Source organism: Bradyrhizobium sp. Ken51, from assembly GCF_055807435.1.
On record NZ_JBVVPB010000017.1, the window covers coordinates 115,344 to 172,431 of the forward strand.

Genomic DNA, 57,088 nt, shown 5'->3' on the forward strand with positions numbered 1-57,088 from the left:
GTCGAATTCCTGGGTGGGGGACTTCAGCACCAGCCCGCGGCCGCCGACCACCATTTGCAAACGGTCGATGCCGGGCATATGGGAGAACGGCCCGGGTGCCACGATCGGGGTCGCCGCGAAGCGCCACAGCAGGCTGTCCCAATCCTTCACGCTGGAATCAGCGCGATGGGCATCCGCGATATCGGTGAAGATGCCGCCGCCGTTCTTCCAGGGCGAGCGAGCGTAGTCTTCGGATTTCAGCAGTGTGGTTTTCATGTCTTGAGGTGGTCCGGGAGCGCAAGAGGACGGGTGGTGTTAGTTGCGTATCACGCAGACAGGATCGTCGCCAGCTCGCTTCCCGTCAGCGCGCCAATCTTTCGCGACTACTTCGTCGTCAGTGCCGCGACCGGGCGCCACGCAACATCAGGCGCGCTCTCAACCAACTGCCGGCAGCGGTCGCGCATCAGTTCGGCCGGGCGATCCGGGCCACGCATGTTCAGCACGCCTTCGAAATCGGCGAGTGCAGCCGCAAACCGGCGAGCGCGATAGCTGGCGAGCCCCTGCTCGTAGCGCCCGATCCAGCAGGCTGTCTGGTCGCCGCCGCCCTCCCCGGCAAGTCCGATCAATTCATAGACCGCAAAACCCTCCTCGCGTCCATACACGGCGATGCTGTCGATCTCGCGCGTGATGATGGCGCCGCGTGCGAGACGTTCGGTCGCTTCGCCAATGAGGATCTGCGTGCCGTAGGATTTGTTGGCGCCCTCGAGGCGGCTCGCGACGTTCACGGCATCGCCGATCACGGTATAATTCAGGCGCAGCTCGGAGCCGATATTGCCGACCAGCATGCGGCCAGAGTTGATCCCGATCCGGATCTGGAGCGGCTGGCCGAGATCGTCGGCAAGGCCCGACGCCGCGATGGCTCTGCAACAGCCGAGCGCCGCACGGCAGCAGCGCAGCGCGTGGTCGGCCTGCGGCTGCGGCGCGCCCCAGAATGCCATGACGGCGTCGCCGATGAATTTGTCGATGGTCCCGCCATTGGCGACGACGGCCTCTGAGGCGAGGTCGAGGTAGCGCGACAGCAACGGCACCACGCGATCGCCGAGCCGCTCGGACAGCCCGGTGAAGCCGGCGATGTCGACGAACATCACGCTGAGCTCCTGCATGCTGCCACCGGGCCTGGCCTCGACGCCCTGCCGCAACAGCGAGCGGACCAGATCGGCCGGGATGAATTTGCGAAACGCTGAAAGACCGGCCGCCATCTCGGCGATCGCGCCGGACAGGCTCGCGATCTCCTTCAGCCGCGACGGATGGCGGCGGACCTGCTCCAGCGCAAAAGCTTCGACATGACGCAGCTCGCCGACGACGCGCGACAGCGGCGCGGCGATGACGGAACGCGCCAGCATCGCCGAGGCCAATGCTGCGAGCACGGCGCCGATGGCAAGGCCGAGGATCAGGCGGCGCAATGTCGTCTCGACCGGACCGAGGAACTCGGCCTCGGGGATCACGGTCGCCAGCGACCAGCCGGGAAACGGCAGCGGCGTGAGCGCCACTTCGTAAGCCGCGCCAGCCGATGTCAGCCGGCTTCGCCAGGCTTCCTTGCGGCCATCTTCGCCCGCCTTCACGAGTGCCATCCACGCCAGCGGTAGCAGCGTCGTATCGCCCTTCGCGGCGTGCAGCTCGTCGGCGTCCTTGTCGGGCGCCGCGATCAGCTCACCACTGCCGTCGATGATGAAAGCCGTTCCGGTGCGCCCGACCTCGAGCTGCGACAGGAAGCGCGCGAGCCTGGTGTACTCGATGACGATGGCCAGGACGCCCTGCCGCTCCTGGTAGACGTCGATCGGACCGGCAAAGGCGATCGAAGGCCGCTCTCCGGTCGGATGGTCCATGACCTTGAACCACTCCGGGTCCGCGGCCGCCAGCCCGGTCTTGAACCAAGCGCGATCGGCGACACGAAAATCGGTCGGTTCGAAACGGCGATTGGCGAATTCGATGTCGCCGGGCACCACCTCGTATTCGTCGATGCGGCGCTGGCCAGCATGATCGGTCAGCGAGATCTCCATCATCTCCAGCCGGCGGTCGCCGAGCTTGTGCGCGGCGAAGAAGGAGCCGTCGGGCCAGCCAAAGGCGACCCAGGAGATCGTCGCCTGCGACTGCAATTGCGACAGGAAGACGAATTCGCGCTTGTCGGCCTCGCGGGTGTCGAGCACGTTCTGCAGGAACAGGGTTCGGATCGCGGTATGGGCGGCACGCGCCTCGTCCACGATCGCGGCGACCTCCTTGCGGACAGCGGCCACGATCTGCTCGTTGATGGTCGATGCGAGCTGCCGGCTCGCCGCTTCCGCCGTGCGCCACCACAGCAGGCTGGAGAGGGCCGCGGTCAAAAGAATCGCGGTCAGGACCAGCGCCGAGACGGCGAGGCGGATGCTGACCGTCAGCTTCGCGATCGCGCGCAGGTGCCGTCCGGGATCAACATTCATCGCTGTTTCCGTTCTCCGGCAAAGCGGCGACTGGCCACCTCCTGTTACCGTTCTACGTGGCACGCGTGCATTCGTTACCTGTGACAGGCACCGCGTGCCGCCGCCAATGCTCTCCGGCTAAGGTCTCGATAGAGACTAGGCATTGGATTGACCCGCCCGTCACCCGCTAATTCGGTCCAAGCGCACAGCCCGTGCGCCCATCCAACGGCCTCACAAACTCGTGACCTGCTCGATCGGTAACACGAGCTGGGTGCGAGGCGAACCGAACAAGGCGCTCTTCGCCTGCCAGGCGATGCCATCTCGAACAGGAGAATCTTCAATGTCTGCCAAACTTGCCGTGACCACGCTCATTCTCGCCGGCGCCATGTCGACCGCACTTGCGACCCTGGCCGCTGCTGCTCCGCTGACCAAGGCCGAGGGCGACGCGGCCGTCGCGGCCAAAAAGGAAAAATGCTTCGGCGTCGCGCTGAAGGGCCAGAACGATTGCGCCGCCGGGCCGGGCACGACTTGCCAGGGCACCTCGACCACCGACTTCCAAGGCAATGCATGGAAATTCGTCCAGGGCGGCACCTGCACCAGCATCGAGCTGCCGGGCGGCAAGAAGGGCTCGCTCAAGCCGGTCTGACGCGCTGCGACACGACCACGACAACAGGGAAGAGCGGAGAGAAACCATGACGACGGCAATCGCGCCTGACATGTCTGCGGTGCCCCTCCGCTATTCCGCGCCCATCGGCGGCGTCGCCGGGACCAGCTTCAAGCTCGAACATCTTCAGGCGATCCTGAGCGCAAAACCGCAGCGCGGCTTCTTCGAGGTCCACGCCGAGAACTATATGGGTGCAGGCGGACCGCCGCATCGCGCGCTGGAAGCGATCCGCCGCGACCATCCACTGTCGCTGCATGGCGTGTGCATGTCGATCGGCGGACCACAGCCGCTCGACAAGGCGCATCTGGCCCGCTTTCGCGGGCTGGTGGCGCGCTACCAGCCTGCGCTGGTATCCGAGCATCTCGCCTGGTCGACGCATGAGACCAGCTTCTTCAACGACCTGTTGCCGCTGCCCTACACCGCGGCAACGCTCCGAAACGTCTGCGATCACATCGATCAGGTGCAGGACGCGATCCGCCGCCCGCTGATGCTGGAAAACCCATCGACCTATATCGCTTTTCGCGAATCGTCGATGAGCGAGACCGATTTCATCCATACTGTCGCCGAGCGGACCGGCTGCGGGCTGCTGCTCGATATCAACAATGTATTCGTATCAGCGACCAATCACGGATTCTCAGCGCTCGACTACCTCGCGGACTTTCCGCTGGCCCGCGTCGGGGAGATCCATCTCGCCGGACATGCCGAGCAGGCCGACGACGAAGGCGATCTGCTGCTGATCGACAGCCATGACGGCCCCGTCGCGGACGCCGTGTGGAAGCTGTACGAGATCGTCGTCCGGCGCCGCGACGGCGTGCCGACGCTGATCGAGTGGGACAGCAAGATTCCGGACTGGCCGGTCCTGCAGGCGGAAGCCGCCGCCGCGCAGGCGATCCTCGATCGTTGCCGCCCGGTCGCGTTGACGGGAGATCGTCATGCCGCCTGAGCCTGACGTTTGCTTTGCCGCAGCCTTTGCACCGGCGCTGCTGGACCCGGTGCGCCCTGCGCCTGAGATCGTGACCGGTCCGAACGGCAAGGCACCCGGCAAGCGCTACGATGTCTACCGCAATAACGTCACGGTCAGCCTGATCGACGCGCTCGCCGCGATCTATCCGGCGGTGCAGCGCATCACCGGGATCGACTTCTTCCGCGCCATGGCGCGCTTCCATGTTCGCCAGACGCCGCCGATCTCACCGCTGCTGTTCGAGTACGGCCGCGACTTCCCGGCCTTCGTCGCGCAATATGAACATGCGCAGATGATGCCATGGCTCGCAGATGTCGCCCGCATCGAGCGGGCCTGGCTCGATACCTATCACGCAGCCGACGCCGCACCGCTGTCGCCGGCGCAGCTTGCAGGGGTTGCGCCGGCGCGGCTGGGCGATCTCGTTCTCATACCGCACCCGGCGGCGGGGATCGTGCGGTCGCAATTCGCGGCGGTGACGATATTCGCGGCCAACCGCGATACGTCGCCGGTCGGGCGCATCGACGCTGCGTCGCCGGAAGACGCGTTGGTCACGCGCGCCGAATTCGATGTCGTGGTCCGGCACCTGCCGCCCGGCGGAGCGGCATTCGCGAGCAGCCTGATGTCGGGTCGGCCGCTCGGCGAGGCTGCTGCACGCGCGCTCGACGCGGCGGCCGACTTCGACATCGCTTCGAACATCACCGGCCTGATCGAGGCGGGCGCCTTCACCTCAATCGCTTTCGGAGACGTCTGATGATCACGGACCAACGCATGCAAGCGGGTGGCGGCCTCCCCTCGCTCGGGCTCCTCGTCGACAAGGCCAATCATCTGGTGCAGACCATCGCCTCGCCATCGGTCGTTCAGCTCGTGCTCCGCGTCGCGCTAGCGGTGCCGTTCTGGCGTTCCGGCATGCTCAAATGGGCAGGCTTCCTCAGGCTCAACGACACCGCGGTGACGTTGTTCAGCGACGAATTCATGCTGCATCTGCCGGGCGGGCCCTATCATTATCCGGCGCCGACCGTGATGGCCTTCCTCTCGGGATGCGGAGAAATCATGTTCCCGATCCTCCTTCTGCTCGGCTTCGGCACGCGGTTTGCGGCGCTCGGACTGCTGTTCATGACCGTCATCGTCGAGCTGACCGTGCCTGACGGCTGGCCGATCCACATCACTTGGGCGGCGATGGCGCTCGGCATCATGGCCTATGGGCCGGGCTGGGTCTCGCTGGACCATTTGATCTGCCGAGCGCGCGGCCCCCGGCCATAGGCGCTAGGCGTCCTGTCACATCCCGCTCAGGCCGCTATCGACCGCGAGCGTCTGCGCAGTGACGTAGACGCTCTCGTCCGAGAGGAAGAACAGCACGGCATAGGCGATTTCCCAGGCGGTGGCCTGGCGGCCGAATGGAACGTGGCCCTTGCCGCGGTTGGGTCGGCCGGCGCCGGCCTCGCGGCCGTTCGGGGTGTCGACGAGGCCGGGATAGACCAGGTTGGTGCGGATGCCGCGGCGCGATCCGAGATGGGCGATGTTGCGCATGAGGCCGCCGAGCGCGGCTTTCGATGAATCATACACCGCCATCTGCGAGCCGGCTTTCAGCGCGGCGATGGAGGAGATGAAGACGATCGATCCGCCGTTGTCGAACTTCGGCAGGCCCGCGCGGCAACACAGCATCGGACCGCGAACGTTGACGTCGTAGATCCCATTCCACTCCTCGGGGCTGACGGCATCGAGCCCGACCTTGCCGAAGGTGCCGATGTTGAGCACCATGCCGTCGAGACCGCCCATGGCGCGATGCGCCTCGTCGATCATGCGCTGGACGTCGGATTCAGAGGTGACATCGGCCGCGATGGCAAAGCCCTCGCCGCCTTCGTCGGTGATGTACTTTACCGTATGCTCGGCCGAGGTGCGGTTGCGATCGGCGACCGCGACCTTCGCGCCCTCGCGCGCGCAAAGAATGCTCATGGCGCGGCCGTTGCCGATCGGATCGGTGGCGGCGTCGAACACACGCTGGCCACCGCCGACGATCAGGATGCGGCGGCCTTCGAGACGTCCCCTGCCCGGCGCTTCGCCCAGCGATTCCGCGCTCGGCGGGCGGACATAGCGGTCTGGCCTGGTCTCGGAATTCTCGGACATGCGCGCCGCCTTATTTCTTGCCGCCGTCATAGACCTTCATGCCAGCTGCCGGATCGAGATCGGTCTCGGTCGCCTCGGTGAGACGCGCCATCATCATGTAGAAGCCGAGCGCGACAATGGATTCGACGATCTCCTGGTCGCTGAAATACTCGCGCATGGCGGCGAAGATCGCCTCGGGAACGCGGACGTTCTCGACCACTTCGCGGCCGAATTTCAGCAGGGCGCGCTCGGCATCGCCTAGGCCGGCGGCATCGTAGTCGGCGCGCTCGACCGCATCGATCTGTGCTTGCGTGCAGCCGATTCCGAGCGCGATCGGCACGTGCTGGCGCCATTCATAGGCGCCGCCTTCGAGCTGGGCTGCCTGCAGGATCAGGAGCTCGCGATTGACCGCACTGAGCTTCTGCTTGTGCAGGATCGAATTGCCGAGCCGCATCGCCGGGATCATGTTGGCCTCGGCATGAGCCATCATGCGGAAAATATTCAGCTTGACCGGCATGCGGTCGAACGACGCGCGGATATCGCCGCTGGTCGTCTCCGGATCAACCAGGGGCAGCCTTGCCACGATTCTCTCCCTTGGCTTTTCGTTTCTTGTTGTCGTTTGTCCCGCCATCCGCCGCGATCAGCGACAGGAAGAACGCGAGGTAGCGGTCGATCGCCTCGATCACCTTCGGCCGCGGCGACGGTGCCGCGCCCATCACGTAATGCTCGAGACGGATGTAGATCAGCCCGGCCGCGAACAGCCGCGCGGTCTCGCGCGGATCCGGCGTCGAGACCAGACCGGCGAGCGCAAAGCCGCGGAAATAATCCGTCATCATGCTCTGCTCGCGCGCGTAGAAATGATCGGCGAATTTGGCGCGGATGCCGGGCACGCGGTTGCGCTCGGCGGTGATGACTTTCTGGAACTGGTGCTCGCGCGGATCGGACCATTGCTCGACCAAATCCAATGCAAACTGCCGGCAGAACGCGGCAGGCTGGCGCGCAAGCTGCTTGTAGCGCGGCTCTTCCAGCCGGCTCGCCGAGCTGGCCGGACCGTGCTCGGCAACGATCGCATCGAGGATCGCGGCCTTGCCGGCGAAGTGATTGTAGAGGCTGCTCTCGCGAATGCCGACGCGACGCGCGAGCTCGCGCATCGAGGCGCCGCCGTAGCCGCTCTGCGCGAACAGATCGAGCGCCTCGGTGAGGATGCGCTCGCGGGTCGTGGGCGCAGCCGCTTCCGCCGCGCTGGTGGTGTGGACAGCCATGCGGCTTGACTAACGAACGATCGTTCGCTAGTCAACCGTACGAACGATCGTTCGTTTCTACTCCGCGCCTCAGAGAAGCGGAGAGCAAACCTTGGGGAGACGACGTCATGGCGCGCTTCGCCCGCCTTCGCGCGGCCTGCATCCTGTTGCCGGTGCTCGCAGCCAGCACCGTTCACGCCCAAAACAAATACGACCCCGGCGCCGACGACAAGACCATCAAGATCGGCACCACCGCGCCGCTGAGCGGCCCGGTGTCGGCCTTCGCGCAGATCGCGAAATCCGCCGAGGCCTATTTCCGCAAGGTGAACGACGACGGCGGCATCAACGGGCGTCGGATCCAGATGATTATCGCGGATGACGCCTACAGCCCGCCGAAGACGGTGGAGCAGACGCGCCGGCTGGTCGAGAGCGAGGACGTGTTGCTGATCTTCGGCGGTGTCGGCACGCCGACCAACAGCGCCGTGCACAAATACCTCAACGACCGCAAGGTGCCGCAGCTCTTCCTGGGATCCGGTGCGGCGAAGTGGGACGATCCGAAGAACTTCCCCTGGACCGTCGGCTGGCAGCCGACCTATCGCGACGAGGCGATCGCCTATGCCAGATACATCAAGGCGAGCCATTCCAATGCGAAAATCGGCGTGCTCTACCAGAACGACGACCTCGGCAGGGACTATCTGAAGGCGCTGGAGGAAGGTCTCGGCAACGGCGAGGCGATCGTCGCGCGCGCGGCTTATGAAACCTCGGCGCCGACCGTGGACACCCAGATCCTCCAGTTGAAGACCGCAGGCGCTGACGTAGTGCTGGTGGCGGCAACGCCGAAGTTTGCGGCGCAGGCGATCCGCAAGATCGGCGAGATCGGCTGGAAGCCCGTCACCATCATCTCCAACGTCTCGGCCTCGATCAGCGGCGTGCTCGAGCCGGCCGGCAAGGACAATTCCACCGGCGTCATCTCCAGCCAGTATCTGAAGGACGCGACCGATCCGGCACTGAAGGACGATGCCGGCCTCAAGGAGTGGGTCGCCTTCATGGACAAGTACCTGCCCGAGGCCAACAAGAGCGACTGGCTCAACGTCTATGGCTACACCATCGCGCAGACGCTGGTGACCGTGCTCAAGGCCGCCGGCAACGACCTCACCCGCGCCAACGTGATGAAGCAGGCAACGACCATGAAGGACGTGCGCCTGCCGATGCTGATCAACGGCACCGCGGTCAGCAATTCGCCCGAACGCTTCACGCCCATGACCAGCCTCCAGCTGATCCGCTTCGACGGCACGCGTTGGATGCCGTTCGGCGATCTTCTGAAGAACTGAGCGATGCGGCAGGTGCGCATCGGCAGCATGCGGATCGATCTCGTCAGCGAGATCGCAGCGCTCGCGTTCGACAAGGCCTGGCTGTTCGCCAACGTCACCGACGAGGTGATCGAGGCGAACCGAAGCTGGCTCGATCACCGCTATATCGAGCCGGAGACCGGCCGCTTCATCCTCAGCCACCATTCATATTTGGTTCGCACGCCGCGCTGGACCGCCATCGTCGACACCTGCTGCGGAAATCACAAGCAGCGGCCGCGCGTCCCGGCGTGGAACAACCTCGACCAGCCTTATCTCGAGAACATGCAGGCGCTCGGCGTCAGGCCCGAACAGGTCGACTTCGTAATGTGCACGCATCTGCATGTCGATCACGTCGGCTGGAACACACGCCTCCTCGACGGCCGCTGGGTACCGACTTTCCCCCAGGCGCGCTATCTGATGGGGCGCGCCGAATATCGCCACTTCGAGGCCGCGCACAATGCCGCGCCAAACAGCCCGGTGAACCACGGCTCGTTCGAGGATTCGGTGCTGCCGGTGGTCGCCGCGGGCCTTGCCGAATTCGTCGAGACCGATCATCGCCTGTTTGACGATCGCGATGCCGCCTTGCGCTTCGCGCCGGCGCCGGGCCACACCGCCGGCAACATGCAGATCCATCTCAATGGCGGCCGCGATCACGCGGTGATGTCGGGCGATGTCATCCATCATCCGATCCAGTGCGCCGCGCCCTGGCTGTCGAATGCGGCCGACGTCGATCCGGCTGCTGCGATCGCGACACGGATGGCGCTGCTCGAAGAGCTCGCGGACACGCCGAGCTATCTGCTCACCGGCCATTTTCCGGCGCCGACCGCGGGGCGCGTGATCCGGCACGGCGAGGCATTCCGGTTTCGGTTCGAGGATTGAGGGGGAAAGACACCATGAAGCTGCGCATTATCACACTGTCGTTGCTCGCATTGCTCTCGGCAGCGCTGCCTGCGCGGGCCGAGGATCCGGCCGCCTATCCCACGCACAAGATCAGGATGCTGCTGCCCTATGCGGCCGGTGGCGGCGGCGACGTGATCGGGCGGCTGCTCGGCGACAAAATGGGCAAGACGCTCGGACAGAGCATCTATATCGAGAACCACACCGGCGCCGCCGGCACGCTCGGCACGCAGATGGTCGCGGCGTCGGCGAATGACGGCTACACCATCACAGTCGGCGGCATGACCACACATGTGCTGGCGCCGGCGATCTATCCGAAACTGCCCTACGATTCGATCAAGGATTTCACCACGATCGGACGCATCGGCACGTCCTCGATCATGCTGGTCGCGACCAAGGATTTTGCCGCCAACGACATCAAGGGCCTGATTGCGCTGGCCAAGAAGGGCGAACCGATCCAGTACGGAAGCTGGGGCGTGGGCTCGACCGGACAATTCTGCGCGGAAATCCTGATGCAGCAGACCGGAATCAAGATGGACCACGTGCCGTTCAACGGCATCGCCAAACTGGCCGGCGATTTGCTGGGCGGCCACATCTCGCTGGCGACACTGGACATGGCGACCGCGACGCCGCTGGTGAAGGACGGCTCGATCAAGGCGCTGGCCGCCTGCGGCGAGCGTTCGCCGAGCCTGCCGGATGTCGCAAGCTACAAGGAACAGGGCGTGCCGTTCGACCGCAGCCTGTCCTGGGCGATGTATGCGCCTGCGGGCCTTGCCGAACCGATTGCGAAAAAGCTGTCGGCAGCATTGAAGGACGCGCTCGCCGATGCCGAAGTGAAGCAGAAGCTGCTGGGGCTCGGCATCACGCCGCAATTCGTGCCGGGCGACGAGCAGCGCGACATCAACGCCCGCGACATCGCGGCCTGGAAGCAGGTTGCCAAGGAGGCGGGCATTGAAGTGAAGTGAACGGAGGTCAAGTGAGCCAAGTGACAAGGGGAGCGCCGGCATGAGCCGCATCTTCGGCGCGGTGCGCCAGAACGGATATGTGGTGCGGGACATCCACGCCGCGATGAAGCACTGGATCGAGGTGATGGGCGTCGGCCCCTGGTACTACATGGACCGCGTCAAGACCGACTGGTTTCGCCATCGCGGAGAAAACTCAGCCGTCGAGATGAGCATCGCGCTGGCGAATTCCGGCGATCTCCAGATCGAGCTGATCCAGCAGCGCAACGACGCGCCCTCGCTGTACCGGGAATTCCTCGAGTCCGGCCACGAAGGCCTCCAGCACATGTCCTACTGGAGCCACGACTACCAGGCGCTCTACGACCGGGCGCTCGGGCTCGGCTACAGGATCGGCCATGAGGGCCAGATCGGCGGCGACAAGGGGCGCTTTGCCTATTTCGACACGCAGGCCCATCCAGGCACCGTGATCGAGATCTCCGACATCAGCGGCACCAAGGGGCCGTTCTTCGAGAAGGTCCGACAGGCCGCGGCCAACTGGGACGGCACGCGGCCGATCCGTGAGGTCGGTGCGAGCCGATGACGCCGGAGGCCCGCAAGGCGATGCAGGAACCGGCCGGGTTCACCGCGCTGCTGGCGCGGTAGACCGCAATCCATGGTAATATGAGCCTCGTGTCCGAACCTTCAGCGAGGCAAGCATGTCCAACACTGACAAGGTTTTCGCCGGCTCGATCCCAAAGCTCTACGACCAATATCTGGTACCGATGATCTTCGCCGTCTACGCCGACGACATCGCAAGGCGTGTCGCGGCCCGCTCTCCCTCCGTGCTGCTCGAGATCGCGGCAGGCACCGGCGCAGTGACGCGCGCGGTGGCGGCGGCACTGCCGCGCGGCGTCCGTTATGTCGCGACCGACCTCAACGAGCCGATGCTCGCCGTCGCGGCGCAGCGTCAGTCAGATGACGATCGCATCTCGTGGCGCCAGGCCGACGCAGCGGCCCTGCCCTTCGAGGATGCCGCCTTCGACGTGGTCTGCTGCCAGTTCGGCGCCATGTTCTTTCCGGACCGCGTCAAGGCTTACGGAGAGGTGAAGCGCGTCCTGAAGGACGACGGCACGTTCGTGTTCAACGTCTGGGATCGCATCGAGGACAATGTGCTGACGCATGAAGCAACGGTCGCGCTCGAAAAATTGTTCCCCGACGACCCGCCCCGTTTCATGGCCCGGACGCCGCACGGCTATCACGACAAGGCCGTCATCAGAACCGACCTCGAACACGCAGGTTTTCGTGACATATCGATCGAAACGCGAACTGAAATAAGCCGGGCGCCGTCGCCGGAGCACGTCGCGATCGCGCTCTGCCAGGGCACGCCGCTGCGCAGCGAGATCGAGGCACGCGATGCCAGCAAGCTTCAGGCTGCGACCGACATCGTTGCCGAGGCGATCCGAACGCGCCATGGGTCCGGACCGATCGAAGGCAAGATCCAGGCTATCGTGATCGAAGCGCGGCGGTCGTGACGGGCTTCGATCTGCCCGCCTCCTACCAGAAGCCCCGCTGCATCGGCTGTGCCGGCTGATAATATTGATACTGGCCGCGCCGGCGCGGATTGACGGGCTGCGGGTTCGGATCGCGTTGGAAGAAGAAGCCGAAACCATTGCCGCCATTGTCCCAGCCGTCGTCGCTCGCCATGGCCATCGGAGGCGCGGTTGGCTTGCGCGTGATGAAACCACCCTGGGGTTGGTTGCTCAGCACCGCGACGAACTCGGTGCGGTAGTTGGTTTCAGCACTCAGCGGCTCGTCCGAGATGATGATCGAGGACCGCGGCAACGCGGTCGGCGCGATGCGATCGAGCACCTCCTGCGGGATGGTAATGCGGTCGAGCGCGTTCCTGGCGGTGTCGCCGTCTTCGATCGTGACCACGCTCCAGCGCAGGCCCGTATCGTTCTTCGCCATCGCCGTGAAGATGTGCGTGCCGAGCGGCTGATCCGGATTGCGGATCGTGACGGGAACCTCGATGCTGGTGTCGAATACCTCGCCGCCGCCGTCCGGTGCCGGCTTGTGCGTGTTCCGCCGCACGTAGAGCCTCTGCGTCGCGCGGCTGATGTAGACCGAGACCGGTTCGAGCGCGAGCTTTGCGTCGGTCGCAGCCTTCACGGCATCGGCCTTCCTGGCCGCTGCCGCCTTGGCCGCCTCCTTCGTGGCCGCGACCGCATCGCGCTTCGGCTGTGCGGCGGCCTTGGCGGCATCGAGCTGCGTCGCCGCGTCGGCGGCCCTGGTGGCGGCCTTCTGCTTCAGCTCCTCGGCCTTGGCGCGGGCCTGATCGGTCTTGGCGGCCGCGAGCTGCTTGTCGGCGAAGGCGAACTCGGCGTCAGCGCGGGTCTTCTGCTGTTCCAGTTTGCGCAGCGACGCCGGCAGCGCTGCCGCCTCCTTCGCGGCCAAAGTCGCGGCCTTCTTGGCCTCGTCGGCCGCCCTTGTGGCCTCCTCGGCCTCGCCGGAGAGCTTGCCGATCTGGCCCGGCGCCGCCGCAATGGCGTCCCGCTTCGGCATGAACAATGCGGGATGAACGATGTCGATCGGAGCCGCGTCGTTCGGCGAGATGATCACCCGCATGCCGATGTTGGTCTTGTCGAACAGGCCTTCCGCGAAGCCGAACGGCATCCGCACGCAGCCATGCGAAGCGGCATAGCCGGGCAGCGGCCCGCCATGCAGCGCGATGCCGTTCCAGGTGATGCGCTGCATGTTCGGCATCCAGGCGTCGTCATACATGGTCGAGCGGTGGTCCTTGTCCTTCTCGACGATGGCGAAGACGCCGGCCGGCGTCTCGCGTCCCGTCGTGCCGGTGGACACCGGCGCGCGAAAAATCCAGCCCTCGGCGTCGTAGAAGGTGACCTGCTGGCTCTTGATCGACACGATCGCCATGATCGGCTCGCCGGCCTCGCGCGGCGCCACCGCCTCGGCCGGCTGGCGCGCCTGCTTGGCCGCATTGGCCGGGCCCACAGCCGCAAAGGCGAGCATTGCCGCCAAGATCACAATCCCTGGAGGCCCCCAACGCCGCATCGCCACGGTGGATTGCGCCGTCGTCATCAGGTTTCTCATGCCATCCTCGGTCGAAATGCCAGTCCGCCGGTCATTGATCAGATTGCGATCTTTGAATTAAGAAATCGCAGCCGCCTTACGTTCCGTCTGTGGCGAGATTCGGCACGTTTGGGCGATAAATCTCATATACGACGGTTGGCGCAGGCGGAAGGGCGGCGTGCGGCCGAAGCTGGCGGTCTATCGCTGCGGCAGAATGACCGGGGGGCGGACGCTCACGACATTCGTCAGCCGCGCGGGGGCTGCGTGAGCGAAGCCGCTGGGGCCAAGGCGGCCCCTCCAAACACGGCTGTCTTGCCAAACAAGGCCGCCTCTCCGAAGGAGACGAGCCGCTGCCGCTCCTCGTCCCACAAGGTCAGCCGCACGGTCCGCAAACTCTGGAGCAGCGTAATCCGCCCGACACCAGCGAACTGCGGATGGTCGCGCAACACGTCGTGCAAGCGATAGGAGGGAATTCGACTGGACAAATGATGGATGTGGTGGACGCCGATATTTGCCGTGAACCATCGCAAGACACCCGGCAATTGGTAGTGAGAGCTGCCGTGCAGCGCGGCGTCGTGAAAATTCCAGGTTTCGTCGTGGGCCCAGTGCGTGTGCTCGAACTGGTGCTGGACGTAGAACAGCCAGACACCGATCGATGCCGCCAGAACAACGATCGGCAGATGCACGAGCAGGAACGGCCCATAGCCGACCAGCTGGATCATCGTTACGACGAGAACCGCGAGGGCGATGTTCGTGCCCATCGTGCTCAGCCAGGGTTTCCAGCCGCGACGCATCATCCCCACCGGCAATCGGTGCTTCAAGATGAACAAATACGAGGGACCGACGCCAAACATCACCAGGGGATGTCGATACAAGCGATACAGCGTCCGACGCCATCGCGACCGCCCGAGAAATTCACGCGTGGTCAGCGTATCGATGTCGCCCAACCCTCTTTGATCGAGATTGCCGGAGTTCGCATGGTGGCCCGCATGGTTACGCCGCCAGTAGCCGTATGGCGTCAGTGTCATCACGCCGATGGCACGGCCGACCCAATCGTTGGCAACGCGGCCGCGGAAGAACGAGCCGTGTCCGCAATCGTGTTGGATCATGAAGAGGCGGACCAGCAAACCCGCCGCGGGCACCTCCAGCAGGAGGGCAAACCAATAGCCCTGGTCAAGAGCGGCCCAGATCAGAGCCCAGATGACGACGAACGGTATCGCCGTAATCGCCAGTTCGAGGACACCCCGCGCATTGTCGGGCTCGCGATAGGGGGCAAGCAACTGCGCCGATGCGCGGATTTCCGGCGTTTCTTGGGTCATACCTGCTCTGCTCCCGACATGGCGCCCAAGAAGCACGGTTATGGCCATCGACGCAACAGAATCGCCCTGCCCTGGAGCCGGCGGCTGTACGCTTCCGGTCGGAACAGGGCCCTTGCCAAGCCAGGCGGCGCTTTCAGAGCTTCAGACAGCGAGGCCGAGTCTCGTCAGAGACCGCGGCTAAACGCCCAGCGCCTTGCGGTTGAAGGTTCGCAGGAAACGCAGCGACAGTGTCCGGACATTGGCGACGTTCAGCAACCACGCGGCGGCGGCATAAGCGAGCCCGCCGGCAAGGCTCACGACAATGAGCGGGACGAGGCCGGAGCCATTGACCTGAGATCGTGCCACGAGAATCGCAGCCGCCATCGCCGCGGCGGACACGGCAACGCCGGCGAGGCGGTGGATGTCGAACGGGACCGGGTAGGCGCGATGCATCAGGACGACGGCAACGAGGAAGCCGATTGCTTCGGTCGCAAGCGTCGCCAGCGCCGCGCCGTAGAGGCCATGGCCGGCCACCAGCACGAACATCAACGCCACGCTGACGACCAGCGTCAGGAACGACTGCGCCGCCAGCATGAACGGCCGCTCGGCAAGCTGGAAGCTGATCTGCACGTAGAATTGATTGGCGATGCCGAACAAGCGGGCGAGCACCAGGGTCGGCAGCAGCGCCGATACGCCGGCGCGGAAGTCGACGCCGACGAGCGTGCCGGCGACCTGGTCGGCTGCGAGCGCGAGCCAGACGGCGACGGGCGCGACCACGACGAGGAGAAGTTCGAGGCTCTCGGTCAGCCGCTCCCGCGTCGTCTCGGTATTTTTGTCCGACAATGACCGGAATACCAGCGGGACTGTCGCCGCAGCAACGCTGGAGGCGATCATGACCATGAACTGTCGCGGCAGATCGGCGGCGACGCCAAAGATGCCCGCGGCGTCCTTGCCGAGCAAATAAGCCACGATGAGGCGGTCGCAGGCCGAGTAGACCGCAACGGACAATCCGGCCAGCGTCAGCGGCAGGCCGTAGCGCGCCAGCTGCACGAACTGGCTGCGCTGAAAGCGCGCGATCCTGGTGCGGTCCCCGACGAGGTTCAGGATGATCCCGGCGAGCGAACCCAGGCCGAATGCGGCGAGCAGTCCCAATCCACCCCAGCCGAGCCAGATGCCGAGCAGGCCGAAACCGACGCTCGACACACTGCGCACGATCGAGATCGCCGCGAACCTGTAAGGGCGCAGTTTTGCGCGCTCGAACTCCTGCCCGACATCGACGGCATTCGCCATGATTGCGACGAACATGCTGGCAAGCAGCAGCCCAACGCTGAGATCACTGCGGAACAGGAAGACCAGCGGCGTGGTGGCGCAGAGGACGGCAACGGTGAGCGCGAAGGCGACCATTGCAGTGCCGCGAAAATCCACCTCGGCCGACATCGCCTGATAGCGCGACACAGACAGCTTGATCCAGGCGAAGAAGATCGCGCCCAGGATGCCGGCGAGGCTGATGCCGACGACATAGACGCCGTACTCCGCCGGCGTCAGCAGCCGCGTGTAGGCCGTGACGGCGAAGAAGCCCACAGCCGCGGGCAGGATGTAGGCGACGAGATAAATCGAGAAATGGCGGTTCAGCATGCGAGCACGGGACCGGCAACATTGTTGCGAGTGTGACGGCCGTTCATCAATTGGACCATGGCGGGGCGAACGAATTGCGCCGCAGCATCCTTCAACAGTGTCACATAAGTCTGGAGATCGGGCGGCGAATGCGGCTTTGAGGCCGCTTTCGCGGGTTAGCGTTAAATTTGCCCTTCCCTGACGGGGGCGTGGCTACCGAAAGGAACCGTGTTTTGGAAATGGCAAAGTTAACCCAACGAGGGGAAACCCCGGCGTTGCAAGGCGTCGCTTGGTACGATGGCGCGTTGGCTCGATAAGGAATGCCGTGACCAGGCTCGACAGACGCGAATTTCTTGTCGGCAGCGCCGCCGCACTCGCGGCGGGCGCATCGGCGTCCGCAGCGCCGATGTCGAAACTCGCCCAGCGCCATCAGGGATTTGGTGCCGCGGCCACGCTCTGGGATCTGCAAGCCGATCCCAGGCTCGGCGGAGCCATCAGCACCTATTGCACGCAGGTGGTTCCGGTGCTCGAGCTGAAATGGCCGATGCTGCGTCCCGACGCGCACACCTTTGCCTTCGAACGTGCCGACGCGATCCTGGATTTCGCGCGGCAGAACGACCTGACGATGCGCGGCCACGCGCTCGCCTGGTATCACGACATTCCGGACTGGACCAAGCAGATCAAGGATAGCAAGGGCGTCGAGCGCGCCTATGTCGACCACATCGGCACCGTCGTCTCCTATTACAAGGACAAGCTGACGTCGTGGGACGTCGTCAACGAGCCGATCCCGGACAATCCGCGCAGTCCAAAAGACCGGCGCGACTCGTTCTGGACGCAGCACCTCGGCAATCGCTGGATTCCGCTGGCGTTCCGTACGGCGGCCGCGGCCGACCCCTTCGTCAAGCTCGCGATCAACGAATACGACATCGAGTCGGCAAAGGACACGTTCATTGCGAAGCGCGCGGCCTACCGCAATCTCATCATGGACCTGCTCGACCAGGGCGTGCCGTTGCACGCCGTGGGACTGCAGTCGCATCTGCATGCCGAACTCGAGATCGACACCCATGGGCTCGCGGAATTCGTGACCGAGCTGCGCGCCTGGGGCCTCGAGGTGCTCGTCACCGAGCTCGACGTCGACGACCAGAAGCTGACGGGGACGCCGGCGGAGCGCGATGCCATCGTTGCCAAGCGCGTTAATGACCTCCTGACCGCGATCTCGACCAGCGGACCGGTGCGCTCGATCCTGACCTGGGGCCTGTCGGACCGCTACAGCTGGATCAACGGCACCTTTGCCCGCGCCGACAAGCAGCCGAACCGTCCTTTGCCGCTAGACGGCGAGTTCAAGCCGAAGCCGTTCATGAACGTGATCAGCAAGTTCACGAGGGACGTGTAAGGTCTAGCGAGCTTTCGGCACTTCGAACTGAGCCTCCTCGCCCATGTGTTCGGGCGACAGGCTCGGAGCGCGACGGTCGCGCGAACTGAGGCGGAACACGTCGCGGATATCGTCGATCGAGGTCGACGAATAGGACTGGATGCACAGCGCCACCTGGTCGGGCGAAGCGGCGCGCATCATCGTTTCGATGGCCGGGCGGTCGAGGCGCGTGTCGTCCCAATGCGAGACCGCGATGCTGTCTTCCGTGATCCGATGGGTGGCCAGATGCGCGGGCGAGTTCGCGACGAAATGGCCGTACATGAGATATTCCGAGAACTTCTTCTTCCGGCACAGTGCCAGAACCCAGTTCAATCCCGTCGCCGACTTGATCCCGTCGGTCATCGCGCGCGCGGTGTCCTTGTCCCAGACCAGTGCGTTGCCGACATAGTCGTCCGCGGGGAAGGACCGGTTCTTGATACCAAGGAGTTGATCGACGGTGCGGAGCCACAGGACATGCAAGGGGTGGGCGGCGTCGATCCCGTTGCGCGTGACGAACAGCGGCGTCTTCTCGGCGCCGGCGTATTGGCTGACGTCGAATTCGCGGAAGAACAGATTGTCCGAATCCAGGATGCAGACGCGCTGCTCGGGCGCGTTGAGGACGCCGGCGATCTTGAGGATCTGCTGGATGTGCCAGCCATGGACGGGTGACGACAGCAACGACAGCCAGACGCGCCGTTTGCTGATGAACTGAAGAGCCGGCGGCAGCGCCCACAGCCATTTCGGCAAATAGAGCGAGGCCGGAACGATGACACGCTTGTCGGAAGCGAACCGCGCGAACAGCGGCAGATCCTCATCGTTAACGAGAACATAATGCCGCGTGTAGCCCGTCAACCAGGTGTCGATGCTCTCGCTGAGCAGCGAAAAGCGTTCGATATCCTTGGCGTAGCTGGCGGTCAGCAGGGCAACGGAATGCATGGCACGCGCTCGTATGGCGATCAGGCCGCAGTCATAGCGGCGTCGAGACGCGTTGGATACTTACATTCGCAATCAAGGTAAAATGAAACGAAGCATTAGCCATCCGATGGCAGCCCCTGCTCGATGCCGCGAAAACGCAGCGGGGCCAGCGCGGAGGCGCGCTGCCACCAGTCGGCGACGCGGTCGTCGAGTGCGGTCACACCTCGGCCCTGGCCGGGGAAGATCCGGACCTGCTGCACCGCCTCGGCTTCGAACCCCTTGCCCTTGCGGGTGATCTTGAGGGCGGCGCCTTCGCGGTCCCGCTGGGTCAGCGGCACCAGAAGCCGGCCGCGCGGACGAAGCGAACGAAGCCAGAGCGGATGCGGCTGCGAGAAGCCGGCATGAACGATGATCACGTCGGCGGGTTCGCCGATGTCCTCGCATCCATCGCCATGGACGACCGCGACGTTGCGATAGGCGCTGAGATAATTCGCGGCGCGCGACGCAAGCCGTTCGTCGCATTCGATTGCCCGCACCCTGCCCTTCGGGCCCACGATCTTCGACAGCACGGCCGAGAAATAACCGAGCCCGCAGCCGATCTGGACGACACGGTCTTTTTCCCCGACGTCGAGCAAATCGATGAAGTGCGCCCACAGGCTCGGCAGTCCGGTGTCGAGCTTGCGGCGCGCATCGATCGCGACCAGCACATTGTCCTGGAGATGAACGGGATCGGCATCCGGCGTCAGCCGATAGTTGCGGGCCGCCTCGCTCTTGATGCGCCACGGCCCCTTCGCCAGAAAGTTTTCACGCGGAACAATGGCGAGGGCTTCGAGCAGGCGCGTCGAGGAGATGCGCTCGCGCCTTGCGATCAGCTCCACGTAACGCGCACGCGCGGCGGCAAGGTCGCTCATCTCACGGGATGGCCTGTTCGCGAACAGGCGCGTCCGCTCCGAGCTCGCTGATCAGTTGCATCGCCTGTTTCAGGTCCGGCGTGGAAAAGCCCTCGCTGAACCTGCCGACGATCGGTACGAGCAGGAGACTAGCGTGCTCGCGCTTGCCGGCCTCGTGCGACAGGCGCGCGAGGCTGACGGCGGTGCGAAGCTCCCACGACAGTGCGCCCTGCTTGCGCGCGATCTCCAGCGACAGGTTGAACAGGTCCTCGGCCTCCTGCACCGAGGCTGGATTCCCGTCCGACAGAGTGATCTCGCCTTGCAGGCGGTAGACTTCGGCGAGGTAGGAGTGGTCGCCGGTCCGTCTTGCGGTCGCGAGCGCACCGTCCAGCGCGCGCAGGGCGGCGTCGCGCATCCCCACCTTGGCGTAGGCCTCCGCGAGCAGGCAGCGGAACCAGCAGCCGGCGAGCCAGGAATCCATCGCTTCGTATTCGTCGAGGCCGAACCGCATCTGGCTGAGGCCTTCGTCGGCCTCGCCGAGCTGCGCCAGCGCCCAGCCGCGCAGGATCGCCGCCTGCTGCTTCCAGTGCAGGAAATTGTGCTCGGTGGCGATGATCATGGCGCGGTTGGCGTGGTCGCGCGTGCCCTCGACATCGCGTAAATGCTGGCAGAGATAGGCGCCGAACACGAGCGCGAAGGCGAGCGTGAAGGGGTGGCGGATCTTCTCGGCGTTCGCGATCGCCTGCTCGCTGTGCTGGCGCGCCGCGTCGGGCCGGCCGAGGAACCACAGCAGGTAGCCGAGATAGGACAGCGAGACGACGCCGGGATCGGTGCCGTGCCGCTCCATCAGATCGGAGTGCAGGTCGGGGCTGTAGAGGTTGATGCAGCGGTGCAGGTGGTGCTGGGACGCGGCAAAGCGCCCGCGATAGAGCATGGTCATCGCGATCGAGCGATGCGCCTCGATCAGATAGCCGGTCTGCTGCGCCGGTTGCGTCCCTTCGTTCAGCCGCTCGCGCTTGGCGAACTTCAACAGCTCGACGCTGAGATCGTGCGCGCGGGTCAGATCGGCGCGGATGAAATGACAGACCCAGAGCCCGCGCGTGGCGGCGAAGGCCTTTTCGTCGTCGTCGAGCTGCTGGCCGAGTTCGAGGGCGCGAACGTAGTTCTCCTCGACCTCCTGCACGGCATAGCCCTTGGCGGCGATCAGTGCGTTGCCGAGCGCGATGCGCAGCTCGAGCTCCATCTCGTCGGCGCCCTGCATGCGCGCATTGGCCTGCACGACGCCGAGGCCGCGGCCCAGATGCCCGATCGCCTCCAGATTGGCGCCACTCTTGGCCGCCTGCTTGCCGGCCTTGAGCCAGAAGCTGGCGGCGCTCTCGCTCTGGCCGGATTCAGTCATATGATGGGCGAGCAGTTCCGGTTCGCGCTCGGTCTTCTCGGGATACATCTCGGCGAGCACCTGCGCGATCCGGGAATGCAGCTTGCGCCGCTCGCTGTGCAGCAAGCTCGCATGCGCGGCGTTCTGAATCATCACGTGCTTGAAGGAGTAGAGCGCGTCGGGCGGATGGCCGCGGCGCATGATCAGCCCGGCCTCCTCCAAATGATTGAGCGCGGCCTCGATCTGTTCGGCGGGCGTGTTGGCGACCGCGTGCAGCGTCTCGTAGGAGAATTCGCGGCCGATAGTGGCGCCGATCTGCGCGATCCGCTTGAACGGCCCCATCCGGTCCAGCCGCGCCATCAGCGAGTCCGTCAGCGTCGCCGGGATCGCGAGCTGCCGCCACGGGCCCGACAGCACGTAGCGCCCGTGCCGTTCGGTCAGGAGGTTGGATTCGAGAACCGTCTTGGTCAGCTCCTCCAGGAACAGCGGCACGCCGTCGGTCTTGACGATGATCTCCTCGATGACCTCCTTGGGAAGTTCGCGTCCCGCCACGCGCTCGACCAGCGTCGCGCGCAACAGCCGGCTCAATCGGCTCAGCACCAGGGTCGTGATATGCGAATGGGCGTTCCAGCTCGGCTGGAATTCGGTGCGCGCGGTGATGATGACCAGGATTGGCCGGTTCTGTGCCCGGTCGACCAGGAGATCGATCACCTCACGGGACGTCGGGTCGATCCAGTGCAGATCCTCGAATGCGATCACCAGCGGCTGCTCGCGCGCAAGGCCGAGGAAATGATTGACCAGCGCCGCGACGGTTGCATCCTTTTGCTGCTGCGGCGACAGCTCCAGCGGCGGATAGCGGTCGCCGGTCGGAATGGACAACAGCGCGGCAAGCAGCGGCGCAACCTGCTCGATGTCGCCATGAGCGGCGGCGATCGCGGTCTCCAGGCTCGCCAGCGACTGCACGGACGCATCCTCGCGATCGAGACCGAGAGAGAATTTGAGCTGCTCGGCGAACGGATAGAACGCCGTGGAGGTGTAATAGGGCGAGCACTGGAACGAGACCTGTCCATGGCGGTCGCCCGCGATCCGCTCGAAGATTTCCTGGATGATGCGCGACTTGCCGATGCCGGGCTCGCCGAACTTGACCACGACCTGGCCCTCGCCCTCCTTGGCCTGCTGCCAGCGCCCCATCAGCAGCGCAATCTCCTCCTCGCGGTTGACGAGCGGGGTCAGCCGCGTGCCCATCGCGGCGGCGAAGCGGGTCTCCACCCGCGAGGCGCGCATCACGTGCCAGGCCTGGGCTTTCTCCGAGATGCCCTTGAGCGCGTGGACGCCGAGATCGCGGTAGTCGAACTTCCCCTTCAGCAGCGACTGGGTCGACGTGGAAATCACCACACCGTTGGGCGGCGCCAGACCTTGCAGGCGCGCGGCGAGATTGACGGTTTCTCCGACCGCGGAGTCGCGCTCTTCCGTGCCCTGTCCGACGAGGTCGCCAACCACGACGATACCGGTCGCGATGCCGATGCGGACGGCGGGTGAGTGGCTGAGCGCGCCACGTGGCTCGATCGCGCGGGCGGTGGACAGCACCCGGACGATTTCCAGCCCCGCACGCACGGCGCGCTCGGCGTCGTCCTCATGTGCGGTCGGATAGCCGAAATAGACCAAAATACCGTCCCCGACGAAACGGGCGGCAAAACCTTCGTAATGCTTCACCACGCGGACACAGGTTTCGCGGAAGCTCGCGATCATGTCGCGCACGTCTTCCGGATCGAACTGCACCGAGAGCGAGGTGGAATCCACCATGTCGCAGAACATGGTGGTGAGCTGACGTCGCTCGGCGCCGACCTCCGTCCGGACTTGCGGGCGCACCGTCGCGTCGGCCTTCTCCGCGGTTTCGGCCCGGAACAGCGCGGTCATGGCCCGCTGGAGCCGCTTCCGATCGCCGAGCGGCAAGCCGAGCTCGACCAGATCGGATTCGGTCAGGTCCCCCATGACGTCGAGATCGAGACGGTGTTGCGCGAAGAGATCGGTATAGTGGCTAAGACCGATGCCCTCGAGCCAGCGCTTCAGCCCGCCTTCCGCTCCCGTGCCCGGCTCATTCTCCAGCATGGCGATTCTGCCCGACCCAATCACTCCGTCGAAGGGCTCAGGGCCCCGCAACCACAGATTTTGGGGCCAAAACTTCACCTCAGACTGGACGCGTTCCTTAACTTCTTGGAAGAATAGCCCAATCGGATCAAAAGGGAACGGAATTGTCGGACGCCACACGCCCAGCGCCGCAGGAATCAGCCGGCACGACGGCCGAAACGAAGATATTCGCGCATATCGGCGGCCTTCTCGATTTCCATGCCCGCAAGACGCCGGCGGCCCCCGCCCTCCTCGCCCCCGGCCGGCCGGTCCTCAACTACGGCGAGATTGCCGAGCGAACGCATGAGCTCGTCAGCACGCTGCGCGGGTTTGGCATTGCACCTGCCGACCGCATTGCGGTTGCGCTGCCGCGCGGTGCCGACAGCGCACTGGCTCTGATTACGGTCGCCTCGAGCTGCGCTTGCGTCCCCGTCAATCCCGATCTGACGGCGGACGAGCTGCAACGCTATTTCAGCGAATTGAAGCTGACGGCGCTCGTCACCAGGGCCGACACGAACTCGGCCGCCCGCGATGTCGCCAAGGCGCTCGATATTGCCGTGATCGATTTCATGCCGGGGCCGCAAGATGATCTCGGCGGCTGCGCGTTCGTCGGGCCTGCGGTTGGACCGGCGAGCAGCATCGGCGCCTCGCGCGGCGACGATGACGCGTTCATCCTGCTGACATCGGGCACGGCGGCGCGGCCGAAGATGGTGCCGCTGACGCATCGCAATGTGTGTCTCTCCGCCTACAACGCCGGCCGCGTGCTGTCGCTCGCGTCCCACGATCGTCTGCTCAACGTCCTGCCGCTGTTTCACGCCCATGGTTTGATCTCCGGCCTGCTGACGGCGCTGGCCGCGGGCTCCAGCGTGATCTGTACCGACGGTTTCGACGCATCCTCCTTCTTCGGCTGGATGCGGCAGCTGCAACCGACCTGGTACACGGCAGTGCCGACCATCCATCGCGCGCTGCTGACGGCGGCGGAGGCGAACCCGGATCTTGCCCGATCGTCGTCGCTGCGCGTGATCCGCTCCGCCTCGGCATCGCTTGCGCCTGCGATCCTCGACGGGCTGGAGGCGACGTTCGGCGTTCCCGTGCTCGAAACCTACGGCATGACGGAGGCGGCCTCACAGATCGCGGCCAACCCGTTCGAGCTGCGCAAGATTGGATCGGTCGGCCGTGCCGCGGGCCCCGAGATCGCAATCATGGACGAGACGGGCCGCGCGCTCGCCAGCGGCGAGCATGGCGAGATCACGCTGCGCGGACCCAATATGAGCCGCGGCTACTATAATGACGAGGCGGCGACACAGGCTGCCTTTCGCAACGGCTGGTTCCGGACCGGCGATCTCGGTTATCTCGACTCCGACGGCTATCTCTTCATCGTCGGCCGCATCAAGGACGTCATCAACCGCGGCGGGCAGAAGATCTCGCCCCTCGAGGTGGAAGAGGTTCTGCTCAGCCATCCGGGGGTGCTGGAGGCCGGCGTGTTTGCCGTCCCGCACCAGAAGCTCGGCGAGAACGTCGCCGCAATCGTGGTGCTGCGGCCTAATTCCGAGGCGACCTCGGACCAGTTGCGTCAGTTCGCCCGGAAGCGGCTCGCGGCCTACAAGGTGCCGAGCCTGATCCGCAGCGTGGCGACGCTGCCGAAAGGCGCCAGCGGCAAGGTTAAGCGCAATGCGCTGGCCGAGCTGATCGCAACAGGGGGCGGCGGCGAGGACGAGGCTCGTCTGCCGCGCAATGCGCTGGAGACGGAGCTCGCCGGGGTCTGGGCCAATTTGCTGGAGCTGCCGCAGGTCGGGGGCGATCAGGACGTCTTCGCGCTCGGCGCGGACTCGCTCGCGGTGACGCAGATGCGCTCGCGCCTGCGCGAACGCTTCAATGTCGACTTCTCGTTCGAGGACGTTTTTGATTGCGCCACGGCCGCCGCGCTTGCGGCCCGGATCGAGACCGCTGCAACCCATCGCGAAACGCTGCTGCCGGCTTGGCGCCAGGCCACGGAAGCAGACGCGCCGCTCTCGTTCCAGCAGCAGCGGATGTACGTGCTCTCGCGGCTCGACCCCACGCGCTACAATTATAACGTCGTCGAAGTCGCGCTCCTCAAGGGTGGGCTCGGCGTCTCCGCACTTTCTACTGGCCTCGCCGCGATCTCGGCGCGCCATGAGGCGTTGCGATCGATCATCGTTGAACGCGAGGGCGAGCCGGTGCAGCTTGTGCTGCAATCGCCGCCGCAGTTCGAGCGGATCAAGCTCAAGCCCTGCCCTGCGGACAAGCGGGCCGCTGTCGTCAGGCGCGAAGCGCTCCGGCTCGCGCAACATCCGTTCGACCTTGCGCATGAGGCGCCGCTGAAGGTCACGCTGCTCTCGTTCGACAAGAGCAGCCACGCGCTGGTGGTCAACGTCCACCACCTCGTCACCGACGGCTGGTCGCAGCGGCTGTTCTGGGAAGAACTCGCCGCCCATTATTCGGCAGCGCGCAAGAAGGACGCGGCGGCACTGCCTTCGCCCGCCTTCCAGTACCGCGACTTTGCGCTCTGGCAGCAAAGCTGGGCCAAGACGCCGGCGGCAAAGGAGCAGCTCGATTACTGGCGGACGCATCTCGACGGCGTCACCACGCTGCCGCTGTGGACCGACCGGCCAAGGCCGGAGGTCTGGAGCGGTCACGGTGCCCGTCACTATCTGGAATTCTCCAAAATTCTGTCGGCCGACCTGCGTGCGCTGAGCCAGAACCAGGGCGTCACGCCCTTCATGACCCTGCTCGCGGCGTTCCAGTGCCTGCTGTTCCGCCACACCGGACACGAGGATGTCGCGACGGGATCGCTGATCGCCAACCGTAACCAGATCGAGAGCGAGCGTCTGATCGGACTGTTCGCCAACACCCTGATCCTGCGCAATGATTTTGGCAGCGATCCGAGCTTCGGCGACATGTTGCGCCGGGTACGGCAGGTCACGCTCGATGCCTATCGCAATCAGGACCTCCCGATCGAAGAGGTCCTTCGCGCGCTTCAGATCGCGCGAAGGAGCGATGGCAATCCGCTGTTCCGGATCATGTTCATCCTCCAGAACGCCTCGATCGAGGCGGCATCTTTCTCCGGTCTGTCGACGCGGCGGCTCGAGATCGATCCAAAGGTGGCGCGATTCGACATCACCCTCGAACTGGTCGAGGCCGACGGCCGTTTCACCGGCTTCTTCGAATACGCCACCGATCTGTTCGACGCGGCGACGATCGAGGGCATGGCCGCTCAGTTCAAAACCCTGCTCAAATCCGTCATCGCCGATCCCGAGCAGCGCATCTCGCACCTGCCACTCCTGACCGAGGCCGAACGCCGGCAGCTGCTGGCGCAGGGCCGGGGCGTGCGGGCCAATTTCGCCACGCGCAGCAATCCGAGCGAACGTTTCGACCGCCAGGTCAAGAAGACGCCGAACGCGATCGCCGTGTCGGACGGCCGCACATCCGTGAGCTATCGCGAGTTGGCGCGCCGCAGCCAGGCGGCCGCGCGCTGGCTGGCCCTCGAAGGCATCGGCGCCGAGGTCGTGGTCGCCCTGCTTGCAGATCGCGGGCCCGACCTGCTTGCCGCGATGATCGCGGTGCAACGCGTGGGCGCTGCCTTCCTCAATCTCGATCCCGACCAGCCGCCGGCACGGCTCGCAACCATCCTCGGATCGAGCGGCGCCCGCGTGTTGCTGACCGGACGGGCGCAGTCGTCCATGGCGGAGGCGCTGCTCGAACCGCTGGTCGAGCGCATCCGAATGGCCGAGCTCGAGGACGCCATTGCGCCAGCGTCGACCAAGCCGGCCCGCGCGGCCCGGCGCGCGGCTTCGAGCCTTGCGTACCTCATCTACACCTCCGGCTCCTCCGGCGCGCCGAAGGGCGTCATGATCGAGCAGCGCGGGCTTTCGAACCATCTGGCCTCGCTCATCTCCGAGCTGAACCTCTCGTCCCGGGACGTGATCGCGCAGACCGCGCCCCAGAGTTTTGTCATCTCGGTGTGGCAGTTCCTCGCGGGGCCCATGGTCGGCGCGCGCGTCCATGTCTGCAGTACCGCGATCGTGCAGGACCCGATTTTGATTGCGCAGGAAATCGAGCGCGAGGGCATCACGGTGCTCGAGATCGTCCCGTCGCTGCTGCGCGTCATCCTCGATCGCATGGACGAGGCACAGGTCCGACGCGCCTTTGCGAGGCTGCGGCTTCTGATCTCGACGGGCGAGCCGCTGCCCATCGATCTCTGCAAGGCCTGGTTCGCCCGCTGTCCGAAAGTGCCGCTGATCAATGCCTATGGTGCGTCGGAATGTTCCGACGACGTCTCGCTGCATCGCCTGACCAGGGCGCCGGCGACCGACACGAGCCATGTCCCGGTCGGCGCGCCGCTTCCGAACATGCAGCTCTACGTGCTCGACGCAAGCCTGCAGCCGCAGCCGGTCGGCGTGACCGGCGAGCTCTGCATCGGCGGCGCCGGTGTCGGCCGCGGCTATGTCAACCATCCCGCGCAGAACCGGCAGCGCTTCCTGCCCGATCCGTTCTCGCGCAAAGCAAGCAGCCGGCTGTACCGGACCGGCGACCTCGCCCGCCGCCGCGCCGACGGCACGATCGAATGCCTCGGTCGCGCCGACCATCAGGTCAAGGTCCGCGGCTACCGTATCGAGCTCAAGGAGATCGAGAACGCGCTTGCCGACCATCCGGGTGTGCGCGCTGGCATCGTCGAGCCGCGTCGCGAAGCGAGCGGCGATGCCAGGCTGATTGCCCATATCGTCGCAAGATCCGGCAGCCGGAGCAGCGCCAGCGAGCTGCGCGACTTCCTGAAGAGCCGGCTGCCGGGACACGCCATCCCGTCCGCGTTCCTGTTCCTGGATCAGGTGCCGCTCAATGCCCATGGCAAAATCGACCGGAGCGCGCTGCTGGCGCCGGCGCAGCAGGAAACGTTCGGACCGGATACGACCGTGCCGGCGCGGCGCTTCACCGAAAAGGTACTGTCCGACATCTGGATCGACCTGCTGACGGTCGAGAGCCTCGGCGTGACCGACAATTTCTTCGACCTCGGTGGCCATTCGCTGCTGGCGGGCCAAGTCATGGCGCGCGTCGCTCGGGCGCTCGGCGTGTCGCTGCCGATCAAGACCATCTTCGAGGCACCGACGATCGACGAGCTTGCCCGGCGGGTCGACGAGGCCGTGGCGGCAAAGCCGCGCAAGCCGGCCGCAAGTTTCGCAAGGCTGGCTACAGCGAGCCTGGCCGAAGGCAGCCCTCCCACGCTCTCGATCGCGCAGGACCAGATGCTGCGGATCGAGCAGAATCTTCAGGGACTGCCGCTGTTCAACCTGCCTTTCGCCTTCCGTCTCCAGGGGCCGCTCATTCTGGCTGCTCTGGCGCAGGCGATCGACGACATCGTGCGCCGGCACGAATCGCTGCGGACCCATTTCGGCTGGAACGGCGGGGAGCCCGTCAGCCGCATCGCCGCGCCCGGCGCCCTCGGCCGTGTTCTGGCCGTCGAGACGATCGGCGACGGTCAGCCCCACAACAACAAGCGGCGCAAGGCGCTGGAGCTCCGCAAGATCGATCTCCTGATCGAACAGGAGACCTATACCCCGATCGACACCACGCGCGCGCCGCTGCTGCGCGCCCGGCTGCTGCGACTTCACGACGGCGATCACGTGTTGCTGCTGACACTGCACCACGCCGTCGTCGATGGCTGGTCGATCGGCGTGCTGTTCGAGGAAATATCCAACCGTTATGCGGCGCTGGCCGGCTATCGGTCGGTGCCGCTGCCGAAACCGCCGCCGGCTTTTTCGGACGTGGCGCGCTGGCAACGCTGGTGGTGCGGCACCGATGCCGCCCGCCGTCAGGCGGCCGACTGGACCGAGAATTTGCGCGGGGCGCCTCCCCTCTTCGAGGGCGAATCAAGCCCGGGCCCGTCCAGGGGGCACCATCCGGTCAGTCTCGAGCGTGAGCTGATCAGCCGGCTCGCGGCTTTCGCCGGCCAGCACAATTGCACGCTGTTCATGTGCCTGCTGACCGGTTTGAAAGCCCTGCTGCTGGCGCGGACCGGCCGCAACGACATCTCGATCGCCACCGCCATGGCCAATCGCGCCCAGCCGGACACCGACCGGATCGTCGGTCCGTTCGAGAACACGGTGATGGTTCGCACCAAAATCACGCCGGAGCTGTCGTTCGCGCAGGCAATGGCCCGGGTCCGCGAGAGCGTGCTCGACGCGCATGCGCGCCAGGAGCTGCCGTTCAACATCCTGGCCGACCATCTGGAGCAGGAGGGCGTCAATCCAGCCTCGCTGCTCCAGGTCTATTTCACCCTGCAAAATCCGCTGCGCCAGCCGCTCGATTTGCCTGATCTCGCGACAGCATCGATCGGCAACATCGCCCGCGAAGGCCAGCCGGTGCTGCCGATCGACCAGACATGGCTGTCGCTGATGCTCAAGGAGCGGTCGACGGGTATCACCGGTTCATGCAATTACAAGAGCGAGCTGCTCGACGGCGCTACGGTCGGCCAGTGGATGGAGGATCTCGTCGCGCTGCTCGGGGCTGCTCTCGTCCAACCCAATGCGCCACTCGGCCGATTGCTCAATCGCAGGGCGGCATGACCGGCCGCAAAGCACGGACGAATACGGGGTCACTCGTCAAAGCTGTGAATGACCAAGTTGCATCTTGATTATTTGGCGCCATCGCGCAAGATTATTCTCGCGTTTTGATTTGGACGATTATTTTCAACCGGGGAGTTCGTTATGGGTTTCATCAAATTTACCAAGGGCACCTCGTTGAGCGACAAGGACCGCAAGGCCCTGCAGAAGTTGCTCGGCGCCGAGAAGAAGAAGCTGCAGTCCGCGCTGAAGGACGTCGACGCTAGCATCTCGATGTTGGGCGGCTCAAAGAAGTCCAAGAAGAAGAAGACGTAAGACTCGTCGGCCGGGACGCCGCACGAATCTTCGGGCTTCAGTTTTCGGGCTTCAGCTTTCAAATTTGGCCGCTCGCGTGTCGAGTTGGGGTCTCGCACAAGCTTGCGCCCGTAAACCGGCCAGCAATCGACAAGGATTCGCCCGAGTGGACCGCTAGAAGCGGTCCGCTCAGTTGATTCTTGCTCAGTTGATTCTTCCGTCATGGCAGGGGATTTGGCCCCGGCCTGACGCCATGGGCCCAATTGATGGCAGACGACAGAATTGAACTGTTTGTCGGACTGATCGAGACTTTTGACGCGCCGGATGCGGTTGATACGTGCCGGCGCCTGCTCTCGGTCGACGAACGGGTACGAGCCCACCGCTTCATGTTCGAGCGGCACCAGCGGCAGTATATTTTCGCGCATGCGATGTTGCGCCTTGCGCTCTCGCATGTCGCACCTGAGGTCGCCCCCACCGACTGGTCATTTGCGGCCGGGCGTTACGGGCGGCCGTTTGTCGCATCGCCCAAGACCTCGAGCGCGCTGCATTTCAGCCTGTCGCATGCCGACGGCTGCGTCGCCTGCGTCGTGTCAGGGCATGAGACCGTCGGCGTCGATGTCGAGACCGTGTCGCGTCGGGTGGCGCCGCTGTCGACGGCGCTTCGGTTCTTCGCGCCGGAAGAGGTCGAAACGCTGCGCGGGCTGCCGGAGCCCGCCGCGACCGAGCGCTTCTTCGACTACTGGACGCTGAAAGAGGCCTATCTGAAGGCCAGGGGTTTCGGCCTCAATTTGCCGCTCGATGCCTTCGCGATGCAGGTATCGCGCGAGGCGATCGAGATCAGCTTCAAGCCCGATATTGCCGACGATCCGCAAGGGTGGCGATTCCAGCTGATCTCGCCGTCGCCCTCGCATCGTCTCGCGATTGCCGATGGCTCCCGCGCCACCGGCGGCCTTCCCATCACCCGCAATGCGTGGCCGCTGCAGGAGGCGGCTGAATGACGCCGCGGCGGCTGCGCGTATTTCCCGCGATTTCGCGCAACCGCGACCCCAAGAAATACGTCGCCGAGTTGATGCGGGTCGCGCAGTTCGCCGACCGCAACGGCTTCGAAGGCATCCTGCTGTTCGAAGGCAACGACGTGTTCGTCGAGCCCTGGGCGATGGCCCAGCACATCATCGGCGAGACGACCCGATCCTCGCCGCTGATCGCGGTCAATCCGGTCTACATGCACCCGTTCACGGCGGCGAAATTTGTCTCGTCCTTTGCGCAGCTCCACGGCCGCAAGGTCTATCTCAACATGATCACGGGGACGGCGGTCAGCGATTTGCAGGGGCTCGGCGACGAGCAGTCGCATGCCGACCGCTATGTCCGGCTCGGCGAATTCGTTGCGCTGATGCGCCAGCTGCTGGCAAGCCCGCGGCCGGCGACTTTCGAGGGCCGGTTCTACCGCGCAAGCAACCTGCAACTGCGGCCGCGCCTGCCGCCGGAGCTGATGCCGGAATTTCTGGTCGCAGGCCAGTCCGAGCCGGCACAGCGCGTGGCGAAGGAGACCGGCTGCATCAAGATGCAGATGCTGCCGCCCGATCTCGACCGCGGCCTCGATGCGCCGGGCGTGAATTTTGGAATTTTCGCCCGCGAGGGACGCGACGAGGCACGACAAGCGGCAAAGGCGCGTTTCCGCGATAATGCCGACGATCGCGAACTGCTCGCACTCACCGTGGAAAACAGCGATTCCGTGTGGAAGCGGCGCCTCTACGAGGGCCAGAGCGGCGAGCTAGCGGACAATGGCTATTGGCTGCTGCCGTTCCTGACCTTCCAGGCCGACTGCCCCTACCTCGTCGGCAGCTACGCGGAGATCGGCGCGAAGCTGAAGGAATTTGCCGCGAAAGGGCTGACCACGATCATGCTCGACATGGTCGCAGACGAGACCGAGATGCAGCACGTCTGCAAGGCGCTCGCGGCAAGCGGGATGTTTTGAGTTGTTGATGAAGTCGACCTAACCATCACATCGTCATTGCGAGCGTAGCGAAGCAATCCAGAGTCCCTGCGCGGAAAGATTCTGGATTGCTTCGCTACGCTCGCAATGACGGAGAAGGATGGGCTACTCAGCGAAAATCACCGCGCCTCTTCGAATCCCGCCAGCACCGAGGTCAGGTTCGCGCCCAGGATATCCGAGAGATAGCCGCCCTCCTGCACGAACACGGTCGGCAGGCCCATCTTCGCGATGGCCTGGCCGATGCGGCGGAAGCCGGGCGTAGTGACCGCGAGACCCTTCAGCGGATCGTGCTCGGAGGCGTCGAGGCCGAGAGCGATGACAAGGGCGCCGGGCGCAAAGGATTCGATCGCCTTGCGCGCGACGTCCATCGCCTGGATGTAACCGTCATCGCCGGTGCCGATCGCCAGGGGGATGTTGAGATTTGTGCCGAGGCCGGGACCTTCGCCGCGCTCATGCGCATAGCCCCACACGTAAGGGTAATACGCGACGGGATCGGCATGGATCGAGACCGTGTAGACGTCCGGCCGCGCGTAGAAGATGCCTTGCGTGCCGTTGCCGTGATGGACGTCGACGTCGAGGATCACGACACGCTCGTGCCTCTGCCGCAGATGCGCCGCCGCGATCGCGCTGTTGTTGAGGAAGCAGAAGCCGCCGGCCATGTCGCGATAGGCGTGATGGCCGGGCGGACGGCAGAGCGCGTAGCTCGCATCCTCGCCGTCCATCACCATCTGCGCCGCGGTGACGGCGACGTCGGTCGCGGCGCAGGCCGCGGCCCAGGTGCCCGGGCCGATTGGCGCCGCGGTGTCGGCGGTGTGCCAGCCGAGCTTGCCGATGATGTGAGTGGGATAAGTCGCGGCATGGCGCACCGGATGGATGTTGCCAATCATCTCCGGGCCGGAATCGCCGAGCGCGGTCCAGGCCTCCCAGGCCTCGCTCAGGAACGACAGATATTCCGGACTGTGGATGCGCGCACGCGGCCCCTGCCCGAATGTGGTCGGCTCGACCAGTTGATGCTTGCCGTCCTTGAGCCCCTTGAGCAGGCGGTCGGCACGTTCGGGCTGCTCGGTTGTGCGCTTGACCACACCACGAACCAGGAAGAATTGCGGATCGTGGCTGCGATGCAGCTCGGTATGGACGGCTTTCACTCAAACACTCCGTGGTCGCTTTGACGGTGCCACAGATGTCTAAATCCCCGCGGCGGCGAGATGCAAGCAAGAAGAATGCCGCCCGTGTCGCGCCGCCCTGCGCCGGAAGCAGATCGCTCGTGAAACTCAGCAGCGCCCGCGCTGAAGACAGTGCTCGCGGCCCTGCTGGTCGGTGCGGAAGGACTCGACGAAGCCGCCCTGACGCTGGGTCACGAAGATCGTCTTGCCGTCGCTGCCGCCGAAGGCGAGATTGGTCGGCTCCTTGGCCCTTAGCGCAATCTCCCGCTCGACCGCGCCACTGGCCTTCATCAACGTGATCGTGCCCTTGAGGATGCGCGCGACATAGAGGCGGCCGGCCATGTCGGTGCGCAGGCCGTCGACGGTGTCGGGCTGGAACGCCTTGACGAGTTTCGGACTGGTGAGCTCATTGGCGCCGACCGTGTAGGACCAGATCTGGCCGCTGCTGGATTCCCCGACATAGAGCGTCTTGTCATCAGGGCTGAGATCGATGCCGTTGGTGGTGCCCATCGCGCGCGGCGCCGACATGAGCTGTCCCTGCACCGTTCCGTCGGCTCCCTTCGCGATGCGCCAGATGTGACCTTCGCGACCTTTCCAGTTCGGATCGCTCGCGTAGATCGTGCCGTCGCGGGCGATGGTGATGTCGTTGGGCTGGTTCATCTCGTCGGAGTGAAACCAGAGGGCGGGCTCGGTCGATCCCTTCGGGATCGCGAAGATGTTGTGCTTCTTGTAGTCGGCGATGAACATGGTGCCATCGCGCGCGAAGCGGATGGCGTTGCCGACGCTGCCCTCGGGCAAAGCCGTAAACGGCACGGACGCCGCGCCGCCGACAGGCAGCTTGCCGATGGTGCCGGGCTTGCCGAAATTGACGACGAAGAGATTGCCATCGAGATCGGCGGCCGGCCCTTCGATGCCGAACGTGTATTCGCCTGATGGCGTCACCTGCACGCTTTCGAACAGTTTCGTTTCCGCTCGGGCCGGTGCCGTCGCAAGGACGAGAACAACGCTACTGCACAGGCACCAAAAATTCCTGCCGGATGTAATAGCCATCGCCGTCGCTGCACTCGCCATTCAGATAGGGATCGGCCGGCCGGAAGAAGCGGCTGAAGCCAAGTTTGTCTACAGCGTTCCTTTGTGTCACGACGACGACCTTGGCAGCCGGTATTTCGCCGCATTCCTTGTTGGTTTTCCCAAAGAACTTGCGCTGCGGCGGGCCGGGCTTGATCCGCATCCGGATGCCTGGAACCATTTTTGACACCAGCAGATCCGCCGTGTCGAGCAGGCGCGTGTAACCAGGCTCGGCCTTCGGCAAGCCTTCGCCACCCGGCGGCATCAGCTTCTCCGCGCCTAACCCGTGAAGCCGCGTGCGCAACTTGCCGGAGTCGGGATCGCCAGGATAGATCCAGCCATCCTGCGACAGCATGAAGCGAAGCACCGTCGCGTCCTTCTGTGCGTCCGATTGGCCGGGCTTCAAGCCGAAATCCGAGTGACAGCCGACGCAATGCTTCTCGACGAGGCCCTTGCGCAAATTGGTAAGCCGGACGCTGTTCTGCGCGTCCCTGGCCACGAAGACCGCCAGTTGATCGATCAGCGCCTGGCTACGCATGTCGCAGGGCAACGGCGCGGGCGCATCGCCCGCGGCCCGGTCGATCCGGATCACGGTCTGGTTCTTGTCCTCGACCAACCAGATTGCGCCGTCCTCCGCGACCGTCATGCCGACGGGCGCACCTTGCGGCCGCGCGCCGTTGACGCGGTGCCAGCCTGCGATCAGCTCCTCGAACGGCGCCGCGGCGACGTCGCCGGCCTCGGTGTGAAAGCTGTGGGTCGGATCGGCCGCGCAACTGACATGATAGCGCACCGGCGCCGGGGCGGGCTTCGGGAAGCCGTGGTCGTCGACGTCATAGACGATGACGCGGCTGCCGGTCGGGCGATAGCCGTGCAGGCCGACCAGCAGCTTGCCCTCGAGCTCCGGAAATTTCACGCCGTGATAATAGAGCATCGCGAGCGGCGCACCGTGCGGCGGCAGCAGCGAGAACGGCGACTTGTAGAGAACGTTGGAGGTGCACAGCGACTTGTAGATTCCCGCCTGCAAGACGATCCTGAATTCGGGACTCGGCGTCGACAGATCGTAGCAATAGGGCCAGCCGTAATGCCGACCCTGCTCGATCGCATTGATCTCCTCGTTCGGCTTGAAAATGTCAGGCAGGTCGCGACCGTTCTCGCCTTGCAGGAAGGCATAGCCCGCATCGGGAAAGCTCGGGTGCAGCGCCAGTGCCATCGAGTTGCGCAGGCCGCGCGCATAGACGCTATGCGGCGGGTCGGCATCGCCAGGCTTCAACGCCGGGAAAATACCGCCCGGCGGCGGCATGAACAGCCAGATCGACGCCATCGCGGAAGCGCCCTCGGCCGCCGCGCAAGGCTTTGTGATCGGCGCCGGCGTGATGCAGTCGTCGCTGTGCGAGCCGATGTTGACGAACAGGCGGCCGTTCTTATCAAAGACAAACTGCTTGAGTGGATGCGCGCTCTCGTCGACCCTGGTGCCGTCGGGCAATGTGATCCGGCGGCCCGGCATGTGACGGACGATGGTCTCGACCGTATCGCGCGGTTTGTCGGCGAGCGGATCGAACCGGAAGATCGTCTCCGCGCTCGAGGCATAGAGCTTCTTGTCCGGACCGATCACGAGACCGAACGGATATTCGATTGCAGTCAGCAGCTCCTTGAACCGCTGTCCCTCAGGTGCACGCGGGTCGAGCAACAGCAGCCGCCCGTCGGTATGGCCCCAGCCCGCCATGTCCGCGACCACGAACAGGTCACGACCGGGCACCTGGATGATCGAGCGCGGGAATTTCAGCCGATCCTCCTCGCTGGCGACGAGGCCGGCGCAAAATCCCGCTTTCATGTCGATCTGGATTCTTGGAAAAACCAGATCGGAGCTGCCGCAGGTCTCCGGGCCGATCGCATAGCCGCTCTTGCGGACCGGTTCTGACGAGCCTACCGAGGCGAAGGTCAGGAGGATCACCAAGGCGCCCGCGCATACGCGCAGGCTTCGGCGTTCACGCCAGAATGTGAGGTGGTTCACGGCGCCTCCCGGGCTTTCCGTCCAGGGTTGTTCCATGCCGTGGGAATGCCGTCCAGTTGATCAACACCCCCTTGTGATCAAACCAGCAGGGGGCTTGGCGCCGACCAATCTCCGTAGATTCCCTTACCGGGCTCGACCCGAATGTTTCGCGAAGGCTTGGAATGGTATCGGTTTGCCGTCCCAATCGCTCCCAATAGGAGACGCATATGGTCCAGGTCTATTTTCACTGCTCAAATACCGAGGGCACGCTGATCGATCGCAGCGGCACAGCGGTGACCAATCTGACCGAGGCGCGCGACCGTGCCGCCCAGATCATGAACGCGATGATCCTGACGCCCGGCGCTGAGGATTGGCGCGACTGGGTGATCCATGTCAGCGGCTCCGACGGCGAGGAGATCTTCGATCTCCCCTTCACTGCCATGCTCGGCAAGCCGCACTGAGGTGATGCCATGTTGCTCGCGTCACTGACCCTGCTCCGCCAGCCCCTGAGCTTCGTCGCCAGCAAATGGCAGACGCTGATCCGGATCGCCGGCAATCCCTACCGGCCCGAGCTCCACTACATGCGCGGGCCTGGCCCGAAATGGCACGCCAAGTATCAGGCCAGCCGGCTGGATCGCGCCCGCTGAGCCCTGCGGCTCCTGCTTTCCACTGATCGGTCTCACAACTCGTCATGCCCGGGCCTGCCCGGGCATTCACGTGTTGGCGCCTCCCCCGCCTGCTTCACACCAGCCATGTCGCGCCTCCCTTTCCATGTTCTCGGTGGGGGCGATGTGCCATTCTTCGCACGCTCCCGCCCATTGCGGAGCTCAGCGCAACGAAGCCAAACCGAAGACAGCACACAGACATCATCATGCCTCATCAGTTCAGCCACGCCCAAACCGTCCGCAAGCCCGCCGTTACATCCAAAGGCGGCATCGTCGCTGCGCAATCGCGGCGGGCGGCCGAAGTGGGGGCGCAAGTGCTGGCGGCAGGCGGCGACTGTGTGGACGCGATCGTCGCCACCACCTTCGCGCTCAACGTGCTGGAGCCCTGGAACAGCGGCATGGGCGGCGGCGGCGCGATGGTGCTCTACCGTGCGGCGGAAAATCGCTACGAAGTGATCGACTACGGCATGTGCGCCCCGCAAAGCCTGCGCACCGCCGACTATCCGCTCAGCGGCGAAGGCGCGGCTTCCGATCTGTTTCCCTGGCAGCGGGTCAAGGACGACCGCAACATCCACGGCCCCGGCTCGATCGCCGTGCCCGGCGTCGTCGCCGGCATGGAAGAGGCGCATCGTCGTCACGCCAGGCTGCCTTGGAAAGATCTGGTCGCGCCAGCCGCGGCCCTCGCCGGTGAAGGCCTGCTGGTCGATTGGTGGACCACGCTGACGATCGCGGCGTCGGCGGCCGATCTTCGGCGCTATCCCGCGAGTGCGACAACGTTCCTGAAGGACGGCCTCCCGCCAAGCGCGCCATGGGGCATCAAGTCAGAGACGCGACTGCCGCTGGACACACTGAAGGCGACGCTGTTGCACCTTGCCGACGCCGGTCCGCGCGATTTCTACCAAGGCGATCTCGCCAGGAGCATCGCATCCGACATCAGCGCCGACGGCGGCGCGCTGTCGGTGGAGGACCTCGCCGCGTTCCGCGCCCATCCGCGCGAGCCGCTGGCGATCCCCTATCGCGGCGGCAAAGTGTTTGCGACGCCAGAGCTCACGGCCGGGCCGACGATGGCGCATGCGCTGCGCCTGTTGCAACAGAACTTTAAGCCGGGAAGCGCGCCCGATGCAGCCGCCTACGTCGAATATGCCGCCGCGCTGCAATCAGCCTATCGCGAGCGGCTCAAGGATATGGGGGATGCGGACGGCAAGCGTTCGCTCGGGGCGGACTATCTGGCGCCCGCCTGCACCACGCATTTCTCCGTGGTCGACCGCCACGGCAACATCGCGGCCGTGACGCAGACGCTGCTGTCATCCTTCGGCTCGAAATACGTCACGCCGCACACCGGCATTGCCATGAACAACGGCATCATGTGGTTCGACCCGACGCCGGGCACCACCAACTCGCTCGCCCCTGGCAAGCGCTGCCTCACCAACTACACGCCTGTCATCGCCGAGGCCAAGGACGGCAAGCGGCTCGCGGTCGGCGCCTCGGGCGGTCGCCGCATCCTGCCCTCGGTGATGCAGATCGTATCGTTTGCGATGGATTTTGGCATGGATCTCGATGCCGCGATCCATCAGCCGCGCATCGATGCCAGCGAAGGCGCAATCGTGATCGGCGATACCAGGTTGCCTGCGGGCACACGCGAGACGCTCGCGGCGCGCTTCGACTATGAGGAAGCGCGGGTGCAGTCCTTGCCGCAGAAGTTCGCCTGCCCGAGCGTGGTGATGCGCGACGGCGACACCAATTCCGGCGCAGTCGAGATTTTCCAGCCGTGGGCCGACGCGGTGGTCGAGGGCTGAGGCTTAGATCCCCAGCCGGTCCCGCACGCGACCAGCGATCACTGCCGTCGTCACGCCCACCGGCCACAACGCATGCATCGGGATCGGCTTGATGCCGGTGACGGGCATGTCGATCTCGGCCTTGGCGCCACCGATCAGACGGCGCGCCAGTTGCGCGCCCATCGCGGTCGAGAGCGCGACGCCGCGGCCGTTGCAGCCGAGCGAGATCAGGATGTTGTCCGCGGGCTCGTGCACATGCGGATAATGATCCCCTGTGATGGCGAGCCGGCTATTCCAGCCATGGGTCCAGGCAACGCCCTTGAGCTGCGGCCATAGCCGCTCGGCATATCGCATGAGATAGGCGACGTCGCGCGGCGAATTGATCCAGCGCATCGGACCGCGACCACCCATCAAGAGGCGGTTCTGCTGATCGATGCGGTAATAGACGGTGATGTGGCCGCTCTCGTAGAGCACCGGTCGCGTCGGCATGATCGAACGTGCCACGTCATCAGACAGCGGCGCCGTGGCGGCGATCGAGGAAAACACCGGCACGATGGTGCGGCGGAGCGCCGGCCAGAGATCGTCCGTAAAACCGTTGGTCGCGAGCAGCACCTTGTCGGCATGAACCACCGCGCGCGGAGTCTCGATGCGCCAGCGGCTGCCCTCGCGACGGAGCGATAGTGCCGGTGTTTCGCCATGCACCTGCGCGCCCGCGGAGATCACGGCGCGCGCAAGGCCGCGGGCGTAGCTGAGCGGATGCAGGTCGCCGCCGCGGGTATCCAGCATGGCGCCGATGTAGCGATCGGTGCCGGTCATCTCGCGCAATTGCTCGCGATTGAGGTACGTCACCGGCATCCCACGGGCGATGCACTGTTGTGCGGTTGTCTCGATCGCGGCGGCGCTGGCCTCATTATAGGCCGCGCGCAGCGTGCCGTTCTGCCGCGCTTCGCACGGAATCTGGTAGCGACGGATCAAATCGTGGGTGAAGTTCGTCGTGCCGTAGGAGAACGCGACCATGCGGCGGCCGAGCTCAGCGCCGAAATCGGCCTCGATCTGATCGGGATCGTGCTTCAGTCCGGGATTGGTGTGGCCGCCATTGTTGCCGGATGCGCCCCAGCCCGGCTCCTGCGCCTCCAGTACCAGTGCCTCGACGCCCTGCTCCGCCAGATGCAATGCGGTGGACAGGCCGGTGTAGCCGCCGCCGATAATGGCGACGGAAACATTCTTGTCCGTGTCGAGCGGCGGCGTCGCAACCGGCGCCACGGCGGTGTCGGCGTAGAGCGAGGGTGGCAGCGGCAGGCGCGTCATGGCAAGAACCGGTCAGAGCGGATGCAGCACGCGGCGCAAAAAGTCCTGCGTCCGCGCATGCTGCGGTTGATTGAGCACCGATTTTGCCGGCCCCTGCTCGACGATAACACCGCCGTCAATGAACAGCACACGGTCGGCGACGTCGCGGGCAAAGCCCATCTCATGGGTGACGACGACCATGGTCATGCCGTCATCGGCGAGCTTGCGCATCACGCCGAGAACGTCGCCGACCAATTCAGGATCGAGCGCCGAGGTCGGCTCGTCGAACAGGATGGCCTTGGGTTGCATCGCCAGCGCCCGCGCGATCGCGACGCGTTGCTGCTGGCCGCCGGAGAGCTGCGGCGGATGTTCGTTGGCCTTCTCGGCGAGGCCCACTTGAGCGAGCAGTGCGCGGCCACGCTCGAATGCGGCAGCGCGCGGCTCCTTCTTCACATAGAGCGGACCCTCAACGACGTTCTCCAGCACCGTTCGGTGCGGAAACAAATTGAAGCGCTGGAACACCATCGAGACCTGGGTGCGGACCTTCACGATCGACGGAGCGTCGCGATCGACCTTCAACCCCTCGACGCTGATCTCGCCGCGGTCATAGCTTTCGAGCCCGTTGATACAGCGCAAAATGGTGGACTTGCCGGAGCCGGAGGGCCCGACGACGCAGACCACCTCGCCTTTCTGCACGGACGCCGTGATGCCCTTGAGCACCTCGTTCTCGCCAAAGCTCTTGTGGACGTCGGTCAGCTCGATCATTTCTTGCCGGCCCGCTTCTCGAAGTGACGGACCAGCAGGATCAGCGGAATGCTCATGGTGAGATACATCAGCGCAACCATCGTAAACACGTTGGTGTTCTTGAAGGTCGAGGACGCGATCAGCTTGCCCTGAAGGGCGAGCTCGGCGACCGTGATGGTCGAGGCCTGCGAGGAATCCTTCAGCATCATGATCATGACGTTGCCATAGGGCGGCAGCACGATGCGCACCGCCTGCGGCAGCACGACCCGGCGCATGGTCAGCCACCAGCCCATGCCGATCGATTGCGCCGCCTCGATCTGCCCCTTGTCGATCGCCTCGATGCCGGCGCGGAAATTTTCCGCCTGATAGGCCGAGTAGGCGATGCCGAGCCCGAGGATCGCGGCCTGCAACGCGGACAGCGTGACGCCGAGATCGGGCATCACGAAGTAAAGGTAGAACAACAGCACGATGATTGGAATGCCGCGGATCACGTTGATCAGGCTGGCGCTGAGCAGCGACAGGACGCGGATGCCGGAGACCCGCATCATCGCCCAGACCAGGCCAAGCACCGTCGATAGCAGCAGCGAGCCGATGGTGACGACGATCGTCAGCACGACGCCGCTCATCAGGATCGGGAAGAATTCGGCCGCGTCGTGCCAGAAGCCCTTCATCAATCAGCTTTCATCGATTGGCGTCTGGCGATCAACCCTGTGCCTTCAGGCCCCATTTATCGAGGATCTTGTCGATGGTGCCGTTGGCCTTCAGCTTGGCGAGCGAGGCGTTGATCTTGCCGAGCAGCGCGGTCTCACCCTTGCGCACGCCGATGCCGACCGAGCCGACGGTGACGGGCTTATAGCCGTCGACCAGGCGCACCTCGGGAAAGCCGCCCTGCTTCAGATTGTAGGCGAGGATCGGATAGTCGGCGTAACCGGCCTTGAGGCGGCCGGTGTTCACGTCGCGCAGGATGTCGGGGATGGTGTCGTAGGCCTTGACGTCGGCGAACAGGCCGGACTTCTTCAGCGCGTCGACGAAGGCGGTGCCGACCTGGGCGCCGACCGTCTCGCCCTTCAGATCGTCCTGGGTGGCGTAGGCCTTGGAATCGCTCTTCGGGACCACGAGGCCTTCGCCATAGGTGTAGATCGGATCGGAGAAGTCGACGACCTCCTTGCGTGGCGCCGTGATGAACATCGCGGCCGCAATGATGTCGATCTTGCTCGATGTCAGCGATGGAATCAGCGCCGAGAACTGCATCGGCTCGATCTGCACGTTGAAGCCGGCATCCTTGCCCACTTCAGTGACAAGATCGACCATGATGCCCTGGATGCTATTGGTCTTGGTGTCGAGGAACGTGAAGGGAATGCCTGTCGGCGTCGAGCCGACCTTCAGCACTTGCTGCGCCGAAGCCGGCACCATTGCGGCAATCGCGAGTGCCGCAACCGCGGCCAGACCAAAACGCTTCATCGCATCCCCCTTGGGCCCGGCCGATGGCGGCGCTCGCAGATCTCGTCATCGCAGACGTTGCGGGCCAAGCCGTTTCGGCCTATTTTCACCAGTATGAAAATTTGGTCACACTTTTACGGCCGATGCAAGCGGTTTTCATGCACATGAAGGAAGCGGTTTGACGTGAGCGGTGGCAAAAGAATGCGCAGACCGGCCGCCGCAAAGCGGGTGAAGAAGGTGCAGATAAAGGTGAAGGTGAAAGCCAGCGCCAGCACCAGGACTATTGCGAGAGCGGCCGAGCCGGCGATGGATGTCGCGGTCGGCCGCCGCATTCGCGATCTCAGGCGCATCAGGCAATTCTCGCTGGAGACGGTCGCTTCGCGCACGGATCTCTCGATCGGCTTCCTCAGCCAGATCGAGCGCGGCCTGTCGTCGCCGTCGCTGCGCGTACTGGCCACGCTCGCCGACGTGCTCGGCGTCGGCATCGCCGCGCTGTTCGGCGCGAGCCCGAATGCCGACGGCGCATCCGACCAAATCGTCACGCGAGGGCTTCAGCGGCCCGAACTGAAGCTCTGGCGCACCGGCGTGTCGAAGCAATTGCTGAGCCCCGCCAGCACCGACAACCGGCTCAACCTGTTCCTGGTGCATCTGGAGCCCGGCGGCTCCACCGGCGACGAGCTCTATACCCATGACGGCGAGGAAGCCGGCCTCGTGCTCGAAGGCGAGATGATGCTGACGGTGGACAACGAGACATGGTCACTGAAGACGGGCGACAGTTTTCGGTTTGCAAGCCGGAGGCCGCACCGATTTTCAAATCCGGCCGAGAATGCGAAGGCCGTGGTGTTGTGGGTGAATTGCGTGACCGCGGTGGGGTAGCGCAGCCGTCATTCCGGGGCGATGCGCAGCATCGAACTATGGTGCGCAATTGCGCACCTGAGAATCTCGAGATTCCGGGTTCGTCTCTTCGAGACGCCCCGGAATGACGGCCTCACTTAGCCAAACCGGTACTTGTACCGGTCCACCGTTAGCGCACTCACATCAATGTCCGGCTTCTTGCCCGACAGCATGTCGGCGAGCACGCGGCCGGAGCCGCAGGACATGGTCCAGCCTAGCGTGCCGTGGCCGGTGTTGAGGTGAAGGTTGGCATACTGCGTGGGGCCGATCACCGGCGGGCCGTCCGGCGTCATCGGGCGCAGACCGCTCCAGAACGTCGCCTTGGAGAGGTCGCCGCCGCGCGGGAACAGATCGGTCAGGGAGTGATCGAGCGTGGCGCGGCGCGCATCATAGAGCTGGCTCGAGAAGCCGGAGATTTCGGCGGTGCCGCCGACGCGGATGCGATTGCCGAGGCGCGTGATGGCGACTTTGTAGCTCTCGTCCATCACGGTCGATTCCGGCACGCCGGAAGCGTCCTTGATCGGCACCGTGATCGAATAGCCCTTCACGGGATAGACCGGCAGCGAAATATCGAGCGGCGCGACCAGCCGCGACGACCAGCTTCCGAGCGCGAGCACGTAAGCGTCTGCCTGCAACATGCCGGCGCTGGTCGCGACACCGCTGACGCGCGCGCCGTCGGTGACGATGCGGTCGATGCCGGTGTTGAACATGAAGCGCACGCCGAGCGCTTCGGCGTGCTTGGCCAGCGCCTGCGTGAACATGTGACAATCGCCGGTCTCGTCCTGCGGCAGGCGGAGTCCGCCCGCGAACTTCTCCTTCACGCCCGCCAGCGCCGGCTCGGCCGCGATGCAGCCCTCTCGGCTCAGCACCTCGAAGGGCACGCCGTACTCCTTGAGCACGGCGATGTCCTCACCGGTGCCGTCGAGCTGGGCCTGGTAGCGGAACAGCTGCAGCGTGCCCTGCGAGCGCTCGTCATACTGGATGCCGATGTCGCGGCGCAGGTCGCGCAGGCAATCGCGGCTATATTCCGCGATCGGAATCATCCGGCTCTTGTTGATCGCGTAGCGTTCGCTGGTGCAATTGCGCAGCATCTTGAGCAGCCAGACCCACATCACGGGATCGAGCTTCGGCCGGATCACCAGCGGGCCGTGTTTCATCAGCAGCCATTTGACCGCCTTCACCGGGACGCCGGGACCGGCCCAGGGCGAGGAATAGCCGGGCGACACTTCGCCGGCATTGGCAAAGGAGGTCTCGAGCGCCGGTTCGGGCTGACGGTCGACAACCGTCACCTCATGGCCGGCACGCGCGAGGTAGTAGGCAGAGGTGACACCGATGACACCGCTGCCGAGGATCAGAACTTTCACGCTTCGTCAAACTCCCGCGGCATCACGCTCGCCGCTGCAAGAGGAAACTCCGCAACGGCGAGAGCAATTATCAGGCCACCCGCTTGATGGCGTCGCCGAGGATCGACACGATATCATCGATGTGGCTCTTCTCGACGATGAGCGGAGGCGACAGCGCAAAGCTATCGCCGCTCATGCGGAAGTACAGCCCGCGATTGAAGCAGTCGACCATGACGTCGTAGCCACGCACGCCGACCATACCGTCACGCGGCGACAGCTCGACCGCGCCCATCAGGCCGCAATTGCGGATGTCGACGACGTTGGGCAGGCCCTTCAGCGAATGCAGCGCATCGCGCCAGTATTCGGAGATCGACGCACCGCGCGTCGGCAGACCTTCGTCCTTGTAGATGTCGAGCGTGGCGATGCCCGCGGCGCAGGCGACCGGATGCGCCGAATAAGTGTAGCCGTGGAACAGCTCCATCGCGTTCTCCGGGCCGACCATCAGGCCGTCATGCACCTTGCGGCTCGCAAACACGGCGCCGCAGGGAACGGTGCCGTTGGTGATGCCCTTGGCCGTCGTCATCATATCAGGCGTGACGCCGAAGAAGTTGGCGGCGAACGGCGTGCCGAGGCGACCGAAGCCGGTGATGACCTCGTCAAAGATCAGGAGAATGCCGTGCTTGTCGCAGATCTCGCGCAGGCGCTGGAGATAGCCCTTCGGCGGCGGCAACACAGCGGTCGAGCCCGGCACCGGCTCGACGATGACGGCCGCGATGGTCTCGGCGCCGTGCAGGGCCACCAGCCGCTCGAGATCATCGGCAAGCTCGGCGCCATGCTCGGGCTGATCCTTGGCGAAGGCGTTGCGGGTGAGATCATGGGTGTGGCGGATGTGGTCGACGCCCGGCAGCAGGGTGGCGAAGGCGCGGCGGTTGGCGACCATGCCGCCGACCGAGGTGCCGCCGAAGCCGACGCCGTGGTAGCCGCGCTCGCGGCCGATCAGGCGGGTGCGGCTCGCCTGGCCGTTGGCGCGGTGATAGGCGAGCGCGATCTTCAGTGCGGTGTCGACCGACTCGGAGCCGGAATTGGTGAAGAAGATCCGATCGAGGCCCTTCGGTGCGATCTCGGCCAGACGCTCGGCGAAGTCGAATGCCAGCGGATGGCCCATCTGGAACGACGGTGCGAAGTCCAGCGTCATCAGCTGGCGCTCGACGGCGGCGGCGATCTGCTTGCGGCCGTGGCCGGCATTGACGCACCAGAGGCCGGCGGAGGCGTCGATCACCTTGCGGCCGTCGACGGTGGTGTAATGCATGCCCTCGGCCGAGGAGAACAGGCGCGGCGCCTTCTTGAACTGCCGGTTGGCCGTGAACGGCATCCAGAACGAGTCGGTCTTGATGGTGTTCGGAATCTGATGAAGGGTCACGGGCCACGCTCCTTTGCTGACCTGCTACCAGAGGCACGGCTTGAAAAGCGCAACAAGTCCTTTTCTGATGAGCTGCAAGCCATTGATTTGACTGGGGCTGCCGGTCCATATTTGCGAGATCCGCAACACCTGCAACACGGGACAGGGACATGAGCGTCGATATCGGTGGACGGCTGCGATTCATCCGGGCGCGCCAGAAGCTGTCGCAGCGCGAACTCGCCAAGCGCGCCGGCGTCACCAATTCGACGATTTCGCTGATCGAATCCAACCAGATGAACCCGTCCGTGGGAGCGCTCAAGCGCATTCTCGACGGCATCCCGATGGGGCTCGCCGAGTTCTTCGCGCTGGAGCCGGAGAGCCGGCGCAAGATATTCTACCGCGGTGAAGAGCTGACCGAGGTCGGCAAGAAGCCGATCTCGTATCGGCAAGTAGGCGACAATCTGTTCGGTCGCAGCCTGCAGATCCTGAAGGAGCGCTACGAGCCTGGCGGCGACACCGGACGCGTTCACCTCGTCCATGACGGCGAGGAAGGCGGCATCGTGATCTCGGGAAAGCTCGAAGTCACCGTCGAGGACGAGCGCCGCATTCTCAATCCGGGCGATGCCTACTATTTCGAGAGCCGTCGCCCGCATCGCTTCCGCTGCGTCGGCGGCAAGCCGTGCGAGGTGATCTCGGCCTGCACGCCTCCAACGTTTTGAAGTTGTCCGCAATCCTACGGAGCCACCGGTATCTTACGGAGCTTGAGCCATCTCAATTTCCGCGGCCTGATCCTCTATATGTTTCGAGCCATAGCCAAGCAGCCTCCGCTTTCCGGAGCCGCTTCGTAGCAGGGCTCGCTATGAAGATCACGCTCGCAAATGCAGAGGTTGCACTCGATGAAGTGCAGCGCGACAGCGACAAGCTCCATTCGGAGGAGCTGCGCAAGGCCATCGCGAACTACATCGAGTCGCAGCGAGAAGCGCTCAAGGCTCTTCGCAAGAAGCTGCACTAGCACGCGGGGGCGAGAAGGCCTCGCCCGCCGCGGCCTCAAAGCTACTTCAGCAACTCCTCGATCCGGATCGGGAAACGGCGCACACGCACACCGGTCGCATGCCACACCGCGTTGGCGACTGCCCCTGCACTGCCGGTGATGCCGATCTCGCCGACACCCTTGATGCCGAGCGCGTTCACATGCGGATCGTGCTCCTCGACCGTGATCACGTCGAGCGGCGGCACGTCGGCATTCACCGGGATATGGTACTCGCCGAGATTGGCGTTCATGATCCTTCCGGTGCGGCGGTCGGTGATGGCTTCCTCGTGCAAGGCGAAGGACAGGCCCCAGATCATCCCACCGAACAGCTGGCTCTGCACCATGCGCGGGTTGACGATGCGTCCCGCGGCGAAGGCGCCGACCATGCGGGTGACGCGGATCTGGCCGAGCTCGGGATCGACCTTCACCTCAGCGAATACCGCGCCATGGGCGTGCATCGCATACTCCTCCATCGCCGCCGGATTCGGCGCGCCGGTGCCGCGCGCCTCGACCTCGGCGACGCCGGCGCGCGCGAGAATCTCGGAATAGCTTTCGCCGCGGCTCTCGTCGTCGCGCCGGATCAACCGGCCATCGCGCGCGATCACGCCGGCATTGCCCGCACCGAACAGCGGCGAGCGCTCGTCACCGGTGGCGAGATCGGCGAGTTTTGCAATCACGGCCGCGCCTGCGCTGTGGATCGCAGCACCCGCGGTTGCCGTGTGTGCTGAGCCGCCGGCAATGCCGGCATCGGGCAGGTCGGATGAACCCGCCTTGAACTCGACGCGGTCGATCTCGAGCCCGAGTTCGTCGGCCGCGATCTGGGCCAGCGCCGTCCAGGCGCCCTGCCCCATGTCATGCGCGCCGATCTCCATGGCACCGGAGCCGTCGCGGCGAAGCACGGCACGCGCTTCGGCCTGGAACATCAATGCCGGGAACGTCGCAGTGCCCATGCCCCAGCCGACCAGAAGGCCGGCATCGTCGCGCATCTGCCGCGGCTGGAGCGGTCGCTTCGCCCAGCCGAAGCGCGCCGCGCCCTGCTCGTAGCAGGCACGCAATGCCTTGGACGAGAACGGCTTGCCGGTGATCGGCTCGACCTCGGCATAGTTCTTCAGACGAAAGGCGAGCGGATCGATGCCGCAGGCCCAGGCCATCTCGTCGATCGCGCTCTCCAGCGCGATCGAGCCGGTCGCCTCGCCGGGCGCGCGCATGAACAACGGCGTGCCGGTGTTGACGCGCACGGCATCGTGCGAGGTGCGGATCGCAGGCGCCGCATAGAGCGTGTGCGAGGCATCGGCTGCGGGTTCGTAGAAATCATCGAACGTGCTCGACACGGTCCTCGCATGGTGATCGAGCGCGGTCAGGCGCCCCTCGCTGTCGGTGCCGATGCGCAGCCGCTGCCGCGTCGGCGCGCGATGGCCGACCGGGCCATACATCTGCTCGCGACGCAGCACCAGCTTGACCGGCTTGCCGACGAGCTTTGCCGCCATGATGCCGAGAACCGGAGGACCGGCCATGAGCCCCTTCGAGCCGAAGCCGCCGCCGAGGAACGGGCTGCGGATGTGGATCTTGTCGTGCGCGATGCCGAACAATTCGGCAACGCGCGCGAGCGACAGCATGAGGCCCTGGGTCGGCATGTCGATCTGCAGACTATCGCCGTCCCAGGCCGCCACGATCGCATGCGGCTCCATTGCGTTGTGATATTGGGGCGGCGTTTCGTAAACCGCGTCGATCCGCTTGTCGGCAGACGCAAGTCCCGCCTCGACATCGCCGCGGTGATTTTCCGTCGGGTTGCCGACCCCGACGACCGGCGGCACGAAGCTTTCACCCGCATCGAGGCCGATGAGCGCGGGCAGCGTCTCGTAGCGCGGCGCCAGCAGTGCCGCGCCTTCCGTCGCCGCCTCCAGCGTCTCGGCGATCACGACGGCGATGGGCTGGTTGGCGTAGCGGACCTCATTGCTCTGCAACACTTCCATCCGGAATACGAATGGATTGGTCTTGATCTCGGGGTCGATCGCGAGTTCAGGCTTGTGGTCTGACGTCATGACATCGACGACGCCAGGATGGCGCTTGGCAGCCGCGACATCGAGCGAGGTCACGCGGCCGCGCGAAATGCTGGCGACGGCCATCACCGCAAACAGCATGCCGGGCGGATGATTGTCAGCGGCGTAGGTCGCCTGGCCCTTGACCTTGAGGACCCCGTCGCGGCGGGTCAGCGGCTGGCCGATGTTCGAGCCGTGGCGCAGATGAGCGGGCGCGCTGGTGAGATTAAGCTCGGGCATGAATGGCTCCGGACGTCGGGGCAAAGGGAGAGGCCGGCAGCGCGGGGATGCGCGCGAGCGTACCGGCGGCGGCGAGGCTCAGCGCGCGCACGACGATGCGGCGCGCGAGCTCGATCTTGAAGGCGTTGTCGCCGGACGGTTTTGCGTCGGCAAGCGCGCGCGAGGCGGCTTCCCGGAAAGCGTCCACCGTGGGCGCCACGTTCCTGAGCACGTCCTCCGCAGCGCGGGCGCGCCAGGGTTTTGCGGCGACACCGCCGAGCGCAAGCCGCGCCTCCACGATCTTGCCATTCTCGATCCGCAGCGCAGCGGCAGCCGAGACGACGGCAAACGCGTAGGACGTTCTATCGCGGACCTTGAGATAGCGCGCATGCGCGGCAAAGCCGCGCGCAGCGGGCGGCAGACGCACCGCGACGATGAGATCACCCGGCTCGAGCGCCGATTCACGCTCGGGCGCATCGCCGGGCAGGCGATGCAGTTCGTCGAGCGCGATCTCGCGCCGCCCGTTCCTGCCCTCGATCTCGACGATGGCGTCAAGCGCGACCAGGGGCACGCAGAAGTCGGACGGATGCGTGGCGATGCAGTTTTCGCTCCAGCCGAGCACGGCGTGGGTGCGGTTTTCGCCGTCGCGCGCGTCGCAGCCGCTGCCGGCCTCGCGCTTGTTGCAGCGGCTGGCGGTGTCGTAGAAATACGCACAGCGCGTCCTTTGCAGCAGGTTGCCGCCGACGGTCGCGGCATTGCGCAGTTGCGCCGATGCGCCGGAGAGCAGCGCTTCGGCGACGGCCGGATAGGACTTTGCAAAGTCGGCGTCATGCGCAAGATCGGCGTTGCTCACCAGCGCGCCGATGCGGATGCCACCGTCGGCAAGGCGCTCGATTAGATCGAGCCCGTCGAGATGGGTGACGTCGACCAGACGATCCGGACGGCTGACGCCGCCCTTCATCAGATCGAGCAGGTTGGTGCCGGCGGCGAGATAGACCGCGCCCGGCTGGGCCGCGGCAGCGACGGCCTCGGCGACCGTGGCGGGCCTGACATAATCGAACTGCTTCATGCGGAGCGCCTCTGATTGGATTCGTCCATGCCGGCCTGCGCGTCGAGCACGGCATCGACGATGCCGGCATAGGCGCCGCAGCGGCACAGATTGCCGCTCATGCATTCGCGAATGCGCTCGGGATCGTTGCCGGCCTGCGCCTCGCTCATCATGCCGATGGCGCTCATGATCTGGCCGGGCGTGCAGAAGCCGCACTGAAATCCGTCATGGGCGATGAAGGCGGCCTGCACGGGGTGAAGCTGGTCGCCGCGCGCCACGCCCTCGATGGTAAGAATGTCGGCGCCGTCATGACTGATGGCAAGCGCGAGACAGGAGTTGATGCGCTTGCCGTCGACGAGAATGGTGCAGGCGCCGCATTGGCCGCGGTCGCATCCCTTCTTGGTTCCGGTCAGATGGAGGCGCTCACGCAAGAGATCGAGCAGCGTGACACGCGGATCGTCGAGGACGAAGTCGCGCCGCGCACCGTTCACGGTGAGGCTGATGGAGTGGTTCATACAAGGCTCCGATCAGATATGGACATGAGTCGTCGCGCAGCGCGCCACCGCCGTGGCCGCCGTCGACAAGCGCCGCCCGAACATCGTCCGAGCCAACGTCTTCAGCGAAGATACGGAGGCAGCCTCCGCTTAACAAGGGCCGGCGGGAAATATTTGGAATTCGTCAAAAGCCCGTGCGCATCAACGCGATGCAGCCCCGTAAGGGTTCAATCTAACCAATTCGTGATCTACATTGCGTGGATGGACGAGCACACCGACCAGACCCGGAAGCCCCGCGCCGATGCCGTGCGCAATCGCGAGCGCGTGCTCGAGGCGGCCAAGGCCGTGTTCAACGCGGGCGGGCCGGAGGCGAGCCTCGAGGCGGTGGCAAAACGCGCCGGCGTGGGAATCGGCACGCTCTATCGGCATTTCCCGACCCGCGAGGATCTGTTCGAGGCGGTGTACCGGCGCGAGGTCGAGCAGCTCAGCGAACTCGCCGAGCAGTTGAAGAACGCGAAGGACCCCGTCGACGCGCTCAGGCGCTGGCTGCGCTCAGGGGTCGAATTCGTTGCCACCAAGAAGGGCATGGTGGCAGCCTTGGCACTCGCGGTGCAGAGCGGGTCGGAGTTGCATGCCTTTTCCTTTGAACGCCTGACCAAGGCGATCGGCTCGCTGCTCGATCGCGCAGCCGCGGCCGGCGCCATGCGGGCAGACGTCAGCCCCGAGGACTTGCTGCGCGCGTTCTTCGGCATGTGCTACATGCACGACCAGCCCGGTTGGCAATCCTCGGTGCTGCGAATGCTCGACGTGTTCGTTGACGGGCTGCGGGTGCAGCCTGTCGTGAAAGCCAGGGTCCACGCGGCCGCCAAGCCCGCGAAGCCGGCTGCAAAGCGGAAGCGATAGCCGGCGAGATGTGCTAGGATCGGCGCGGCCGGGAATTCAACGCGGAGCCTGTCATGCGCATCGCCGCCTTGCTGGTCTTTCTCAGTGTCGTCTTCGGTCCCATCTCAGCGCGCGCCGACGATGTCGCGACGGCACGGGACATCATCCGCGCCCAGGAGCAGGCATTCGGCCGCGACGACGCGAGCGCGGCCTATTCCTACGCCGCGCCGGCGATCCGGGAGATCTTCCCCGCGCCTGACATCTTCATGTCCATGGTGCAGAACGGCTACCCGCCGGTCTATCGGCACAAGAGCTTTGAATTTGGCGACAGCAAAAGCGACGGCAGCCGGATTGCCCAGCACGTCCATATCATCGATGCCAATGGCGAAGCCTGGGAAGCGCTCTACACGCTCGAGCAGCAACCGGACGGCAGCTACAAGATCACGGGTTGTTCGCTGCTGAAGGCGGGACAGGCAGTCTAGGTCGCAAGACCCGGACCGGTCCTGACTGCATTCATCCGCGACCGGATCAGCAGCGTCAAGACGATGCCTATATTGAGCGCGTTCCACGCCACGCCGTTGGCGAACGCAGCCGCGTAGGAACCTGTCGCGTCGAAGATGACGCCCGAGACCCAGCCGCCGAAGGACATGCCGAACACGGACGCGAAGATCACGATGCCGACGCGGGTTGCGGCCTCGCTCGCCGGCATCGCCTCGCGCACGATGATGGCATAGCTCGGCACGATGCCGCCCTGGAACAGGCCGAACATCGCGGAAATCAAATAGAGCGAGGTCAGGCTGTCGAAGAACAGGTAGAATACGAGCGCAAATCCCTGGGCCACCGCACCGATCAGCAGTGTGGGGATGCCGCCGATCTTGTCGGCGAGATAGCCCGAACCGATCCGGCTGACGATGCCGCAGGCCATCATCAGCGACAACATCTCGGCGCCGCGAGCCACGCCATATCCGAGATCGCCGCAATAGGCGACGATATGCACCTGCGGCATTGCCATGGCGACACAGCAGGAGATGCTCGCGATCGAGAGCAGCACCGTCAGCGTGTTGGTCGACAGCTTGAGATCGACCCGGGGCGGCGGCGCATTGGCATGGTCGTGGACCTTGTCGTGACCGATCTGCGCGCGCAGCACCAGCACGAGGATCGTCATCAGGACGACGCAGACAAGGCCGATTCCGATATGGGTGTGGCGCCAGCCGACCTCCTGCATGCCCCAATTCACAATCGGCGGCCACATCGTGCCGGCGACATAATTGCCGCTGGCGACAATGGTCACGGCCAGGCCGCGATAGCGCTCGAACCAGTGCGAGGCCTCCGCCATCAGCGGCGCGAAGGTCGCGGAGGTGCCGAGCCCGATCAAGAAATACGCTGCCACGAACTGCCAGAGCTGGGTCGACAGACCCGCCAGGACATTGGCGACGCCGAGAAAGGCGATGCTGATTGCCATCGCCGCCACGATGCCGAACCGGTCGGTGATCCGGCCGGCGATGACGCCGCCAAGCCCGAAGCCGAACATCATGAGGGTGAAAGCCAGCGACACCGCGCCGCGCGTGGCAGAGAATTCGGCCTGCACCGCGGGAATCATGACCACGATCGCCCACATGCCGACGCCGCCGATCGAACCGATCACAAGTGCAATAACAAGGCGCATCCAGGCCTGACGCGAATCAGGGGTGAATGCTTCGGGTGTTTGTCCTGATTGATTTGGCGCGTGCACGGGCGGGACCATGGCCCGCGGATCGCCACAGGGTCAAGCATTGTGGCGCGATATTGGGCATGCACGGTGCACTGCGGTAAGAAGGAGCTTGGCGAACGCGCGTTTTGTCATTATTTTGCAAATCAGCGCGTGCTACATGGCCGCGCGAAGAGCAAGTCGGCGGAATGTTGCTGCGATTGACACGATCGATGCGGATCAGGGTGGGGCGCTTCATTGCCCTCGCCTATCTGTTCTGCGTGCTCGCGCCGGCCGCAAGCCTCGCCTGGGGTAGCGGTCCAGCACCGTGCCTCGACGACACGCTCCTCGCCGACCTCGGGCCGGTGCATCACCAGATCCACGCCGGCCACACGCATGACGGCGCCTCGCATGACCACGCAGGGGCACATGCGCATCACCAGGCCGCCGCGCAGGACGCGCCCCCCGCCCCTCATCGTCACGACGGCAAGGGTACGCCGGGACCGTGCTGCGCGATGATGTGTGTGAGCGCGCTGCCGGCCGACCTGCCCAGCGTCGCAAAGCCGCTTCAGCCGGTTTCCGCCTGCTCGCCCGAGATCGTGGCCAGCCTGCACAGCGCGGCGCCGCCCCTGCACTACCGCCCTCCCATCATCTGATCTGACGCGCGACAACGTCAGGCCGAGCGCGCATCTGCGTGCGTGAGCCTGTGGTCTCCAGACAGATCAGGGATGAGTCATGCTTACGCTTTCCGGGGCGAAGTCCGCCGCTGCATCCGCAGCGCGGGGGCGACACTTTCGATTCAATTGGCCGCTGCTGGCCGCGACCGCATTGGCGTTGTCCGGCTGCATGCCGGCAACGACACAAATCGCCGGCGCTGATCCTGCCAATCCGGCGGCCAAGGTCGCGCGCGCCGGCTATCATTCGACGATTGCGCCCTACACCAGCCTGCGGCCAGCAACCCCGGCACCATGGCGCGAGCGCAACCAGAGCGTCGCGCCGCAGCCCAAGCAAGACCGGTAGGAGCGCGCCATGACACACCGTCTCGCGCCAAGCCTGCTCGTTCTTGCCTCGCTCGGCTTGTCGGGCTGTGCCGCCTTCTCGCCCGACAGCGGCATGAATGCCGTCTCCGAGCTGACGAGCCAGACCATCAACAAGGATGTCGCTTTCGTGCGAACGGCCGAGGGAGCTGGCGCGGCCGACGCGCGCGTTCGCCAACTGCTCTCGCGAACACTCAGCGTCGAGACCGCCGTGCAGATCGCACTGCTCAACAACAAGGGGCTCCAGGCCGCCTATAACGAGCTGGCGCTGGCCGAGACCGATCTCGTCGAGCAGAGCCTGCCGCCCAATCCCGTGTTCTCGGTCTCGCGGATCTTGGGCAACGGCGCCAGCGAAATCGAGCGTCAAATTGTCGGCGACATCCTCGCGCTCGCCACACTGCCGTTCCGCTCGGAGATCGCCCGCGACCGTTTTCGCCAGGCGCAATTGCGCGCGGGTCTGGCGACGTTGCGGCTTGCCGCCGATGTCCGCCGCGCATATTGGCGCGCCGTTGGCGGCAACGAGATGGTGGCGTTGCTGACGGATGCGAAGGCGACGGCGGAATCGACTGCGCAGCTCGCGGTCAAGCTCGGCGAAACCGGCTCGATCAACAAGCTCGATCAGGCCCGTGAACAGGTGTTTTACGCCGAAACCACCGCCGACCTCGCCACCGCGCGACAGACGGCGACGAGCGGGCGCGAAAAGCTGGCGCGCCTGATGGGACTGTGGGACGGCGGCCTCGACTTCCGGCTGCCCAACCAGCTGCCGCCGCTGCCGCGCCGGCCGCAGGCTTTACCCTCGATCGAGGCCGACGCGGTCGCCCATCGCATCGACCTTCAGATCGCGCGGCTCGAGCTGACGGCGCTGGCGAAATCGCTGAACCTCACCGAGGCGACCCGCTTCGTGACCCTGCTCGATCTCGCCGGCATCTCCCGCCGCACCCGGGATCCGGAAGGCGCGCCGTTCCGCGAGCGCGGCTTCGACGTGCAGTTCCAGATCCCGATCTTCGACGGCGGCGAGGTGCGGGTGCGGCAGGCGGCGGAGACCTACAATTTCGCCTTCAATCGGCTGACCGAGCGCGCCGTCAATGTACGCTCCGAGGCGCGCGATGCTTACCGGATCTATCGCTCCGGCTACGACATCGCCAGCCACTATCAGCGCGAGATCATCCCCTTGCGAAAAATCATCACCGAGGAGATGCAGCTCCGCTTCTCCAGCATGCAGGTCGATATTTTTGCGCTGCTCACCGAGGCGCGGCAGCGGCTCGCCTCGCTGCGCGGTGCAATCGATGCCAGGCAAAGATTTTTCCTTGCCCAGTCCGACCTGCAGACCGCCATCAATGGCGGCGGCGCGCCTGCCGACGGCGACAATTCAACCACTCTCGCCGCGGCAGCGCCTGCCGATGGCCGTCACTGACATGGAGGCCAACATGTTTTCCCGCCGAGGATTTCTGGGCAGCGCCGCGCTCGCCGGCGCATCCGTCGTCAGCGGCCGCGCGCAGGCCGCCTCCATTCCGGAAGCCCCGCACATGGACAAGGTGGTGATGCAGCCGCCGCTCCACCCCATCAGTGGACCGGACTATCGCCCCGTCGTTACGCTGAACGGCTGGTCGCTGCCGTTCCGGATGAACGGCGACTGGAAGGAATTCCATCTCGTCGCCGAGCCCGTGGTGCGCGAATTCGCCGAGGGCATGAAGGTGAATCTGTGGGGCTATAACGGCCAGTCGCCGGGCCCGACGATCGAGGCCGTCGAGGGCGACAAGGTCCGCATCTTCGTCACCAACAGACTGCCCGAATACACCACCGTGCACTGGCACGGCATGATCATTCCCAGCGGCATGGACGGTGTCGGTGGACTGACGCAGCCGCACATCCAGCCGGGAAAAACCTTCGTCTACGAGTTCGAGATGAGGAAGAGCGGGACGTTCATGTACCACCCGCATTCCGATGAGATGGTGCAGATGGCAATGGGCATGATGGGAATGGTGGTCGTGCATCCGCGCGATCCGAACTTCCGTCCGGTCGACCGCGACTTCGTCTTCGTCATGAGTACCTATCGCGTCGATCCCGGCACGTACTTGCCGCAGGTCAACGAGATGACCGACTTCAACATGTGGACCTGGAATGCGCGGGTGTTTCCCGGCATCGATCCGCTGCCGGTCAGGCTCGGCGACAAGGTGCGCGTGCGCATCGGCAATCTCAGCATGACCAACCATCCGATCCATTTGCACGGCCACAGCTTTGCCGTGACCTGCACCGACGGCGGCTGGATTCCGGAGAGCGCGCAATATCCGGAGACGACGACCGACGTACCGGTCGGTGCTGTCAGGGTGTTCGACGTGCTCGCCGATAATCCCGGCGACTGGGCGTTCCACTGCCACAAGTCGCACCACACCATGAATGCGATGGGACACGACATGCGCAACATGATCGGGGTGTCGCGCAAGGATCTCGCCAAGGCCGTCGGCAAGCTCGCCCCTGACGGCATGGCGATGGGCTCGACCGGCATGGCGATGGGCAACATGGAGATGCCCGCGCCCGACAATACGCTGCCGATGATGACCGGCACCGGTCAGTTCGGCCCGATCGAGATGGGCGGCATGTTCACGGTGATGAAGATCCGCGAAGGCCTCGCGCGCGACGACTATCGCGATCCCGGCCCCTACCAATTCCCGCAAGGCACCGTCGCCTACGAGGTCACGCCGCCG

General features: G+C 65.1%; 50 protein-coding genes (2 of these 50 only partly in view). 26 read left to right on the plus strand and 24 right to left on the minus strand.

Going from position 1 to position 57,088, the window contains the following annotated elements; translation table 11 throughout:
• Together AC0L27_RS26445 and AC0L27_RS26450 are read right to left on the minus strand one after the other, a co-directional pair.
• Positions 1-255, minus strand: the 5' end (the start) of a protein-coding gene (locus AC0L27_RS26445) for a HutD/Ves family protein (RefSeq protein WP_354210424.1). It extends 330 nt beyond the left edge of the window; 255 of the gene's 585 nt are visible here — the first part of the coding sequence; its start codon is at positions 253-255; its stop codon lies beyond the left edge, outside the window.
• A 107-nt stretch (positions 256-362) separates the two neighbouring features.
• On the minus strand, positions 363-2,456 hold the full coding sequence (locus AC0L27_RS26450) for an adenylate/guanylate cyclase domain-containing protein (RefSeq protein WP_473320784.1): 2,094 nt from the start codon (positions 2,454-2,456) through the stop codon (positions 363-365).
• A gap of 319 nt (positions 2,457-2,775) precedes the next feature.
• Here AC0L27_RS26450 and AC0L27_RS26455 point away from each other — a divergent pair, with 319 nt between their 5' ends.
• Genes AC0L27_RS26455 through AC0L27_RS26470 form a run of 4 tightly spaced genes read left to right on the plus strand, consistent with a single transcriptional unit; the run spans position 2,776 to position 5,320 of the window.
• Positions 2,776-3,081, plus strand: a complete 306-nt coding sequence (locus AC0L27_RS26455; RefSeq protein ID WP_354210426.1) for a BufA1 family periplasmic bufferin-type metallophore — start codon at positions 2,776-2,778, stop codon at positions 3,079-3,081.
• Between the two features lie 46 nt (positions 3,082-3,127).
• Positions 3,128-4,042, plus strand: coding sequence for an MNIO family bufferin maturase (gene bufB, locus AC0L27_RS26460; protein WP_473320787.1), 915 nt, complete (start codon positions 3,128-3,130; stop codon positions 4,040-4,042).
• Positions 4,032-4,811, plus strand: a complete 780-nt coding sequence (locus AC0L27_RS26465) for an HvfC/BufC N-terminal domain-containing protein (protein ID WP_354210428.1) — start codon at positions 4,032-4,034, stop codon at positions 4,809-4,811. The genes bufB and AC0L27_RS26465 overlap by 11 nt, the downstream gene beginning before the upstream one ends.
• Positions 4,811-5,320 (plus strand): DoxX family protein, encoded by a 510-nt coding sequence (locus AC0L27_RS26470; RefSeq protein WP_354210429.1) that lies wholly within the window; start codon positions 4,811-4,813, stop codon positions 5,318-5,320. The genes AC0L27_RS26465 and AC0L27_RS26470 overlap by 1 nt, the downstream gene beginning before the upstream one ends.
• Positions 5,321-5,335: 15 nt before the next feature.
• On the opposite strand, the gene AC0L27_RS26475 is transcribed toward AC0L27_RS26470, so the two are convergent.
• Genes AC0L27_RS26475 through AC0L27_RS26485 form a run of 3 tightly spaced genes read right to left on the minus strand, consistent with a single transcriptional unit; the run spans position 5,336 to position 7,425 of the window.
• A complete protein-coding gene (locus AC0L27_RS26475) occupies positions 5,336-6,184 on the minus strand; it encodes an SDR family NAD(P)-dependent oxidoreductase (protein WP_354210430.1) in 849 nt (282 codons plus the stop codon).
• A gap of 10 nt (positions 6,185-6,194) precedes the next feature.
• On the minus strand, positions 6,195-6,746 hold the full coding sequence (locus AC0L27_RS26480) for a carboxymuconolactone decarboxylase family protein (RefSeq protein ID WP_354210431.1): 552 nt from the start codon (positions 6,744-6,746) through the stop codon (positions 6,195-6,197).
• The gene (locus tag AC0L27_RS26485; RefSeq protein ID WP_354210432.1) at positions 6,724-7,425 is read right to left on the minus strand and encodes a TetR/AcrR family transcriptional regulator; all 702 of its coding nucleotides are present in this window, start codon (positions 7,423-7,425) and stop codon (positions 6,724-6,726) included. Before AC0L27_RS26485 ends, AC0L27_RS26480 begins: the two co-directional genes overlap by 23 nt.
• Positions 7,426-7,532: 107 nt before the next feature.
• Between AC0L27_RS26485 and AC0L27_RS26490 the strand changes: the two genes are divergently transcribed.
• The 5 genes from AC0L27_RS26490 to AC0L27_RS26510 all read left to right on the plus strand — a co-directional run bounded on the left by AC0L27_RS26490 (position 7,533) and on the right by AC0L27_RS26510 (position 12,123).
• Entirely contained in the window at positions 7,533-8,735 is a 1,203-nt protein-coding gene (locus AC0L27_RS26490; RefSeq protein WP_473320794.1) for an ABC transporter substrate-binding protein, read from the plus strand.
• A gap of 3 nt (positions 8,736-8,738) precedes the next feature.
• On the plus strand, positions 8,739-9,632 hold the full coding sequence (locus tag AC0L27_RS26495) for an MBL fold metallo-hydrolase (protein WP_354210433.1): 894 nt from the start codon (positions 8,739-8,741) through the stop codon (positions 9,630-9,632).
• Positions 9,633-9,646: 14 nt separating this feature from the next.
• Positions 9,647-10,615, plus strand: coding sequence for a Bug family tripartite tricarboxylate transporter substrate binding protein (locus AC0L27_RS26500; RefSeq protein ID WP_354210434.1), 969 nt, complete (start codon positions 9,647-9,649; stop codon positions 10,613-10,615).
• A gap of 40 nt (positions 10,616-10,655) precedes the next feature.
• Entirely contained in the window at positions 10,656-11,192 is a 537-nt protein-coding gene (locus tag AC0L27_RS26505; RefSeq protein WP_354210435.1) for a VOC family protein, read from the plus strand.
• Between the two features lie 115 nt (positions 11,193-11,307).
• The gene (locus AC0L27_RS26510; RefSeq protein WP_354256804.1) at positions 11,308-12,123 is read left to right on the plus strand and encodes a class I SAM-dependent methyltransferase; all 816 of its coding nucleotides are present in this window, start codon (positions 11,308-11,310) and stop codon (positions 12,121-12,123) included.
• Between the two features lie 22 nt (positions 12,124-12,145).
• Here the strand turns inward: AC0L27_RS26510 and AC0L27_RS26515 are convergent, their stop codons facing one another.
• From AC0L27_RS26515 to AC0L27_RS26525, 3 genes are all read right to left on the minus strand, one after another.
• Positions 12,146-13,702, minus strand: a complete 1,557-nt coding sequence (locus AC0L27_RS26515) for a L,D-transpeptidase (RefSeq protein WP_354210436.1) — start codon at positions 13,700-13,702, stop codon at positions 12,146-12,148.
• A gap of 224 nt (positions 13,703-13,926) precedes the next feature.
• Positions 13,927-15,000: a fatty acid desaturase gene (locus AC0L27_RS26520; RefSeq protein ID WP_354210437.1), complete on the minus strand. Its 1,074-nt coding sequence runs from the start codon at positions 14,998-15,000 to the stop codon at positions 13,927-13,929.
• Between the two features lie 177 nt (positions 15,001-15,177).
• A complete protein-coding gene (locus tag AC0L27_RS26525; RefSeq protein ID WP_354210438.1) occupies positions 15,178-16,614 on the minus strand; it encodes a lipopolysaccharide biosynthesis protein in 1,437 nt (478 codons plus the stop codon).
• Positions 16,615-16,918: 304 nt separating this feature from the next.
• Here AC0L27_RS26525 and AC0L27_RS26530 point away from each other — a divergent pair, with 304 nt between their 5' ends.
• Positions 16,919-17,986 carry an endo-1,4-beta-xylanase gene (locus AC0L27_RS26530; protein WP_473320797.1) on the plus strand — a complete coding sequence of 356 codons (1,068 nt, stop codon included), beginning with the start codon at positions 16,919-16,921 and terminating at the stop codon, positions 17,984-17,986.
• 3 nt (positions 17,987-17,989) lie between these two features.
• On the opposite strand, the gene AC0L27_RS26535 is transcribed toward AC0L27_RS26530, so the two are convergent.
• The 3 genes from AC0L27_RS26535 to AC0L27_RS26545 form a co-directional block, all read right to left on the minus strand.
• Positions 17,990-18,940: a DUF6492 family protein gene (locus AC0L27_RS26535; protein ID WP_354065281.1), complete on the minus strand. Its 951-nt coding sequence runs from the start codon at positions 18,938-18,940 to the stop codon at positions 17,990-17,992.
• Positions 18,941-19,035: 95 nt separating this feature from the next.
• Positions 19,036-19,830: a protein-L-isoaspartate O-methyltransferase family protein gene (locus AC0L27_RS26540; RefSeq protein WP_354065284.1), complete on the minus strand. Its 795-nt coding sequence runs from the start codon at positions 19,828-19,830 to the stop codon at positions 19,036-19,038.
• 1 nt (position 19,831) lies between these two features.
• Complete coding sequence (locus tag AC0L27_RS26545; protein WP_354210440.1) at positions 19,832-23,296, minus strand: ATP-binding protein; 3,465 nt, start codon at positions 23,294-23,296, stop codon at positions 19,832-19,834.
• 143 nt (positions 23,297-23,439) lie between these two features.
• On the opposite strand from AC0L27_RS26545, the gene AC0L27_RS26550 reads away from it, so the two are divergent.
• The 4 genes from AC0L27_RS26550 (at position 23,440) to AC0L27_RS26565 (ending at position 32,161) form a co-directional block, all read left to right on the plus strand.
• On the plus strand, positions 23,440-29,895 hold the full coding sequence (locus AC0L27_RS26550) for an amino acid adenylation domain-containing protein (protein WP_354210441.1): 6,456 nt from the start codon (positions 23,440-23,442) through the stop codon (positions 29,893-29,895).
• 141 nt (positions 29,896-30,036) lie between these two features.
• Positions 30,037-30,207: a hypothetical protein gene (locus AC0L27_RS26555; protein WP_162847227.1), complete on the plus strand. Its 171-nt coding sequence runs from the start codon at positions 30,037-30,039 to the stop codon at positions 30,205-30,207.
• Between the two features lie 245 nt (positions 30,208-30,452).
• Entirely contained in the window at positions 30,453-31,184 is a 732-nt protein-coding gene (locus AC0L27_RS26560) for a 4'-phosphopantetheinyl transferase family protein (protein ID WP_275172172.1), read from the plus strand.
• Positions 31,181-32,161 carry an LLM class flavin-dependent oxidoreductase gene (locus AC0L27_RS26565; RefSeq protein ID WP_275172173.1) on the plus strand — a complete coding sequence of 327 codons (981 nt, stop codon included), beginning with the start codon at positions 31,181-31,183 and terminating at the stop codon, positions 32,159-32,161. The genes AC0L27_RS26560 and AC0L27_RS26565 overlap by 4 nt, the downstream gene beginning before the upstream one ends.
• Positions 32,162-32,298: 137 nt before the next feature.
• On the opposite strand, the gene AC0L27_RS26570 is transcribed toward AC0L27_RS26565, so the two are convergent.
• The 3 genes from AC0L27_RS26570 to AC0L27_RS26580 form a co-directional block, all read right to left on the minus strand.
• Positions 32,299-33,324: a histone deacetylase family protein gene (locus tag AC0L27_RS26570; protein ID WP_275172174.1), complete on the minus strand. Its 1,026-nt coding sequence runs from the start codon at positions 33,322-33,324 to the stop codon at positions 32,299-32,301.
• A 126-nt stretch (positions 33,325-33,450) separates the two neighbouring features.
• Positions 33,451-34,392 (minus strand): SMP-30/gluconolactonase/LRE family protein, encoded by a 942-nt coding sequence (locus AC0L27_RS26575; RefSeq protein ID WP_275172176.1) that lies wholly within the window; start codon positions 34,390-34,392, stop codon positions 33,451-33,453.
• Positions 34,349-36,421, minus strand: a complete 2,073-nt coding sequence (locus tag AC0L27_RS26580) for a PQQ-dependent sugar dehydrogenase (protein WP_275172177.1) — start codon at positions 36,419-36,421, stop codon at positions 34,349-34,351. The genes AC0L27_RS26575 and AC0L27_RS26580 overlap by 44 nt, the downstream gene beginning before the upstream one ends.
• A gap of 206 nt (positions 36,422-36,627) precedes the next feature.
• On the opposite strand from AC0L27_RS26580, the gene AC0L27_RS26585 reads away from it, so the two are divergent.
• The 3 genes from AC0L27_RS26585 to AC0L27_RS26595 all read left to right on the plus strand — a co-directional run bounded on the left by AC0L27_RS26585 (position 36,628) and on the right by AC0L27_RS26595 (position 38,861).
• Positions 36,628-36,861 (plus strand): DUF6894 family protein, encoded by a 234-nt coding sequence (locus AC0L27_RS26585; protein WP_007600593.1) that lies wholly within the window; start codon positions 36,628-36,630, stop codon positions 36,859-36,861.
• Positions 36,862-36,870: 9 nt separating this feature from the next.
• A complete protein-coding gene (locus AC0L27_RS26590) occupies positions 36,871-37,047 on the plus strand; it encodes a hypothetical protein (RefSeq protein WP_275172179.1) in 177 nt (58 codons plus the stop codon).
• Between the two features lie 224 nt (positions 37,048-37,271).
• Positions 37,272-38,861, plus strand: coding sequence for a gamma-glutamyltransferase family protein (locus tag AC0L27_RS26595; protein WP_354210442.1), 1,590 nt, complete (start codon positions 37,272-37,274; stop codon positions 38,859-38,861).
• A gap of 3 nt (positions 38,862-38,864) precedes the next feature.
• Here the strand turns inward: AC0L27_RS26595 and AC0L27_RS26600 are convergent, their stop codons facing one another.
• Genes AC0L27_RS26600 through AC0L27_RS26615 form a run of 4 tightly spaced genes read right to left on the minus strand, consistent with a single transcriptional unit; the run spans position 38,865 to position 42,332 of the window.
• Complete coding sequence (locus AC0L27_RS26600; RefSeq protein ID WP_354210443.1) at positions 38,865-40,148, minus strand: NAD(P)/FAD-dependent oxidoreductase; 1,284 nt, start codon at positions 40,146-40,148, stop codon at positions 38,865-38,867.
• 12 nt (positions 40,149-40,160) lie between these two features.
• On the minus strand, positions 40,161-40,892 hold the full coding sequence (locus AC0L27_RS26605) for an amino acid ABC transporter ATP-binding protein (RefSeq protein WP_354210444.1): 732 nt from the start codon (positions 40,890-40,892) through the stop codon (positions 40,161-40,163).
• Complete coding sequence (locus AC0L27_RS26610; protein WP_007600584.1) at positions 40,889-41,542, minus strand: amino acid ABC transporter permease; 654 nt, start codon at positions 41,540-41,542, stop codon at positions 40,889-40,891. Before AC0L27_RS26610 ends, AC0L27_RS26605 begins: the two co-directional genes overlap by 4 nt.
• Before the next feature lie 31 nt (positions 41,543-41,573).
• Entirely contained in the window at positions 41,574-42,332 is a 759-nt protein-coding gene (locus AC0L27_RS26615; protein ID WP_354210445.1) for an ABC transporter substrate-binding protein, read from the minus strand.
• 180 nt (positions 42,333-42,512) lie between these two features.
• Between AC0L27_RS26615 and AC0L27_RS26620 the strand changes: the two genes are divergently transcribed.
• Entirely contained in the window at positions 42,513-43,187 is a 675-nt protein-coding gene (locus AC0L27_RS26620; protein ID WP_354210446.1) for a helix-turn-helix domain-containing protein, read from the plus strand.
• Positions 43,188-43,303: 116 nt separating this feature from the next.
• Here the strand turns inward: AC0L27_RS26620 and AC0L27_RS26625 are convergent, their stop codons facing one another.
• Both AC0L27_RS26625 and aptA read right to left on the minus strand, forming a co-directional pair.
• Positions 43,304-44,569 (minus strand): D-amino acid dehydrogenase, encoded by a 1,266-nt coding sequence (locus AC0L27_RS26625; protein WP_354210447.1) that lies wholly within the window; start codon positions 44,567-44,569, stop codon positions 43,304-43,306.
• Between the two features lie 70 nt (positions 44,570-44,639).
• A complete protein-coding gene (gene aptA, locus AC0L27_RS26630; RefSeq protein ID WP_473320805.1) occupies positions 44,640-45,968 on the minus strand; it encodes an omega-aminotransferase AptA in 1,329 nt (442 codons plus the stop codon).
• 149 nt (positions 45,969-46,117) lie between these two features.
• Here aptA and AC0L27_RS26635 point away from each other — a divergent pair, with 149 nt between their 5' ends.
• Together AC0L27_RS26635 and AC0L27_RS26640 are read left to right on the plus strand one after the other, a co-directional pair.
• Positions 46,118-46,666: a cupin domain-containing protein gene (locus tag AC0L27_RS26635; RefSeq protein ID WP_473320806.1), complete on the plus strand. Its 549-nt coding sequence runs from the start codon at positions 46,118-46,120 to the stop codon at positions 46,664-46,666.
• A gap of 140 nt (positions 46,667-46,806) precedes the next feature.
• Positions 46,807-46,959, plus strand: a complete 153-nt coding sequence (locus AC0L27_RS26640) for a hypothetical protein (RefSeq protein ID WP_354210449.1) — start codon at positions 46,807-46,809, stop codon at positions 46,957-46,959.
• 41 nt (positions 46,960-47,000) lie between these two features.
• On the opposite strand, the gene AC0L27_RS26645 is transcribed toward AC0L27_RS26640, so the two are convergent.
• Genes AC0L27_RS26645 through AC0L27_RS26655 form a run of 3 tightly spaced genes read right to left on the minus strand, consistent with a single transcriptional unit; the run spans position 47,001 to position 50,798 of the window.
• On the minus strand, positions 47,001-49,256 hold the full coding sequence (locus AC0L27_RS26645) for a xanthine dehydrogenase family protein molybdopterin-binding subunit (protein WP_354210450.1): 2,256 nt from the start codon (positions 49,254-49,256) through the stop codon (positions 47,001-47,003).
• Positions 49,243-50,304 carry an FAD binding domain-containing protein gene (locus tag AC0L27_RS26650; RefSeq protein WP_354210451.1) on the minus strand — a complete coding sequence of 354 codons (1,062 nt, stop codon included), beginning with the start codon at positions 50,302-50,304 and terminating at the stop codon, positions 49,243-49,245. The genes AC0L27_RS26645 and AC0L27_RS26650 overlap by 14 nt, the downstream gene beginning before the upstream one ends.
• Positions 50,301-50,798, minus strand: coding sequence for a (2Fe-2S)-binding protein (locus tag AC0L27_RS26655; protein ID WP_027568188.1), 498 nt, complete (start codon positions 50,796-50,798; stop codon positions 50,301-50,303). The genes AC0L27_RS26650 and AC0L27_RS26655 overlap by 4 nt, the downstream gene beginning before the upstream one ends.
• 240 nt (positions 50,799-51,038) lie before the next feature.
• On the opposite strand from AC0L27_RS26655, the gene AC0L27_RS26660 reads away from it, so the two are divergent.
• The gene (locus AC0L27_RS26660) at positions 51,039-51,680 is read left to right on the plus strand and encodes a TetR/AcrR family transcriptional regulator (protein ID WP_354210461.1); all 642 of its coding nucleotides are present in this window, start codon (positions 51,039-51,041) and stop codon (positions 51,678-51,680) included.
• Between the two features lie 53 nt (positions 51,681-51,733).
• The gene (locus AC0L27_RS26665; protein ID WP_354210452.1) at positions 51,734-52,141 is read left to right on the plus strand and encodes a DUF4864 domain-containing protein; all 408 of its coding nucleotides are present in this window, start codon (positions 51,734-51,736) and stop codon (positions 52,139-52,141) included.
• Here AC0L27_RS26665 and AC0L27_RS26670 read toward each other — a convergent pair.
• The gene (locus AC0L27_RS26670; protein WP_354210453.1) at positions 52,138-53,403 is read right to left on the minus strand and encodes an MFS transporter; all 1,266 of its coding nucleotides are present in this window, start codon (positions 53,401-53,403) and stop codon (positions 52,138-52,140) included. The two genes, AC0L27_RS26665 and AC0L27_RS26670, sit on opposite strands and share 4 nt — an antisense overlap.
• 152 nt (positions 53,404-53,555) lie before the next feature.
• Here AC0L27_RS26670 and AC0L27_RS26675 point away from each other — a divergent pair, with 152 nt between their 5' ends.
• The 4 genes from AC0L27_RS26675 to AC0L27_RS26690 form a co-directional block, all read left to right on the plus strand.
• On the plus strand, positions 53,556-54,002 hold the full coding sequence (locus AC0L27_RS26675) for a hypothetical protein (protein ID WP_354210454.1): 447 nt from the start codon (positions 53,556-53,558) through the stop codon (positions 54,000-54,002).
• 79 nt (positions 54,003-54,081) lie between these two features.
• Positions 54,082-54,366 carry a hypothetical protein gene (locus AC0L27_RS26680; protein ID WP_354210455.1) on the plus strand — a complete coding sequence of 95 codons (285 nt, stop codon included), beginning with the start codon at positions 54,082-54,084 and terminating at the stop codon, positions 54,364-54,366.
• A gap of 9 nt (positions 54,367-54,375) precedes the next feature.
• Positions 54,376-55,797: a TolC family protein gene (locus tag AC0L27_RS26685; protein ID WP_473320808.1), complete on the plus strand. Its 1,422-nt coding sequence runs from the start codon at positions 54,376-54,378 to the stop codon at positions 55,795-55,797.
• Between the two features lie 13 nt (positions 55,798-55,810).
• On the plus strand, positions 55,811-57,088 hold the 5' portion of the coding sequence (locus AC0L27_RS26690; RefSeq protein WP_354256815.1) for a copper oxidase. 60 nt of this gene lie beyond the right edge of the window; 1,278 of the gene's 1,338 nt are visible here — the first part of the coding sequence; its start codon is at positions 55,811-55,813; its stop codon lies beyond the right edge, outside the window.

Bases quoted from the DNA above. Each gene is read 5' to 3' on its own strand.
- AC0L27_RS26575 (WP_275172176.1), bottom strand. From the start codon at position 34,392: ATGGCTATTACATCCGGCAGGAATTTTTGGTGCCTGTGCAGTAGCGTT.
- AC0L27_RS26525 (WP_354210438.1), bottom strand. From the start codon at position 16,614: ATGCTGAACCGCCATTTCTCGATTTATCTCGTCGCCTACATCCTGCCC.
- AC0L27_RS26680 (WP_354210455.1), top strand. From the start codon at position 54,082: ATGCTTACGCTTTCCGGGGCGAAGTCCGCCGCTGCATCCGCAGCGCGG.
- AC0L27_RS26590 (WP_275172179.1), top strand. From the start codon at position 36,871: ATGTTGCTCGCGTCACTGACCCTGCTCCGCCAGCCCCTGAGCTTCGTC.
- AC0L27_RS26565 (WP_275172173.1), top strand. From the start codon at position 31,181: ATGACGCCGCGGCGGCTGCGCGTATTTCCCGCGATTTCGCGCAACCGC.
- AC0L27_RS26535 (WP_354065281.1), bottom strand. From the start codon at position 18,940: ATGCATTCCGTTGCCCTGCTGACCGCCAGCTACGCCAAGGATATCGAA.
- AC0L27_RS26545 (WP_354210440.1), bottom strand. From the start codon at position 23,296: ATGCTGGAGAATGAGCCGGGCACGGGAGCGGAAGGCGGGCTGAAGCGC.
- AC0L27_RS26620 (WP_354210446.1), top strand. From the start codon at position 42,513: ATGCGCAGACCGGCCGCCGCAAAGCGGGTGAAGAAGGTGCAGATAAAG.
- AC0L27_RS26655 (WP_027568188.1), bottom strand. From the start codon at position 50,798: ATGAACCACTCCATCAGCCTCACCGTGAACGGTGCGCGGCGCGACTTC.
- AC0L27_RS26495 (WP_354210433.1), top strand. From the start codon at position 8,739: ATGCGGCAGGTGCGCATCGGCAGCATGCGGATCGATCTCGTCAGCGAG.
- AC0L27_RS26645 (WP_354210450.1), bottom strand. From the start codon at position 49,256: ATGCCCGAGCTTAATCTCACCAGCGCGCCCGCTCATCTGCGCCACGGC.
- AC0L27_RS26615 (WP_354210445.1), bottom strand. From the start codon at position 42,332: ATGAAGCGTTTTGGTCTGGCCGCGGTTGCGGCACTCGCGATTGCCGCA.
- AC0L27_RS26500 (WP_354210434.1), top strand. From the start codon at position 9,647: ATGAAGCTGCGCATTATCACACTGTCGTTGCTCGCATTGCTCTCGGCA.
- AC0L27_RS26660 (WP_354210461.1), top strand. From the start codon at position 51,039: ATGGACGAGCACACCGACCAGACCCGGAAGCCCCGCGCCGATGCCGTG.
- AC0L27_RS26520 (WP_354210437.1), bottom strand. From the start codon at position 15,000: ATGACCCAAGAAACGCCGGAAATCCGCGCATCGGCGCAGTTGCTTGCC.
- AC0L27_RS26650 (WP_354210451.1), bottom strand. From the start codon at position 50,304: ATGAAGCAGTTCGATTATGTCAGGCCCGCCACGGTCGCCGAGGCCGTC.
- AC0L27_RS26610 (WP_007600584.1), bottom strand. From the start codon at position 41,542: ATGAAGGGCTTCTGGCACGACGCGGCCGAATTCTTCCCGATCCTGATG.
- AC0L27_RS26510 (WP_354256804.1), top strand. From the start codon at position 11,308: ATGTCCAACACTGACAAGGTTTTCGCCGGCTCGATCCCAAAGCTCTAC.
- AC0L27_RS26540 (WP_354065284.1), bottom strand. From the start codon at position 19,830: ATGAGCGACCTTGCCGCCGCGCGTGCGCGTTACGTGGAGCTGATCGCA.
- AC0L27_RS26450 (WP_473320784.1), bottom strand. From the start codon at position 2,456: ATGAATGTTGATCCCGGACGGCACCTGCGCGCGATCGCGAAGCTGACG.
- AC0L27_RS26685 (WP_473320808.1), top strand. From the start codon at position 54,376: ATGACACACCGTCTCGCGCCAAGCCTGCTCGTTCTTGCCTCGCTCGGC.
- AC0L27_RS26595 (WP_354210442.1), top strand. From the start codon at position 37,272: ATGCCTCATCAGTTCAGCCACGCCCAAACCGTCCGCAAGCCCGCCGTT.
- bufB (WP_473320787.1), top strand. From the start codon at position 3,128: ATGACGACGGCAATCGCGCCTGACATGTCTGCGGTGCCCCTCCGCTAT.
- AC0L27_RS26635 (WP_473320806.1), top strand. From the start codon at position 46,118: ATGAGCGTCGATATCGGTGGACGGCTGCGATTCATCCGGGCGCGCCAG.
- AC0L27_RS26455 (WP_354210426.1), top strand. From the start codon at position 2,776: ATGTCTGCCAAACTTGCCGTGACCACGCTCATTCTCGCCGGCGCCATG.
- AC0L27_RS26485 (WP_354210432.1), bottom strand. From the start codon at position 7,425: ATGGCTGTCCACACCACCAGCGCGGCGGAAGCGGCTGCGCCCACGACC.
- AC0L27_RS26675 (WP_354210454.1), top strand. From the start codon at position 53,556: ATGTTGCTGCGATTGACACGATCGATGCGGATCAGGGTGGGGCGCTTC.
- AC0L27_RS26465 (WP_354210428.1), top strand. From the start codon at position 4,032: ATGCCGCCTGAGCCTGACGTTTGCTTTGCCGCAGCCTTTGCACCGGCG.
- AC0L27_RS26640 (WP_354210449.1), top strand. From the start codon at position 46,807: ATGAAGATCACGCTCGCAAATGCAGAGGTTGCACTCGATGAAGTGCAG.
- AC0L27_RS26555 (WP_162847227.1), top strand. From the start codon at position 30,037: ATGGGTTTCATCAAATTTACCAAGGGCACCTCGTTGAGCGACAAGGAC.
- AC0L27_RS26665 (WP_354210452.1), top strand. From the start codon at position 51,734: ATGCGCATCGCCGCCTTGCTGGTCTTTCTCAGTGTCGTCTTCGGTCCC.
- AC0L27_RS26490 (WP_473320794.1), top strand. From the start codon at position 7,533: ATGGCGCGCTTCGCCCGCCTTCGCGCGGCCTGCATCCTGTTGCCGGTG.
- AC0L27_RS26600 (WP_354210443.1), bottom strand. From the start codon at position 40,148: ATGACGCGCCTGCCGCTGCCACCCTCGCTCTACGCCGACACCGCCGTG.
- AC0L27_RS26515 (WP_354210436.1), bottom strand. From the start codon at position 13,702: ATGAGAAACCTGATGACGACGGCGCAATCCACCGTGGCGATGCGGCGT.
- AC0L27_RS26670 (WP_354210453.1), bottom strand. From the start codon at position 53,403: ATGGTCCCGCCCGTGCACGCGCCAAATCAATCAGGACAAACACCCGAA.
- AC0L27_RS26560 (WP_275172172.1), top strand. From the start codon at position 30,453: ATGGCAGACGACAGAATTGAACTGTTTGTCGGACTGATCGAGACTTTT.
- AC0L27_RS26585 (WP_007600593.1), top strand. From the start codon at position 36,628: ATGGTCCAGGTCTATTTTCACTGCTCAAATACCGAGGGCACGCTGATC.
- AC0L27_RS26605 (WP_354210444.1), bottom strand. From the start codon at position 40,892: ATGATCGAGCTGACCGACGTCCACAAGAGCTTTGGCGAGAACGAGGTG.
- AC0L27_RS26470 (WP_354210429.1), top strand. From the start codon at position 4,811: ATGATCACGGACCAACGCATGCAAGCGGGTGGCGGCCTCCCCTCGCTC.
- AC0L27_RS26505 (WP_354210435.1), top strand. From the start codon at position 10,656: ATGAGCCGCATCTTCGGCGCGGTGCGCCAGAACGGATATGTGGTGCGG.
- AC0L27_RS26475 (WP_354210430.1), bottom strand. From the start codon at position 6,184: ATGTCCGAGAATTCCGAGACCAGGCCAGACCGCTATGTCCGCCCGCCG.